Source organism: Ruegeria sp. BA2, assembly GCF_056539605.1.
Map to the genome: position 1 here is coordinate 395103 of NZ_JBQFVE010000001.1, position 57282 is coordinate 452384.

General features: G+C 56.2%; 53 protein-coding genes (2 of these 53 running past the window's edge). 19 read left to right on the plus strand and 34 right to left on the minus strand.

The window, feature by feature from the left end:
• From ACR0NN_RS02010 to ACR0NN_RS02025, 4 genes are all read right to left on the minus strand, one after another.
• Positions 1-826, minus strand: partial view of a fructose bisphosphate aldolase gene (locus ACR0NN_RS02010; RefSeq protein ID WP_170719180.1) — the 5' portion only. The gene continues 56 nt to the left of window position 1, outside the view; the window shows 826 of its 882 coding nt (coding positions 1-826); the start codon lies at positions 824-826; its stop codon lies beyond the left edge, outside the window.
• Positions 827-898: 72 nt separating this feature from the next.
• Complete coding sequence (locus ACR0NN_RS02015; protein ID WP_170719182.1) at positions 899-2248, minus strand: cytochrome P450; 1350 nt, start codon at positions 2246-2248, stop codon at positions 899-901.
• Positions 2245-3459 (minus strand): hypothetical protein, encoded by a 1215-nt coding sequence (locus ACR0NN_RS02020; protein WP_170719184.1) that lies wholly within the window; start codon positions 3457-3459, stop codon positions 2245-2247. The genes ACR0NN_RS02015 and ACR0NN_RS02020 overlap by 4 nt, the downstream gene beginning before the upstream one ends.
• An 87-nt stretch (positions 3460-3546) precedes the next feature.
• A complete protein-coding gene (locus tag ACR0NN_RS02025) occupies positions 3547-4299 on the minus strand; it encodes a cytochrome c biogenesis protein CcdA (RefSeq protein ID WP_170683983.1) in 753 nt (250 codons plus the stop codon).
• 105 nt (positions 4300-4404) lie between these two features.
• Here ACR0NN_RS02025 and ACR0NN_RS02030 point away from each other — a divergent pair, with 105 nt between their 5' ends.
• Positions 4405-4638, plus strand: coding sequence for a sulfurtransferase TusA family protein (locus tag ACR0NN_RS02030; RefSeq protein ID WP_170683986.1), 234 nt, complete (start codon positions 4405-4407; stop codon positions 4636-4638).
• A 56-nt stretch (positions 4639-4694) separates the two neighbouring features.
• Here ACR0NN_RS02030 and ACR0NN_RS02035 read toward each other — a convergent pair whose 3' ends face one another.
• The 7 genes from ACR0NN_RS02035 to purC form a co-directional block, all read right to left on the minus strand.
• Positions 4695-7472 carry an Rne/Rng family ribonuclease gene (locus tag ACR0NN_RS02035; protein ID WP_170719186.1) on the minus strand — a complete coding sequence of 926 codons (2778 nt, stop codon included), beginning with the start codon at positions 7470-7472 and terminating at the stop codon, positions 4695-4697.
• A 512-nt stretch (positions 7473-7984) separates the two neighbouring features.
• Complete coding sequence (locus ACR0NN_RS02040; protein WP_170683989.1) at positions 7985-9319, minus strand: sigma-54-dependent transcriptional regulator; 1335 nt, start codon at positions 9317-9319, stop codon at positions 7985-7987.
• 11 nt (positions 9320-9330) lie between these two features.
• Complete coding sequence (locus ACR0NN_RS02045) at positions 9331-11049, minus strand: sensor histidine kinase (RefSeq protein ID WP_480683988.1); 1719 nt, start codon at positions 11047-11049, stop codon at positions 9331-9333.
• Positions 11050-11145: 96 nt separating this feature from the next.
• Complete coding sequence (purQ, locus tag ACR0NN_RS02050) at positions 11146-11814, minus strand: phosphoribosylformylglycinamidine synthase subunit PurQ (protein WP_170719191.1); 669 nt, start codon at positions 11812-11814, stop codon at positions 11146-11148.
• Positions 11815-11825: 11 nt separating this feature from the next.
• Positions 11826-12869, minus strand: coding sequence for a zinc-dependent alcohol dehydrogenase family protein (locus tag ACR0NN_RS02055; RefSeq protein ID WP_170719193.1), 1044 nt, complete (start codon positions 12867-12869; stop codon positions 11826-11828).
• Between the two features lie 5 nt (positions 12870-12874).
• On the minus strand, positions 12875-13105 hold the full coding sequence (gene purS, locus ACR0NN_RS02060) for a phosphoribosylformylglycinamidine synthase subunit PurS (protein WP_170683997.1): 231 nt from the start codon (positions 13103-13105) through the stop codon (positions 12875-12877).
• 100 nt (positions 13106-13205) lie between these two features.
• The gene (gene purC, locus ACR0NN_RS02065) at positions 13206-13961 is read right to left on the minus strand and encodes a phosphoribosylaminoimidazolesuccinocarboxamide synthase (protein WP_170683999.1); all 756 of its coding nucleotides are present in this window, start codon (positions 13959-13961) and stop codon (positions 13206-13208) included.
• A 188-nt stretch (positions 13962-14149) separates the two neighbouring features.
• Between purC and ACR0NN_RS02070 the strand changes: the two genes are divergently transcribed.
• Positions 14150-14470 carry a DUF1476 domain-containing protein gene (locus tag ACR0NN_RS02070; protein ID WP_170684001.1) on the plus strand — a complete coding sequence of 107 codons (321 nt, stop codon included), beginning with the start codon at positions 14150-14152 and terminating at the stop codon, positions 14468-14470.
• Between the two features lie 119 nt (positions 14471-14589).
• Positions 14590-15603, plus strand: coding sequence for a betaine--homocysteine S-methyltransferase (gene bmt / locus ACR0NN_RS02075; RefSeq protein ID WP_170684003.1), 1014 nt, complete (start codon positions 14590-14592; stop codon positions 15601-15603).
• 8 nt (positions 15604-15611) lie between these two features.
• Here the strand turns inward: bmt and ACR0NN_RS02080 are convergent, their stop codons facing one another.
• From ACR0NN_RS02080 to ACR0NN_RS02125, 10 genes are all read right to left on the minus strand, one after another.
• Positions 15612-16388, minus strand: a complete 777-nt coding sequence (locus tag ACR0NN_RS02080; protein WP_170684005.1) for an enoyl-CoA hydratase-related protein — start codon at positions 16386-16388, stop codon at positions 15612-15614.
• 73 nt (positions 16389-16461) lie between these two features.
• Positions 16462-16917: a cytochrome c-type biogenesis protein gene (locus tag ACR0NN_RS02085; RefSeq protein WP_170719196.1), complete on the minus strand. Its 456-nt coding sequence runs from the start codon at positions 16915-16917 to the stop codon at positions 16462-16464.
• Positions 16914-18878 carry a heme lyase CcmF/NrfE family subunit gene (locus ACR0NN_RS02090; RefSeq protein WP_170719198.1) on the minus strand — a complete coding sequence of 655 codons (1965 nt, stop codon included), beginning with the start codon at positions 18876-18878 and terminating at the stop codon, positions 16914-16916. The genes ACR0NN_RS02085 and ACR0NN_RS02090 overlap by 4 nt, the downstream gene beginning before the upstream one ends.
• Before the next feature lie 74 nt (positions 18879-18952).
• Positions 18953-19531 carry a holin family protein gene (locus ACR0NN_RS02095; protein WP_170719201.1) on the minus strand — a complete coding sequence of 193 codons (579 nt, stop codon included), beginning with the start codon at positions 19529-19531 and terminating at the stop codon, positions 18953-18955.
• On the minus strand, positions 19522-20133 hold the full coding sequence (locus ACR0NN_RS02100) for a holin-associated N-acetylmuramidase (RefSeq protein WP_170719203.1): 612 nt from the start codon (positions 20131-20133) through the stop codon (positions 19522-19524). The genes ACR0NN_RS02095 and ACR0NN_RS02100 overlap by 10 nt, the downstream gene beginning before the upstream one ends.
• Before the next feature lie 124 nt (positions 20134-20257).
• Positions 20258-20704: a cytochrome c maturation protein CcmE gene (gene ccmE, locus ACR0NN_RS02105; RefSeq protein ID WP_170684015.1), complete on the minus strand. Its 447-nt coding sequence runs from the start codon at positions 20702-20704 to the stop codon at positions 20258-20260.
• 7 nt (positions 20705-20711) lie between these two features.
• Positions 20712-21740: an N-acetyl-gamma-glutamyl-phosphate reductase gene (gene argC, locus ACR0NN_RS02110; protein ID WP_170719205.1), complete on the minus strand. Its 1029-nt coding sequence runs from the start codon at positions 21738-21740 to the stop codon at positions 20712-20714.
• A 93-nt stretch (positions 21741-21833) separates the two neighbouring features.
• Complete coding sequence (locus ACR0NN_RS02115; RefSeq protein WP_170719207.1) at positions 21834-22643, minus strand: aspartate/glutamate racemase family protein; 810 nt, start codon at positions 22641-22643, stop codon at positions 21834-21836.
• Positions 22644-22651: 8 nt separating this feature from the next.
• Entirely contained in the window at positions 22652-23530 is an 879-nt protein-coding gene (locus ACR0NN_RS02120) for a lysophospholipid acyltransferase family protein (RefSeq protein WP_170719209.1), read from the minus strand.
• A 78-nt stretch (positions 23531-23608) separates the two neighbouring features.
• Entirely contained in the window at positions 23609-27028 is a 3420-nt protein-coding gene (locus ACR0NN_RS02125; protein WP_480683804.1) for an indolepyruvate ferredoxin oxidoreductase family protein, read from the minus strand.
• Between the two features lie 169 nt (positions 27029-27197).
• Between ACR0NN_RS02125 and ACR0NN_RS02130 the strand changes: the two genes are divergently transcribed.
• From ACR0NN_RS02130 to grxD, 5 genes are all read left to right on the plus strand, one after another.
• The gene (locus ACR0NN_RS02130) at positions 27198-28106 is read left to right on the plus strand and encodes a LysR family transcriptional regulator (RefSeq protein ID WP_170684024.1); all 909 of its coding nucleotides are present in this window, start codon (positions 27198-27200) and stop codon (positions 28104-28106) included.
• Positions 28107-28373: 267 nt separating this feature from the next.
• Positions 28374-30620, plus strand: a complete 2247-nt coding sequence (locus tag ACR0NN_RS02135; protein WP_170719213.1) for a mechanosensitive ion channel domain-containing protein — start codon at positions 28374-28376, stop codon at positions 30618-30620.
• A gap of 189 nt (positions 30621-30809) precedes the next feature.
• Positions 30810-32969, plus strand: coding sequence for a phosphoribosylformylglycinamidine synthase subunit PurL (gene purL, locus ACR0NN_RS02140; protein ID WP_170719215.1), 2160 nt, complete (start codon positions 30810-30812; stop codon positions 32967-32969).
• 142 nt (positions 32970-33111) lie between these two features.
• Positions 33112-33348 carry a BolA/IbaG family iron-sulfur metabolism protein gene (locus ACR0NN_RS02145; RefSeq protein ID WP_039530494.1) on the plus strand — a complete coding sequence of 79 codons (237 nt, stop codon included), beginning with the start codon at positions 33112-33114 and terminating at the stop codon, positions 33346-33348.
• A gap of 182 nt (positions 33349-33530) precedes the next feature.
• Positions 33531-33893, plus strand: a complete 363-nt coding sequence (gene grxD / locus ACR0NN_RS02150) for a Grx4 family monothiol glutaredoxin (RefSeq protein WP_170719218.1) — start codon at positions 33531-33533, stop codon at positions 33891-33893.
• 1 nt (position 33894) lies between these two features.
• Here grxD and ACR0NN_RS02155 read toward each other — a convergent pair whose 3' ends face one another.
• The 3 genes from ACR0NN_RS02155 to ACR0NN_RS02165 are packed head-to-tail and all read right to left on the minus strand — an operon-like array spanning position 33895 to position 35473.
• Positions 33895-34248, minus strand: coding sequence for an MliC family protein (locus ACR0NN_RS02155; RefSeq protein ID WP_170719220.1), 354 nt, complete (start codon positions 34246-34248; stop codon positions 33895-33897).
• Entirely contained in the window at positions 34248-34640 is a 393-nt protein-coding gene (locus ACR0NN_RS02160; RefSeq protein ID WP_170719222.1) for a cell division protein ZapA, read from the minus strand. Before ACR0NN_RS02160 ends, ACR0NN_RS02155 begins: the two co-directional genes overlap by 1 nt.
• Positions 34640-35473, minus strand: a complete 834-nt coding sequence (locus ACR0NN_RS02165) for a coiled-coil domain-containing protein (protein WP_170684036.1) — start codon at positions 35471-35473, stop codon at positions 34640-34642. Before ACR0NN_RS02165 ends, ACR0NN_RS02160 begins: the two co-directional genes overlap by 1 nt.
• Before the next feature lie 234 nt (positions 35474-35707).
• On the opposite strand from ACR0NN_RS02165, the gene tkt reads away from it, so the two are divergent.
• The gene (gene tkt / locus ACR0NN_RS02170; RefSeq protein WP_170719224.1) at positions 35708-37729 is read left to right on the plus strand and encodes a transketolase; all 2022 of its coding nucleotides are present in this window, start codon (positions 35708-35710) and stop codon (positions 37727-37729) included.
• A 50-nt stretch (positions 37730-37779) separates the two neighbouring features.
• Here the strand turns inward: tkt and ACR0NN_RS02175 are convergent, their stop codons facing one another.
• A complete protein-coding gene (locus ACR0NN_RS02175; protein ID WP_170719227.1) occupies positions 37780-38580 on the minus strand; it encodes a thioesterase family protein in 801 nt (266 codons plus the stop codon).
• An 87-nt stretch (positions 38581-38667) separates the two neighbouring features.
• Complete coding sequence (locus tag ACR0NN_RS02180; RefSeq protein ID WP_170719229.1) at positions 38668-39639, minus strand: DUF808 domain-containing protein; 972 nt, start codon at positions 39637-39639, stop codon at positions 38668-38670.
• Between the two features lie 182 nt (positions 39640-39821).
• On the opposite strand from ACR0NN_RS02180, the gene gap (ACR0NN_RS02185) reads away from it, so the two are divergent.
• The 3 genes from gap (ACR0NN_RS02185) (at position 39822) to gap (ACR0NN_RS02195) (ending at position 42126) form a co-directional block, all read left to right on the plus strand.
• Complete coding sequence (gap, locus tag ACR0NN_RS02185) at positions 39822-40823, plus strand: type I glyceraldehyde-3-phosphate dehydrogenase (RefSeq protein ID WP_170719231.1); 1002 nt, start codon at positions 39822-39824, stop codon at positions 40821-40823.
• 73 nt (positions 40824-40896) lie between these two features.
• The gene (locus ACR0NN_RS02190) at positions 40897-41040 is read left to right on the plus strand and encodes a hypothetical protein (RefSeq protein ID WP_170684045.1); all 144 of its coding nucleotides are present in this window, start codon (positions 40897-40899) and stop codon (positions 41038-41040) included.
• A gap of 81 nt (positions 41041-41121) precedes the next feature.
• Entirely contained in the window at positions 41122-42126 is a 1005-nt protein-coding gene (gene gap, locus ACR0NN_RS02195; protein WP_170719233.1) for a type I glyceraldehyde-3-phosphate dehydrogenase, read from the plus strand.
• On the opposite strand, the gene coaD is transcribed toward gap (ACR0NN_RS02195), so the two are convergent.
• The 3 genes from coaD to ACR0NN_RS02210 all read right to left on the minus strand — a co-directional run bounded on the left by coaD (position 42118) and on the right by ACR0NN_RS02210 (position 44093).
• Positions 42118-42609 carry a pantetheine-phosphate adenylyltransferase gene (gene coaD / locus ACR0NN_RS02200; RefSeq protein ID WP_170684049.1) on the minus strand — a complete coding sequence of 164 codons (492 nt, stop codon included), beginning with the start codon at positions 42607-42609 and terminating at the stop codon, positions 42118-42120. The two genes, gap (ACR0NN_RS02195) and coaD, sit on opposite strands and share 9 nt — an antisense overlap.
• An 82-nt stretch (positions 42610-42691) precedes the next feature.
• The gene (locus ACR0NN_RS02205) at positions 42692-43129 is read right to left on the minus strand and encodes a CBS domain-containing protein (protein ID WP_170684052.1); all 438 of its coding nucleotides are present in this window, start codon (positions 43127-43129) and stop codon (positions 42692-42694) included.
• Positions 43130-43190: 61 nt separating this feature from the next.
• On the minus strand, positions 43191-44093 hold the full coding sequence (locus ACR0NN_RS02210; RefSeq protein WP_170719235.1) for a LysR family transcriptional regulator: 903 nt from the start codon (positions 44091-44093) through the stop codon (positions 43191-43193).
• Positions 44094-44197: 104 nt separating this feature from the next.
• Here ACR0NN_RS02210 and ACR0NN_RS02215 point away from each other — a divergent pair, with 104 nt between their 5' ends.
• Entirely contained in the window at positions 44198-45697 is a 1500-nt protein-coding gene (locus ACR0NN_RS02215; protein ID WP_170719237.1) for a CoA-acylating methylmalonate-semialdehyde dehydrogenase, read from the plus strand.
• Between the two features lie 187 nt (positions 45698-45884).
• Positions 45885-46484, plus strand: coding sequence for a L,D-transpeptidase (locus ACR0NN_RS02220; RefSeq protein ID WP_170719240.1), 600 nt, complete (start codon positions 45885-45887; stop codon positions 46482-46484).
• Between the two features lie 68 nt (positions 46485-46552).
• Here the strand turns inward: ACR0NN_RS02220 and ACR0NN_RS02225 are convergent, their stop codons facing one another.
• Together ACR0NN_RS02225 and ACR0NN_RS02230 are read right to left on the minus strand one after the other, a co-directional pair.
• Positions 46553-47029, minus strand: coding sequence for a fasciclin domain-containing protein (locus ACR0NN_RS02225; protein ID WP_170684060.1), 477 nt, complete (start codon positions 47027-47029; stop codon positions 46553-46555).
• Positions 47030-47100: 71 nt separating this feature from the next.
• Positions 47101-47952: a class I SAM-dependent methyltransferase gene (locus tag ACR0NN_RS02230; RefSeq protein ID WP_170719242.1), complete on the minus strand. Its 852-nt coding sequence runs from the start codon at positions 47950-47952 to the stop codon at positions 47101-47103.
• Positions 47953-48087: 135 nt separating this feature from the next.
• Between ACR0NN_RS02230 and ACR0NN_RS02235 the strand changes: the two genes are divergently transcribed.
• Positions 48088-49203: a carboxylate-amine ligase gene (locus ACR0NN_RS02235; protein WP_170719244.1), complete on the plus strand. Its 1116-nt coding sequence runs from the start codon at positions 48088-48090 to the stop codon at positions 49201-49203.
• Positions 49204-49205: 2 nt separating this feature from the next.
• Here the strand turns inward: ACR0NN_RS02235 and ACR0NN_RS02240 are convergent, their stop codons facing one another.
• Positions 49206-50066: a hypothetical protein gene (locus tag ACR0NN_RS02240; RefSeq protein ID WP_170719250.1), complete on the minus strand. Its 861-nt coding sequence runs from the start codon at positions 50064-50066 to the stop codon at positions 49206-49208.
• Positions 50067-50224: 158 nt separating this feature from the next.
• Between ACR0NN_RS02240 and ACR0NN_RS02245 the strand changes: the two genes are divergently transcribed.
• From ACR0NN_RS02245 to ACR0NN_RS02260, 4 genes are all read left to right on the plus strand, one after another.
• A complete protein-coding gene (locus tag ACR0NN_RS02245) occupies positions 50225-51367 on the plus strand; it encodes an acyl-CoA dehydrogenase family protein (RefSeq protein ID WP_170684068.1) in 1143 nt (380 codons plus the stop codon).
• An 8-nt stretch (positions 51368-51375) separates the two neighbouring features.
• Complete coding sequence (locus tag ACR0NN_RS02250) at positions 51376-52416, plus strand: enoyl-CoA hydratase/isomerase family protein (RefSeq protein WP_170719253.1); 1041 nt, start codon at positions 51376-51378, stop codon at positions 52414-52416.
• 3 nt (positions 52417-52419) lie between these two features.
• Positions 52420-53292, plus strand: coding sequence for a 3-hydroxyisobutyrate dehydrogenase (gene mmsB / locus ACR0NN_RS02255; protein WP_170719256.1), 873 nt, complete (start codon positions 52420-52422; stop codon positions 53290-53292).
• A 103-nt stretch (positions 53293-53395) separates the two neighbouring features.
• Entirely contained in the window at positions 53396-53782 is a 387-nt protein-coding gene (locus ACR0NN_RS02260) for a hypothetical protein (protein ID WP_170719259.1), read from the plus strand.
• Between the two features lie 5 nt (positions 53783-53787).
• Here the strand turns inward: ACR0NN_RS02260 and uvrA are convergent, their stop codons facing one another.
• Together uvrA and ACR0NN_RS02270 are read right to left on the minus strand one after the other, a co-directional pair.
• On the minus strand, positions 53788-56646 hold the full coding sequence (gene uvrA, locus ACR0NN_RS02265; RefSeq protein ID WP_170719260.1) for an excinuclease ABC subunit UvrA: 2859 nt from the start codon (positions 56644-56646) through the stop codon (positions 53788-53790).
• A 104-nt stretch (positions 56647-56750) separates the two neighbouring features.
• Positions 56751-57282, minus strand: partial view of a methyltransferase domain-containing protein gene (locus tag ACR0NN_RS02270; RefSeq protein ID WP_170684079.1) — the 3' portion only. It continues 35 nt past the right edge of the window; 532 of the gene's 567 nt are visible here — the last part of the coding sequence; the start codon falls outside the window, past its right edge; the stop codon is at positions 56751-56753.

The window sequence follows — 57282 nt, forward strand, 5'->3', positions numbered from 1 at the left end:
CTGCATCAGATTGCTGCTTGGACAGCCCTTCGGTCAGCGCGCGGGAGAAGGACGCGATCATCTTGCCGTTCTGGCTGAGCAGATCACAGGCCTGTTCGGTCGAGTACCCGCCAGACAGCGCAACAACACGAAGGACGCGCGGGTGATCCGCGACCTCGTCATAAAGGTTGGCCTGGCTTGGAATCGTCAATTTCAACATGACCTCCTGTCCTTCGGACAGTTGATCTAGGTTTCTCAGGATTTCTGATTTCAGAATATCCTCTGCTTCGGCTTTTGTTTCCGAATGGATGTTCACTTCGGGCTCGACAATCGGAACCATACCCGCATCAGTGACCACGCGCGCCACATCGAATTGCTGCGCAACCACATCGGCAATGCCCTGCGCGTTGGCTTCGTGAATGACCGAGCGTTCCTTGGTACCAAAAACGCCATCCGCCTTGGACAGTGTTTCAGCCAGGCCGGGGATCGGTTTCATCATCTGAACACCATTGGCCTGATCCTCAAGCCCTTTGTCGATCTTCAGAAAAGGTACGATCCCTTTTTCGGACCAAAGGTAATTCGCGACCTTCTTGCCCTCGATTTCTTCTCCCAGTGTCCGTTCGAACAGGATGGCGCCAATCACCTTTTCCTTGGTGAAATCGTCAGCCAGAATGATCCGCGCACGCATTTTCTGGATTTCGCCGAACATCTCTTCGTCCGTGCCATAATCCGAGGCCTCGACACCGTACAACGCTAGCGCTTTAGGGGTTGAACCGCCGCTTTGATCCAGAGCTGCAATAAATCCTGCGCCTTCGGACATTTGCGTGCGCTGTTCTGCTTTCGACATAACTCATTCCCGTTCAATATGATTCCGCAGTTTCAATCCGCATACAGCATGCCGACGTGCGATGGTAGTTTGTTAGCGCTCAACCAAGCGCAACCAAATTCCATCCTTTGATCTAACGGTCAGATGCGCGACCGGTACGGGCGTTTTGCCCTGTATTGTTTCAAAGCGGTAACGGCGGAGAAGCATTGACAGGATCAAGGGCCCCTCGACCATCGCAAACCCAGCGCCCGTGCAGACCCTGGGGCCTGCAGAGAATGGCACATAAGCCTCGCGCTGGCATTTCTTTCCGTTTTCGGTTGCCCATCGTTCGGGATCAAACTCATCCGGTCGATCCCAAAGCCGTTCGTGGCGATGTAGATGCCAGGGGCTGACAACAATCTGCGCGCCTTGCGGGATGTCCCTATTACGGAAATGTTCGGGACACGTTGTTTCGCGCACCATCATGGGCACCGGAGGATAAAGGCGCAGAGCTTCGCGAAATACATCACGGCTGAGCTTCAATTGGGACATTGCAGAGAATTCGGGCGCATCCAGTACCTGAGCTTCTTCGGCAAGCTTATCTTGCCACTCCGGATACAAAGCCAACAGATAGAGCGTCCAGGCCAATGCAGACGCACTGGTTTCGTGCCCGGCTAGAAAGAAAATAGCGACCTGATCCACCATTTCATGTGTTTCGAAGCATTCTCCGATGTCCGGGTCGGGCGTTGTCATGATCTTTGTCGCCAGATCATCAGGAGCTGTGCCGTCCTTGATCGCCGTCGCACGCTCAGACGTCAGGCGGCTGATCAAATCTCTGATCTCACGCGCGGTTCGGCGCGTTCGGCGGGAATGAAACCGGGGCACCCAGCGTGGAATCGGGACAAAGGCGGCGAGGTTCAACAAGGGTTGTTCCCGCTGATAGAGGCGGAACTTGTCAAAAACCTGCGCAGCGACTTCGTGCTCGATCGGAACTGAGAACAGGGTGCGAAAGATCACGTCTGCTGCTGCATGGCTGGTGATCTCCTCAACTTCCACACTTTGCCCCACACTGGTCGCTAGCCGATCCACACAAGCCTGCGCCGCCGCAACCATCGCGGGGAACGTATCTTTCAGTCGCCCCCCTTCAAATGCGGGATCAATGATCCTTCTTTGTCGTTTCCAGGCCTCTCCGTTGGTCAAAAACACCGAGTGTCCCAGCAATGGGCGCAGCCCTTCGCTAATGCGGTTCGACTTGGGGAAGACTTCGGGGCGCTCTTTCAACACCGTACGGATCAAATCGGGCTGATTGATCAAGTAGGACCGAAAGAACGGCGTTCGAAACTCGGCCATCCACGCACGGTATAAACGCTGAGGCTGCGCCGATAGCAGATCTTGCCGAAACAGCCGCAAATATCGCCAGAGCGATACATTGTCTGGGCGCGCCTCGGGTTTGGGAGGGGTCATGCCGCCACCGAAGTGAATTTTGAAACAGCACGTTCAAAGCGTGAACGCGAGGGCGCTCGGCCCTCAAATCGCTGACTCAGCGTTTTAGGGCCAGCCGTGATACGGAAATAGTCGTACGCACCAGGACGATCAAAAGCACACAGATACTGAAAGTGCAGACGAAAAAACCTCCATCGCAGGTGTTGCCACCTCTCTGATGACAGGGTTTGCGTGAAGGCAGCAGAAAGGACTAGAGGCCCGCGCTTTTCCGGTCGGGCGACACCGCTGACCGCGACAGGATCACACAGCGCAAATGCGCACCCATCTCCCGGTGCCGATACATCGACCCAGCAGACATCTGCGCGTTCGGACAGATACTGAAGATCAGAGCGCAAAGATTGCGCATCAGGCAGGAAGGACACCATGGGTACAACCTGCCCCAGTGTGAGAAAGGACAGAACCGGTTCATTGTTGGTAGAAGTTCTTCGTCTAAGTAAATCGGCCAGCACGGAAACGCCCAGATGCGCACCCGAGCTGTGGCCTACGACTAGAACTTCATCCAGATCGCTCGACAGTGCTTGTTCGATTTGATCAGAGAACTGGTTCAGACGGGCTTGCAGGTCGGTTGAATAGGCTCCTCGCAACTGTGCAGAATGGGCATAGTCATGCATCAGATAGTAAGCAAAAAATCGGTTATCGAGCTTTCTAAACCAATGCATCAGTACGTAGATCGCTCCGACCGCTGGTAACAGCGCCCACCATCCGACAAATCGCTGAAAAACTGCCACCAGTCCCCATGCAATCAGCAGCGTTACCACAAGTTGCAATAGAAGCATCCCGACCGGATACAGGGCTGCAATCACAGGCCCTTTGCGCAACTGCATCAGCCGCCATAGCGTTCCGGTTGAAATATATATCCAAGCTGTTCGTGCTAATTGCCAATAAGTCGCCGGGATGGATTGGGCCATGCTGTTCCGCACGATGTCGGACCAAACCAAAACCTCGACATCAGCGGATACAAGGTGACCGTCCTGTTCAGAGGTAACATGCCAGCCGTATGGACCATCGCCTGACTTGGCGCGGATATCGATCTCATAACCTGAGATCGCGGCCTGCGCGCGCCCCTCTTTGCGATATAGCTCACGATAGCGGCGCGGATGAATCGGATCATAACCGGGGATATAAAACACCCGGCGTTTGCGCACCTGCGGTTGGGATTTCTGACTGCTCATGACCCGGCCCTCTGCGCTGCAGATTAGCGCAGCGGTGACGCCAAGGTAAGTCCCAGCGCCCACCCATCCGTGTTTAGGGCCAGAGGGTTAACCGAAATTTGCCAAAGCCGGAAAGGTCTCAAGCAGCCACCAGCTGAATTCGGTAAACAGCCCGGTAACCAACATGATGCCGACAAACAGCAAGAGCCCGCCCATGACCTTCTCGATCGTGCCCATATGGGGTTTGATGCGGTTCATAACCGCCATCGAGCGGTTCAGGAACATCGCCGCCAGTAGGAACGGAATACCCAGCCCCGCTGCATAAACGCCTAAAAGCAGGGTGCCGCGCGCCACAGACGCCTCGGATGCAGCCAGCGATAGGATCGCACCCAACTGCGGCCCAATGCAGGGTGTCCAACCAAAGGCAAAGGCAAGACCCAGAATATAGGCCCCGAACACTGACCCGCTGGAGTCGCCCGTTTCAACACGCGCTTCACGATCCAGCAGCGGGATGCGGAACACGTTCAGGAAGTGCAGACCAAAGACTATGACAACAGCGCCTGAGAGTTTGGCGAATAGCACCTGATTTTGCAGCACGAACGCCCCGAATGCCGACGCTGTAAAGCCAAGCAGCAGGAACACTGTCGACAGACCCAGAACAAAGAACAATGCCGACATAGTTGCTTTGCGCCGCGCGCGCGCCTCATCTTGCATCTCGTTGATTGTCACCCCGCTCATATACGCAAGATATGGGGGGACAATCGGCAACACGCAGGGTGACAGAAAACTGATCAACCCACCCAACATGGCGACAAGCATTGCAGGTAGAAGGCCTGCATCTATGATCTCTATTCCGAACATGAGTCAGCACATATGGTATCATTCGTGTTTCGTCACGGGGCCATTCAGTCACATCCTCGTGGTTGCACGCTGGACAGTATCGCCTGATGGAAATATCTCAATCCCATGACCGATGAGACCGAAACACTGGATGCGCTGGGTTTACTGTGCCCACTGCCCGTCCTGAAAGCCCGGAAACGGCTTAAATCCTTGCCCGTCGGGGGCTTTCTGCGCGTTCTGGCCGATGATCCTGCAGCGATTATCGACGTACCACATTTTTGCAACGAAGCTGGTCACACACTCGTCTCGCAAGACTCAGTGGATGGTCATCAGATATATGTGATCCAAAAATCTGCTTAAGGCTTCCCAGCCCCATGACCAAACGAAAAAGGCGGACCAAGTGGCCCGCCTGATTCTTACTGTCCCAAAGACCACCACCCTCGGCGTTTTGGCTTAGCTGGCGCGGGTTCCGGTTCTTCGGCCACAACCTCTAGCACCGGTTCTGGGGTTGCAGCCTCAACCACTTCTGGCTCGGCAGCAGCCGGTTCTTCGGCCACCTCAACTACGGGTTCTACAGCTTCTTCAGGCTCCACTTCGGCGACCTCGGGTTCTGGTGCCGGTTCGGAGATCTCAGGTTCTGGCGCTGCCTCAGCAACTTCAGCTTCCTTGGCCGGTTCCACATCGGTTACCTCAGCTTCAGCTGCCGCACTTTCTTGCTCGGCTGCCGCAGCGTTTTCATCGGTCTGCGCCTCGCTTTCTTCGGCTACAGCTTCTGCGTCCTTCTTACGGCGGCGTGGCGCCCGACGCTTTTTGGGTTTGGCGGCTTTCTCGGCCTCTTCCTCAGCAGCGGGCGTATCTTCGGTCGGTTTGGCCTCATCGCTCTCGGCCTGTTCTTCCGCCTCCGCGTTGTCGACCGCATCAGACTCATCTGCACTGCCTTCCGAAGCTTCGCCATTGCCCGAGCTTTTCTTGCGCCGACGCCGACGGCGCTTGCGCTTGGGTTTGGTCTCTTCTTCGGTCTGGACCGCGACCTCTTCTTCGCTGTCGTCCTCTTCCGTGGCGTCGACCATGTCCATCAGCGATGCATCTACCGAGACCACTGGCGCAGTTGCTTCGGGAACAACGCGGCTGGCCGTCTTGAACTTCTCCATCGAGAAATCCGGGCTGACCAGATGCACATCTCCTTCGATGCGAACCGACAGGCCATAACGTGCCTCGATCTGCGCGATATGTTCGCGCTTCTGGTTCATCAAGAAGTTGGCGATGCTGACCGGACAGCGTACCAGAACCTCGCGCGAACGACGGCGCGTGCCTTCCTCTTCGATCTGCCGCAGGATCGACAGCGCCATATTGTCGTCCGAGCGGATCAGACCAGTGCCATGGCAATGCGGGCACGGCTGGGTGGTTGCTTCGATCATACCCGGGCGAAGACGCTGACGGCTCATCTCCAGCAGACCAAAGCCGGAAATACGGCCGACCTGAATGCGGGCGCGGTCGGTTTTCAACTTGTCTTTCAGGCGTTTTTCGACGGCTGCGTTGTTCTTACGCTCGTCCATGTCGATAAAGTCGATCACAATCAGACCCGCCAAATCACGCAGACGTAGTTGGCGCGCCACCTCTTCGGCAGCCTCAAGGTTGGTCTTCAGTGCGGTTTCCTCGATCGATCCCTCTTTTGTCGCCCGACCCGAGTTCACATCGATTGCCACAAGCGCTTCGGTCACACCGATCACGATATAGCCACCGGATTTCAGCTGCACGGTTGGGTTGAACATCCCCGCCAGATAGCTTTCGACCTGATAGCGCGCGAACAAAGGCAACGCGTCCTCATACCGTTTCACGTTCTTAGCGTGCGACGGCATGATCATTTTCATGAAGTCCTTGGCAATGCGGTACCCGCCCTCGCCTTCCACCAGAACCTCGTCAATGTCGCGATTATACAGGTCGCGGATCGAGCGTTTGACCAGATCCCCCTCTTCATAGATCTTCGCGGGCGCAATCGACTGCAGCGTCAATTCACGAATCTGCTCCCACAGACGTTGCAAATATTCATAGTCACGCTTGATCTCAGATTTTGTACGCTTGGCCCCTGCGGTCCGAACGATCAAACCCGCCCCGGTGGGCACGTCGATTTCAGAGGCGATGTCTTTCAGTTTCTTCCGGTCTGCAGCATTGGTGATCTTGCGACTAATCCCACCGCCACGCGCGGTATTGGGCATCAACACGCAATAGCGACCCGCCAGCGACAGGTAGGTTGTCAGCGCTGCGCCCTTGTTGCCGCGCTCTTCTTTGACGACCTGCACCAGCAGAACCTGACGGACCTTTATAACTTCCTGAATCTTGTAACGGCGCGGGCGCGGTTTGCGCGGAGGACGAATATCCTCGCTATCATCCTCATCGGCTACGGATTCGATCGAGTCATCTTTCGCGGTCGCATCAGCACTTTTGGCATCTGCCTCATCTTCTGGCGCTTCTCCGTCATCCGAAGGCTTTGCATCCTCTTCTTCCGCGTCAGTTTCGGCCACATCTTCCTCGGAAGCATCCTCAGGCGCTGTACTTGCAACTTCGTCTGTGGCTTCAACGGTGTCCGCAGCCTCATCCTCAGCTTGCGGTGCATCTTCCGAAACGGTTTCCTCTGCAGACTCGTCTTCTGCAGCAGGCGCATCACCTTCTTCGGGCTCTTCAACCGGAGTCTCGGCGACGATCTCCATCGGAGATGTCCCTTCGGGCACCTCCGCTTCATCGCCGTCATCCAGATCAATGGTCTCCATGCCGGTAGGCTCAGAGGAAACTTCCAGCGTTTCGACCGGATCGTCGGTCTTGACGTCCGCAGCCTTAGAACGCGAGCGCGAGCGGCGTTTCTTGGGCTTTGCTTCCTCGACCTCATCGCGCGCCTTCATGGCTTCGGCATAGGCGCGTTCTTCCTCCATCAACGCCTCACGGTCGGCAACGGGGATCTGATAGTAGTCGGGATGGATCTCAGAAAAGGCCAGAAATCCGTGCCGGTTCCCGCCGTAGTCCACAAAGGCCGCCTGCAGCGACGGCTCAACCCGTGTTACTTTTGCAAGATAGATGTTGCCAGCAAGCTGGCGTTTATTTTCGGATTCAAAGTCAAATTCCTCAACCTTGTTTCCGTCGACCACCACAACGCGGGTTTCCTCCGCGTGGGTGGCATCGATAAGCATTTTCTTAGCCATGTGTCCTTGGTGCACCGCGCCAAACGCGTTGTCCTGACCCATCCAGGCGGACAGGCACTTTTGGGGAGGTGTCTTGTACGGGCGATATCGGACGGCGCGCGGCAGGGTCTGGCGCTGTGGCCCCCTGCCCGTATACTCAATCGTTGCGCGCGCGTCATCGCGGTTCTTCTCCGACAGGCGCGGGATAGCGCCGCTGCCTGCCCATTTATTCCTTTCGCCCGTCTAGACGGGCTCAGGTACTCAATTGCCCCTTACGGGGCACAATCGGTCTGCTGAACCTTATGGGATTGATCCTCGAAACCGGATCAGCAGCGAAACTCAAAGATTCGGGACTTCGGGGCACAAAAATGCCCGGCCCGTTCGGACACAATAAAAGCAGTCCTGTGGAAAAGACAATGGGCAAACTGCATAACGCCCAAGTTGCGCCGCTCGGGATCTCTTCATCTGGCCGTAAATATCCCGGGGGTGAATTGAGCTAAAGGCTCAAGAGGGGGTTGGCCCCCTCTCTGCCATTACAGATAGTCCGAGCGCTGTAGCCCGTATTTGGCCATCTTTTCATTCAATGTCCGGCGCGGCAGGCAAAGCTCGTCCATTACTGACGCGATCGACCCTTTGTGGCGGCGCATCGTGTTGTCGATCAGCATGCGTTCAAACGCTTCGACATATTCTTTCAGCGGCTTGCCTTCGGTGGTCATCACCGGCTGCATCTCTTCGTGATCCGACATCAGCAGTGACGCAATCGTCCCCGAACCACGCCGCGACTGCAGAACGGCTCGTTCGGCAATGTTGATCAACTGCCGAACATTTCCGGGCCATGGCGCTTGAAGTAACTGTGCCGCTTCCTGCGCGCTGACCTGAGGTGCGTCGCAGCCGTATTCCTCGGCAAACTGCTCGCTCAGGCGGGTAAACAGCGTCAGAATGTCTTCACCACGCTGACGCAGCGGAGGCATGGTAATGCGCAAAGCCGCGAGACGATAAAACAAATCTGGGCGCAGAACGTCTTCGGACGTTTTCCCTGCTTCCTGCAGGTTCGAAATCGCAACGATCCGGGTTTCTGCAGGCGTCCCCTGCTCGTTCATCACGCTCAACAAACGTGCCTGAAGCGTGTCGCTCAGCGCCTCGACATCCTCAAGAACAAGCGTCCCACCGCGCGCTTCTTCTATTGCTGGCAGCTGAGAGTCTTCAGGCAACATCGGGCCGAACAGACGTTTCGACAGCGCCTCTTCCTCAAGCGCCGCGCAGGAGATCAAAACGAACTTCTTTCCGGCGCGACTGCCGACCGCATGCAAGGCGTGCGCCACCAGCGTCTTGCCTGTCCCTGTCTCACCATCAATCAGGACATGACCATCAGCCTGGCCCAGATCCAATATATCCTCGCGCAACCGCTCCATGACCGGGCTGGCACCGATCAGTTTGTTCATAATCTGCGTGCCACCTGACAACTCGCGGCGCAGCGCACGATTGTCCAAAGTCAGGCGCCGCGCATTGCTGGCGCGCTTGGCAAGTTCCGACATGCGGTCAGGATTGAACGGTTTCTCAAGGAAGTCGAACGCACCAACGCGCATCGCCTCAACCGCCATCGGCACATCACCATGCCCTGTGATCATGATCACCGGCAACGTGCTATCGGCTCCCATCAGTTTTTTCAGCAATTGAATACCGTCCATGCCCGGCATCTTGATGTCAGAAATCACGATGCCTGGATATTCCGGCCCCAACACTTTGAGCGCATCTTCGGCGCTCGAAAAAGTCTCGGTGTCGTATCCCGACAGAGCCAGCCACTGGCTGATCGACTGGCGCATGTCCTGTTCATCATCCACGATGGCGATTTTCATGGCCTGTGCCATAGTCTGTTCCTCTATTCCGCGGCCTCAAGGCCGTCGCTTCCCAAAATGGGCAATTGCATCTCAAACACCGCACCGCCCTGTTGGCCGTTGCGCGCGGTTAGCCGTCCTCCATGGTCGTTCACGATCCCGGACGAGATGGCAAGCCCCAGACCAACGCCGTCCCCGGGGCGTTTGGTCGTGTAGAACGGCTCGAACAGGTTTTCGATATCCTCGATCCCGTGGCCATTGTCGCGTACGGTCAGAACCGCTGTTTCACCTGCAGCGAGAATAATCTCGACATCCGGCTCATTCACAGATTTGGTCGCGTCCAGCGCGTTGCGCAAGAGGTTGACCATAACCTGTTCGATCCGCATCCGATCACCCATCACTATAACAGGTTCTTCGGGCAAAATCTGGGTTATCTTCACATGCCGCTGACGCAGCTGAGGCTCCATCATCGACAGGGATGAGGCAAGCGCTTCGCCAAGATTTACAGGCGAAAACGCATCCGCACCCTTGCGTGCATAAGATTTGAGCTGGCGCGTGATCGCGCCCATCCGCTCGATCAGGCCATCGATGCGACCAAAGCTGGCCAGCGCCTCTTCGGGCCGGTTGCGGCGCAGCAGCAGGCGTGCGCCGGCCAGATAGGTTTTCATCGCAGCCAGAGGTTGATTCAACTCATGACTGACCGCGGCAGACATCTCTCCAAGCGCTGCCAGTTTCGAGCTTTGAGCAAGGGTTTGCTCGGCAACTTCCAGCGTCTTTTCAACACGTTCCCGCTCAGCAATTTCCCGCTGCAGCCTTACGTTCAATGCGCGAAGCTCCGCCGACTCGCGCTGAAATAATGTCATACGCGACGTGGCTCTGCGGCTGAGTGCATAGAATGTCAACGCCAGAAGAATCGCAAATGCCATGATTTCCAGCGCCAGAACACTGTTCACCCGCTCTCGGATCGAGGAATAAGTGGTGAAAGAGGTCATCTGCCAGCCGCGGAAAGGAATCCGCGTCTCCATACGCATCACCGCCTCACCTTGCAGGTAGGCGTCCGGCGGCAAGGCGCTCCAATCTGTGGTGGCGCGAATGGCGCGCTGGATCGCGCTCTGTGGGGGTTGGCGCAGCATGGCGCCGCTTTCATCCAACCCGCGCCACTGGGGTTCGGTCGACAGAATGATCGTGCCAGTGCTGTCGGTTACCATCACCGCATCGGATATACCCGCCCAAGCGCGTTCAAACTTCTGCAGGTCGACTTCGACAACGATCACACCAAGAATTTCGGCATTCGCCTCGATCCGTCGCGAATAGACAAAGCTGTAACCGCCGGATTCACGCGGAATGACCGAGAAAATAGTGGCGTTCGACCGAATTGCATCGATGAAATAGGGCGAGTTCCGATGGCTTTCCTGCAATCGGTTTCGATCCGTGGCAGCGCGGGTCAACCCGTCACTATCAAGCAAAACCAGCGAGGCCGCTCCGATCTCTTCGACAAACGAGATCAGGCGCTGGCTCGACAATGTATAGTCGCTTGATTGCAACGCCGAGATCAACGTGGGATCGCGCGCAAGCAACTGCGGCACGATGGCATTGCGACGCAACTCACTCAGCAAGTTGCCGGAATACAAGGCAAGGCGCAGCTCAGCACGGTTTCTGGTGGATTCGGTAAACCGGCTGGTCAGAAGACTGTTGGTGATCCAGACCGTGGCAATCGTGGCGAGCAACAAAAGAAACACAGCAAGGCGCAGCCGCCAACCCATTGGCGAGCCGCGCAAGCGGTTCAGAAACCTGTCGCTGCCTGATTGATCTTCCGCACTCATCCCCTGACGCTACGCGTCCCGACTGATGACCTCAAGTCACGCTGGCGCTAGCACCCCGGCCAATGCGCGGAAGAGCGCCGTCCCATCAGTGCCTCCGTGGCCTGAATCCGCCGCCCTTTCAGGGTGGGGCATCATGCCTAACACGCGGCGGTTGTGCGACAAAATACCAGCGATATCGTCGCGCGAACCGTTGGGATTATCAGCATATGTAAAGGCAATGCGATCCTGTTCTTTCAACTCTGCCAGCGTCTTGTCGTCAGCGAAATAGTTGCCATCATGATGCGCAATCGGGATATCGATCACATCCCCGGCATTATAGCCTTCGGTAAAGGCGCTATCGCTGGTTTCAACTTTCAGGCCAACGGTCCTGCAGATGTATTTCAGACCAGCATTGCGCAGCAATGCGCCGGGCAAAATTCCAGTTTCTGTCAGAACCTGAAATCCGTTGCAGATACCTACAGCATAGCCTCCCCGCTCGGTATGCGCGGCAAGCGCTTTGCAAATCGGGGATTGCGCCGCAATCGCGCCGCAGCGCAGATAGTCACCGTACGAGAACCCACCCGGCACACCGACGATATCGATGCCGTCGGGCAGCGCCGCGTCCTTATGCCAGACCATATCGACGGAGAAACCAGCTTGCTCGAATGCAACGGCAAGATCACGGTCACAGTTGGAACCGGGAAAAACGATGACAGCTGCGCGCATGGCGGACCCTTCTAAGAGCTAAAGTCGGTGATAACGGCAACGCCCGGAGGCGTCGGATTGTCAAAAGCAGCAAGTTCGGAGCTTGCCTGATTCAGTGTGATTTTTCGCGTCACAAGCGGGCTCAGATCGACGCCACCTCCCGCGATCAGCGACAGCAGCGACGGATAGCGCCAACTGGGCATTCCGCGCGTGCCAAAGATGGAAAGCTGCCCGGAATACAACGCATCCATCGGCAACGACATCGTTGTGTGATCACCCGCAGGCATCCCGATTTGCACCATCCGGCCCAGCTTGCGCAGCGATTTCATGGCAGAGACCGTCGTGGCCTCGATCCCCAGCGCCTCAATCGCGACATGTGCCCCACCGCCGGTCTGGTCGCGCACGGCCTGCGGCGCATCGCAGGTGGCCGCATTGATCACGGCATCGGCCCCAAGGCTTTTGGCATAGGCCAGCTTGTCATCGGCAATATCTACAACGACAACCCGCGCACCAAGCGCCTTGCCCAGCAGCAGGGTCGAGATGCCCACACCGCCACCACCGAAAACCGCCAGCCACTCACCACCCTGTACCTGAGCGCGACTGACCAGAGCCTGCCAAGCCGTCGTCACCCGACATCCCAGTGCTGCCGCGATCTCCGGGGCCAGAGTATCGGGCAGCGCCGTAAGATTGGCATCAGCATGAGCCACGGCGATGAATTCGGCAAAAGCACCATCGCACGTGAAACCCGGCACCACCTGATCGGCGCAAACGGTTTGATGTCCCTGAGAACAGTCATGACAATGGCCGCAGGCCAAGATGAATGGGGCAATCACCCGGTCCCCGACCCGCCAGCGTCTGACCCGATTGCCAACTGCAACTACTTCGCCGCAATACTCATGGCCTGGCGTCATGGGCAGGACCACATCCGGGTCCGAGCCGGACCACGCGTGCCAGTCTGATCGGCATACCCCACAAGCCAGAACCCGGACGACTACGCCGTCTTCAGCCGGTTCCGGATCGGGAATAGTCGTCACCTCAAGCGGTTGACGATAGGTGATCAGACGTGCAGCCCGCATCGAACTCAGACCAGTTCGATCTCGTAGCGTTCGATGACGGTGTTGGCCAACAACTTTTCACACATCTGGGTAACGTCCGCTTCGGTCGCGCCCTCTGCCAGCTCAAGATCGATCACTTTGCCTTGGCGTACGCCTTCGACCTGATCAAAGCCCATCGCACCCAATGCGTGACGCACGGCCTCACCCTGCGGGTCCAGAACCCCGTTCTTGAGCATCACATGCACACGTGCCTTCATTTTCGAAAACTCCACTGGTGGACCGATCCCCGATCCGTTTCGTTGCGCGCGGGATACCCCGCCTGAGCTTGTCGGACAACCCTGCCCCTTGGGGGCAGGATCAGTTGATCAGAGTTGGCTTGGTCACGTTGCTTTTGGGCAGAACACCGAGGCGCCTGGCGACTTCCGAATACGCATCCGTCAGACTGCCCAAATCGCGGCGGAATACATCCTTGTCCAGCTTCTGACCGGTTTCGATATCCCACAGACGGCAACTGTCTGGACTGATCTCGTCCGCGATGATCAGGCGCTGGAAATCGCCTTCGAACACGCGCCCGATTTCAATCTTGAAATCGACCAGACGAATACCAACCGCCAGCATTATGCCACTCATGAAATCGTTCACGCGCAGCGCAAGGCTGAGGATATCGTCCATATCCTGTTGGCTGGCCCAACCAAAGGCGGCGATATGCTCTTCCGTGACCAGCGGATCGCCCAAAGCATCATCCTTGTAGCAATATTCTACAATCGGACGCGGCAGCTGAGTGCCCTCGGCGATGCCCAGACGCTTCGACATCGACCCGGCGGCGTAATTGCGAACAATCACTTCCAGTGGGATAATCTCGCAATTCCGAACCAACTGCTCACGCATGTTCAGGCGGCGAATAAAATGCGTCGGCACCCCGATCTGCGACAGACCGTTCATGAAGAATTCGCTCAGACGGTTGTTCAGAACACCTTTGCCGTCGATCACGTCCTTCTTCTCGGCGTTGAACGCAGTGGCGTCATCCTTGAAGTACTGTACGATCGTTCCCGGCTCGGGACCTTCATACAAAATTTTCGCTTTACCTTCGTAAATCTTCTTGCGACGCGCCATGAGCGACCTTTCCAGGCTGGAGAAAGGGAATGAGTCCCTTCACGTTGGCGCTCTCATAGTGCAAGCCCCGCTTTCCCGCAAGTTCGCTGCCCCGAGGGTCTTTGACGCAGCGCAAATACCTTGCGCCCGAGGCATCGTATGGTCATATCATCAACGAAAGAACATTCAATCCAAGGGGTCCCCAACCAATGACCACATTCGACGAACGTGAAGCCGCGTTTGAAAGCAAATTCGCCCATGACGAAAAGATGCAGTTCATCGCACGGATGCGCCGCAACCGGTTCATGGCCGTTTGGGCGTCAGCGCTGAAAGGCGAAACCGTAGAACAGGCGCGCAAATACGGGCAAGAGTTGGTTCATACTGATCTGCAGAATGTCAACGAAGACGACGTTGTTGAAGCAGTCAAAAGCTATCTCGGCGATCTCGCGGACGAAACAAAAATACGCGAGAAAATGGTCGAGCTTCTGGTTGAAGCCAAAGAACAGGTAATGGCAGAATCCGACGCCTGACACGAAAATCGCAAAACTCATGATCTTCATGAGTTTTATGAATTTGATTTGACGCCCCGGTCGTGAGACACGGGGCGTCTCATATTTTCGGGCTATGGCCCCAGTTTTGGAATACTCCCATGACCAATGCGCTCAGCACCCTTCTGGACACTGTCGATGTCATTCTTGCCGATGGTGCAACAGGCACAAACCTGTTCAACATGGGCCTACAGTCCGGTGATGCACCAGAATTGTGGAATGTCGATGCGCCAGACAAGATTCGTGCGCTGTATCAAGGTTCGGTTGATGCGGGAAGTGATCTGTTTCTGACCAATACCTTTGGCGGAACAGCCGCACGGCTTAAGCTGCATGATGCCCAGAATCGGGTGAGCGAACTGAACCGCATCGGCGCAGAGCTGGGTCGCGAAGTGGCTGACAAAGCGGGCAGACCGGTGGTTGTTGCAGGGTCTGTTGGCCCAACCGGAGAAATCATGGAGCCCGTCGGCAGCCTTTCCCACGCTGAAGCTGTCGAAATGTTTCACGAACAGGCTGACGCGCTGAAAGCCGGAGGAGCGGATGTTCTGTGGCTTGAAACCATCAGCGCCCCGGAAGAGTTCCGTGCAGCGGCCGAGGCCTTTGCGCTGGCTGATATGCCCTGGTGCGGCACCATGAGCTTTGACACAGCCGGACGTACCATGATGGGTGTCACCTCTTCTGATCTGGCGATGATCGTTGAAACGTTTCCCAATCCGCCCGTAGCCTTCGGTGCCAATTGCGGAACCGGAGCGTCGGACATTTTGCGAACCGTGCTTGGTTTCGCGGCTCAGGGTAACGAACGACCGCTGATCTCCAAAGGCAACGCGGGCATTCCGAAATATGTTGATGGCCATATCCACTATGACGGTACACCCGAACTGATGGGGCAATACGCAGCGATGGCGCGTGATGCGGGGGCAACCATCATCGGCGGATGCTGCGGTACCATGCCCGCACATTTGCGCAAAATGCGTGAGGCACTGGACACGATTCCGCGCTCAGCGCGCCCGACTCTTGATCAGATCACATCGGCGCTTGGCCCCTTCACCTCAGCCTCGGATGGCACCGGTGACGAGGCTGTACCCGAACGGCGCACCCGCCGCCGCCGCCGGGCCTGATCGAGCGTTTAGCGCCCCTCGAATTTGGCGGGGCGCTTTTCCAGAAACGCTACGACACCTTCGGCAAAGTCGCGCGAACGCCCGCATTCGCCCTGCAAATGAGCCTCTGCCGCCAATTGCTGAGGCAGCGTCCTATCATAAGTCCCTCGAATTGCCTTCTTGATCGCCCCGAAGCCTGCAGTTGGACCATTGGCCAGATAGGCCGCGCGTTTGCGCCAATGTGCATCAAACTGATCATCGGCGACCGCCTCCCAGATCAAACCCCATTCATCTGCCTGGCGTGCGCTGATCTTGTCTGCGAACAAGGCTGCGCCCATCGCTTTGGCAAATCCCATCTGGCGCGGCATAAACCATGTGCCGCCTGCGTCGGGCAACAGACCGATGCGTGCAAAAGCTTGCAGGAAATAGGCACTTTCAGTTGCTATCACCACGTCAGCACACAGCGCCAGATTGGCCCCTGCCCCAGCCGCTGGCCCATTCACTGCCGCGATTGTGGGGACCGGGCAATCATAGACCGCCTCAAGCATCGGTTCGTATTCATCCCGCAACGTGCGTTCTAGGTCGATCTTCCCAGTGCTCGACGCATCCCCAAGATCCTGCCCAGAACAAAACGCAGGCCCTGCTCCGGTCAGCACAATCGCGCGCGCATGGCGCGCAGCGTCTTTCATCGCATACGTAATCTCGGCCCGCATCTGCGTTGTCAGCGCATTCATCTTGTCTGGTCGGTTCAGAGTCAGAATCGCCAAATCATCTTTGATATCAAGAAGGACCGCTTCGTATTCCATGTACAACCTCACCTGCGCAGCGTTAAGCGAAACAGTGACCCAAATGCGAAAAAAGGAAAAGCAGAACCGCGCGTCAGTCTTCTAGGATTTGCCGCAGACGTTCCTGTTCTTCGCTGCTCAGGGAATCAGAAGGCGCGCTATCGTGATGCTGTGATCGCTTACGTAAAAAGCTCCAGCCCACACCAGTTGCGATCAGCAACATGATTGGGCCTGCTAGCCAGAGCATCAGGTTTGCGCCCGTGACAGTAGGTTTCAACAGGACGTATTCGCCGTATCGATCAACAATGAAATCCACAGCTTCCTGATCCGTGTCCCCTGCAACAAGGCGTTCGCGCAGCAAAATGCGCAAATCGCGCGCAAGCTCGGCATTGCTTTCGTCAATGCTTTCGTTCCGGCAGACAAGGCAGCGCAAACCGGTGCTGAGGTCGCGCGCGCGCGCCTCAAGCGCAGGATCATCAAGCACCTCATCGGGTTGAACAGCCAACACTGGCGATGCGATCAGCAGCAGAACCAAAAACAGGAGTTTCATTCAGCAGGAACCCCGCTTGCAGGTGTTTTGCGCGCGCCGGCCGCGACCCGGAACCGACGATCCGTCAGGCTGAGGACACCCCCCAGTGACATCAGGATACAACCACCCCAAATCCAGTTGGCCAGAGGCTTGATATAGGTTCGCATCACCCAACCGCCATCCGCTTGCTGATCCCCGATCACGATGTATAGATCGCGCAGGAAACGATAATCGATCGCTGCCTCGGTCGTGGGCATTCGCGCCACGGGATAGTCGCGTTTTTCGGGGTTCAGCGTCGTGACATAGCGCCCATCTTTTTCAACCAGCACATCGGCCATAGTCGAAAAATAGTTGGGGCCCTGAACGCGTCGAACATCTTGTAGTGTCAGAGTGAACTGTCCGACCTCGAACGGCTGACCCGGCTGAGCAACCCGAATATCCTCGATCTCCCACGCTGTCAGGCCAGCGATGGCGAACATGGTGACACCAAGGCCGGTATGCGCAACAGCCTTCCCCCAGTCTGCCCCCGGCAGGCGGAACAGGCGCGCAAGGCTTCCTTTGCGACCAGTGCGACCCCAAAGATCGATGATCGCGCCGAAGGTGATCCAAGCGCCAAGAAACAGGCCCACTGGCCCCAATGCGCTGCGCCCGGTTTGCATCACCCAGATCAGTATTGCCAGTGCGACCGCCAGTACAAAGGCGTATCGCAAAGACCACGCCGCCCGGCCCAATTTACCCCGCTTCCACGGCAACATGGCCCCTATGGGCAAAACAATACCAAGCACGATCATGAAGGGCGTAAATGCCGCGTTAAAGAATGGCGCACCGACCGAGAGCTTTCGGTCAAACGCCATCTCGGCCACCATTGGCCACATCGTGCCGAAGAACACCACAAAACAGCTTACCGCCAATAGGATGTTGTTCAGAACCAGCGCACTTTCGCGGCTGACCATTCCAAACACACCCTTCGCCTCCATCGCTTGCGCGCGTGCAGCGAACAGGGTCAGCGCCCCGCCGGTAAAGATGATCAAAATGAACAGGATAAACACACCGCGCTCGGGGTCGTTTGCAAAGGCGTGAACCGATGTCAACAGACCGGATCGAACGATGAACGTCCCGATCAAGGAAAAGCCAAAGGCGATGATCGCCAACAAGATGGTCCAGCTCTTCAACGCTTCGCGTTTTTCCACCACAATCGCTGAATGCAACAGTGCAGCCGCCAGAAGCCATGGCATGAAGCTGGCATTCTCAACCGGATCCCAGAACCAGAAGCCCCCCCAGCCCAGTTCGTAGTAGGCCCACCAGGACCCAAGCGCGATGCCAATAGTCAGAAAGACCCAAGCTGCCAATGTCCAAGGCCGCACCCAACGCCCCCACGCGGCGTCAACGCGCCCTTCAATCAGCGCGGCGACAGCAAAGCTGAACGCCATGCTCAGGCCCACATATCCCAGATACAGGAACGGCGGGTGGAAGGCCAAGCCGGGATCCTGCAACAGAGGGTTCAGGTCTCGCCCATCAAATGGCGGCACGGGAAGCCGATCAAACGGGTTCGAAGTGAACAGGATAAAGGCATAAAACGCCACCCCGATCGAGGCTTGAACGGCCAACACACGAGCCTTCAACGTCGGCGGCAAGCCGCCCCCAAAAATCGCGGCCATCGCACCGAATATCGCCACGATCAGAACCCATAACAGCATCGAACCTTCGTGGTTCCCCCAGGTTCCGCTGATCTTATAGAGCATCGGTTTGGCCGAATGGCTGTTTTCGACCACGATCCGCAATGAGAAGTCTGAGGTCGTGAATGCCCAGACCAGAGCACCAAATGAAAATGCCGCCAAAATGAACTGTGTGATGGCCGCCGGTTCGGCGAAAACCATCCAACCGTTCCAGCGTTTTGCCGCCCCGACAAGTGGCACCACGGTTTGGACGATGGCGATCAGGAAGGCTAGGATCAGTGCGAAATGGCCGAGCTCTGTAATCATGGCCCGTATATACTGCGGAGCCGCGGCGAGTGCCATTCACATTCGCGCCGGTTCACCGCACATAGTGTCGCGCCTTAGGTGTTGCGCAAACGTCGCCAATCTTCAAGAGCAGGGTTTGCCTCTGGTTGCATGACCACCTGCGCCAAGGAGGCATCCTTACCAGTATCAGCGACCCCTGGACTGTCATCGCGCAATTCTCGGATGGTCTGAAGATTGGCTATTACCTCCGGTGCCCTTAGCATCGTGGCGCTGATTTCTCGTTGAAAATCCTGCGCTTTAACCTGATGGCGTGCGCCAAAATAGAACGAGACGATGACCCCCAGCAGCCACCATAGTGGTTCCGGCACCAGTGCGATGCCCTGCATCCGCGCTGCAAACCACAGCGGATCGATCATTGCAGCAATGAACAGACCCAAAGTGCCCAGTGCCAACGCTGGGCGCGGTAGGCGATTCAGGCCGTCCATAAAACGATCAAAGCTACTTTTTTCGGGTGTTTTGAATTCACTTCCAAATTGCGCCATCGCCGCGCTGCGCAGGGCGGTCGAGCGTTCGGCGCTGCCCTCTGCGTTTTCGTGAAAGACTTCGGCAGTTTCGCGCAACACATTGCGGCCTGAGCCAAACAACAGCGTGAATAATCCGGATATCAAGCCCATCCCGAAACCCTTCTTTGAAACTCACTCGCGCTCAGATGATATTTGGGCGAGACAAATTCTTCGGCGCGCTTGATCCATCCACCCTTGGCGCCCGTTCGGGTTCTTGCGTATTTGCGAAGTGAGGTCCGCCGATCCGCCAAGCGAAAGTAATAGTTCCGACGTGCCACGCCATAGGCATCGCGTAAGGCCAAGGCTTTGGGTTTGGCAGCGTCATGTGCCGCGCGGCTCGTCTGAGGGCCAACGACCCCATCAACTGCAACCTCATACCCCATTTGACACAACAGATTTTGGAGAATCTTGACGGCTTGCGCCCCTGCATTCACGTACATATCGAATACAGACGCCTGAATTGCCTCGGGCAACACGCCAAGGCGTGGTTTCTCAAAATAATGCTTCAGGAATATGTCGGCCGCCTGTGCCTTACTGAGCGCGCTTACATCTTGTGGCGTAACTTGGCCATCTCGGTCCAGATCAAGGCCCAACCGGCGCATCGTGTGGATTGTCACCCCGTATTTCGTCGCCCCGCCGGGATCATCAGGGTCATCCACAAACCCTCCTTCCCGCGCCACAATCCCGTTTGCAATCTGTCTCACCGTTTGCATTACCGTCACCTTTGCGTTGGTTAGGCAAACGGTCCGATAAAGATGTTAATCCCGCGATAGAACAAAGGGCGCTGCATGGTCTGTCCGCGCAACGCCCTAGTTATCGACCAGATTTAGAAATCGTTCAGCTATCGCTGGCTTCTTTATAAACGCCTTGCTCTTTCAGCGCGTCCACAACCTCTTTCGGCATGTAAGTTTCATCATGTTTTGCCAGAATTTCAGTGGCTTCAAAGACACCATTTATGTAACTTCCCGTGCCGACCATGCCTTGGTTTTCTGAGAATAGATCAGGCAACACGCCAGTAAACGCAACCTTAACGCTTTCGCCACCATCGGTTACGACAAAGTGCACGGTTTCACCCTGCCCGCGAATGATCGAGCCCTCTTCGACCAAACCGCCGATACGGAACACCTCAGTCGGATTGGGTGGTTCAGCGATCACCTGACTCGGTGAACGGAAGAAATTGATGCCATCCTTCATGGCAACCCCAATCAACGCCGTGGATAAGGCCAACGCTACTGCGGCTAGCACAATGATCTGAACTCGACGACGTTTCTTAAGCGTTTTCATACCGTCCTCACGGGAATAATGGGGCCATCATCAGGCCTTGGGTTTCGTCCTCACCTAACATCAGATTCGCGTTCTGCAAGGCTTGCCCACTGCTACCTTTTGTCAGGTTATCCAATGCTGCCACAACAATTGCGCGACGTTCGATCCGGTCACCGACCACGCCGATGTGGCAGAAGTTCGACCCACGTACATGATGGGTCGAAGGGGTCTCGCCAAAGGGCAACACCTCGATGAAGGGCTCGGCTAAATAGACCGACTGAAGCGTCTCATAGACACTTTGCGGATCGCCTTTCACGTAAGTGGTGGCCAGAATGCCCCGGTTCGCGGGGATCAGGTGCGGCGTGAATTGCACGTGCACGGTGCGGCCTGCGATTTCCGAGAACTCCTGATCGAACTCGCCCAAATGCCGGTGAGTTCCCCCCACCGCATAGGCATTCGCACCTTCACTTAGCTCTGCGTGCAGCAGATTTTCCTTCAGCGCCCGACCCGCGCCTGAAACAGCACATTTCAGGTCCAGAATGATATCATCCAGATCGATGACACCGGCTGAAATCAACGGCCGTAGCACATATTGCCCGGTTGCGGCGTTACAGCCCGTTCCAGCAACCAGCCGTGCGGCCCGGATTTCATCCCGGTAGAATTCGGTCAGGCCATAGACGGCCTCTTCCTGATGTCCAAGTGCCGCATGCGGATTGCCGTACCACTTCTGGTACTCGTCACCATCGCGCAGCCGAAAATCTGCCGAAAGGTCGACGATTTTCAATGTGCTTGGCAACTCACGGATGACTTCCTGACTGGTCTTATGCGGCAGCGCGCAAAAACACAAATCAATCTGGCTAAAGTCGATCTCGGAAATCTTGCACAGCACCGGCAAATCCAAATGGCGCAGATGCGGGAATACTTGCGCCATGGTCTGCCCGGCCTTGCGCTCGGCGGCCAGTGCTTTGATTTCCATATTCGGATGCCCGGCGATCAGCCGAACAAGCTCAGCTCCGGTATAACCAGATGCACCTAGGATCGCGATTTTGTGGGTCATGTCAGACCTCTTTCATTCATGTGTCACATGGGTGACCGCCACTGTGACGGTCAACGAATTACGAGATTGGAAAAGCGCCGTCCTTGACCTAGGTCAGGCGGCTTCAAAGGTGATTTGTCGTCGGAGGAACTGAGTCGCGCGATCCGTCACCACGCCAGGCTTGCCCGTGGTCAGGAATCCGGCCTCGCCCTCGCCCATCATGTTCGGGTGACGTTGCAGGTAATCCGCCAGGCTTTCCGCAACCAAGTCGCCCTGACTATAGACCTTCACGCCCGGCCCAAGCGCCTGCTGGAATGTTTCAGCCATCAACGGATAATGGGTGCAGCCCAGTATGGCCGCCTGCGGTTCCGGCATCTTGCGCTTCAGGGCGTCGACATGGCTGCGCACCAAAGCTTCAGCCAGAATCATGTCTCCGTCTTCGATGGCATCAACAACGCCGCCGCAAGCCTGCGCCTCGACATCGACGCCGATCGCCCGGAATGCAAGCTCACGTTGAAATGCACGGCTGGACACGGTCGCAGGTGTCGCAAACAGCGCGACATGCTGCACTTCAACCTCGCGCGGTGGCGAGTTATCGCCCCATTGCCGTTCTGTCAGCGCCTCGATCAGAGGTACAAATACACCAAGAACCCGTTTGCCTTCGGGAACACCGGCTTCTTGCATCCGACGCAGGGCTGCGGCACTGGCGGTATTGCACGCCAAGATCACCAGATTGCAGCCGCGATCCCACAGGTCCTGCACAGCTGTTCGTGTAAGGTTATAGATATCTTCGGCATCCCGCACGCCATAGGGCGCATGCGAACTGTCCGCGAAATAAAGGAAATCGACGTCGGGCAGACGTTTCTGCGCGGCGTTCAGAACGGTAAGACCGCCCAATCCGGAATCAAAGATGCCTACTGCCATTTGCCCCTTCAGGCGCGATGCCGTTCCTCGAATTCATAGCCATAGTCATACGACTCTAGCGGCTCTGGAGACAGCTCATACGTGGCTTTGCGCAGGAAATCCATCATCTTGCGCGTATCCTTGCCCAGTGGGTCAAGAATGTCGCGCCCGATAGGGTCTCCAACTACAATGCGCACTGGTGTATCGACGCGTTTTTTGAACTCTTTTATTAGAAGCCCCATTCGCAGAGTGTTGTGCAGATGGCTTGCGATCTGGAACAGCCGCGAGGTGTGTCCGTCAAAGAAAACGGGCACGACGGTTGCATTCGATTTCGCGACCATTCGAGCGGTAAATCCACGCCAGCCCGGGTCCATCGGGAAGGAAAAAGGCTTCACAGCTGTGCTGACGGTGCCACCGGGAAAAATTCCTATTGCCCCACCATCGCTCAGATAATTCAGAGCAGCCTTCCGGGTCTCAAGATTCAGCTTCATCGCCTCTTTGGTGGCATCGAATGAAATTGGCAGAACGATGCGGTTCAAATCCTCGGCTTTGCGAAAGACATGATTGGCGAGAATGCGAAAGTCTCTGCGCGTCTGGGACAGAATATGACCCATCATCAAACCATCCAGAATGCCGTATGGGTGGTTCGCAATGAGAACCAGCGGCCCGTCTTCGGGGATATTCGACAAAGCCCCGCCGACCACATCCAACGTCAACCCATAGCGATCAACCATCACCGACCAGAAATCGCGCCCTTGCGCGACCTCTTGCTCGTACCCGTCAGCACGGCGGATTAGCCGCATGCGACCAGTGGTATTCTCCATCAGCTTGATCACCATACGCCCGCTCCGCGTTTCCGCGGAATGAGCGTAAGATATGTCACGGGCGACGTGATGGCGCGAAGGCATAGGTTACTCCGATTTGCTGGCGCATAGATAAGGCCGGGTAACCATTTTGCATAGATTTGATGACAGGCTTGTTAAGCTTTATTCTGCTGCAGCCTTCATTTGAGGCCCACCTGCACGGATGACAGCCAGCAACTCCTCTCGTCGCTTCGCAGCCTTGGCCTCATTCGCCACCAGAACCGGGCCAAACCCACGAATATCCAGAGGCAGAGCCGCAAGTGCAACAATCGCATCGCGCGTTTCGGTCGTTAGCATGGGCAGAACTTCTTTCATGTCCTTTTCATACTGACGGATCAAAGCACGCTCCATCTTGCGCTCAGACGTATACCCAAAGACGTCCAGAGGCGTCCCGCGCAGGCCTTTCAGCTTCGCAAGCACCTTCAAGGGTCCCAGGAACCATTCGCCAAAGGCTTTCTTGGGCGGACGACCATTCTCGCCCTTGGTCCCCAAGGTCGGCGGTGCAAGGTGGAAGGTCATCTTGAAGTCACCATCGAACTCGGCCTCAGCCTTCTGACGGCTGTCGAGGAGCAATCGCGCAACTTCGTATTCGTCCTTGTACGACAAGAGCTTATGGTAGCCCTTGGCCATCGCTTCTCGGACCGTTTGATCCTCGGTGATTTCGACAAGCTTACGATAGCGCTTCGCCAATCGCTTGCTCTGATAGTCGGTCAAATGTGCAGCGCGGAAGTCGATCATCTGATCGAGCGTTTTTGGCAGCTCAGACACATTCGGGCTCAAGATTTTCAAAACCTCTTCAGGATGGGTCACCGCCCAACGACCAACTTCAAACGCGCGCTTGTTGCGTTCGATTGCAGCGCCATTCAATTCAATAGCCTGCATGATCGATTGATGGCTGAGCGGCAGCAACCCGCGCTGCCAAGCCGCGCCAAAGACCATCATATTGGAATAGATCGAATCTCCCAGCACAGCGCGCGCCAGATCGGTGGCATCAAACAACGCGACGCCCTCCTTCAGTCGCGCTTGCAACGCAAGCTGCAACTGATCGCTCGGGATCGTGAATTCGGTATCACGTGTGAAATCCCCGGTGATGATTTCATGATTGTTCACCACCGCTCCGGTCCGGCCGGTCTGCGTAAGACCCAGAGTCTTTGCCCCCGCCGAAACCACCAGATCACCACCGATCAGGGCATGCGCCTCACCAGTCGCAACGCGGATCGCGCTGATGTCTTCGGGCCGGTTGGCCAGACGGCAATGGATATGCACCGCGCCGCCTTTTTGGGCGAGGCCAGCCATCTCCATCATGCCTGCACCCTTGCCGTCAATCTGAGCCGCTTGCGCCAGAACAGCGCCGATGGTCACGACTCCGGTGCCGCCAACACCAGTGATCACCACGTTATGAGTGCCGTCGATCTGCGGCAGAACAGGGTCTGGCAGGTCAGGAAGATCGATATCGGTGGTTGCTTCCTTGCGTGGCTTCGCGCCCTCAACTGTGACGAACGAAGGACAAAACCCGTTCAGGCACGAGAAATCCTTGTTGCAGCTGGACTGGTCAATCGCACGTTTGCGACCAAGCTCCGTTTCTTTTGGCACGATCGAGACGCAGTTCGACTGCACGCCACAATCTCCGCAGCCCTCACAGATATCTGTGTTAATGAACACCCGCTTATCTGGGTCCGGAAATGTGCCCCGCTTGCGCCGTCTGCGTTTCTCGGCGGCACAGGTCTGGATATAAACAATGACCGATACACCTTCGATTTCACGGAATTTCTCTTGAACCTGCATCAATTTGGAACGTTCAAAGGTCTCGACACCCGTAGGCAAAGCGCCGAAATTCACATCTTCCTTATCGTCGTAAACAACGGCCACGTTGCTGACGCCCATCGCGCGAACCTCGGCCACGATGCGCTCGGCACTCAGCCCGCCTTCGTTTTCCTGCCCACCGGTCATCGCAACGGCGTCGTTATAGAGAATCTTGAAGGTTATGTTTGTACCCGCCGCCAACGCAGCCCGGATCGCCTGAACGCCCGAGTGGTTATATGTGCCGTCGCCTAGGTTCTGGAACACATGGTTGGTGGTTGAAAACGGAGCCTCTCCAATCCAGTTCGCCCCCTCTCCGCCCATCTGGGTAAAGCCGGTCGTCTCGCGATCCATCCACTGAACCATGTAGTGGCAGCCAATACCCGCATAGGCTCGGCTGCCATCGGGCAGCTTGGTCGAGCTATTATGCGGGCAACCAGAACAGAAATAGGGCAACCGTGCCGCTATTTCCTGAGCGTTATCCGCACGGCGCGCGTCGGATAGCGCCTCGAGACCCGCGCGAACACCATCTGTATCGCGACCCTCTTCTATCAGGATCTCGCCTAGTTTCTCGGCGATCATGATCGGATCAAGCGCGCCTCGGGTCGGGAACAGCTCTTCGCGGTGCAAAGTCCCTGCTCCGCCCTTGTACCAACCGTAAACGCGACGGCCGCGACGGTCATCAAAGATCGCCTCTTTGACCTGCACCTCGATCAGCTTGCGTTTTTCCTCGACGATCACGATCAGGTCGAGCCCTTCCGCCCAATCGTGGAACCCTTTCATATCCAAAGGAAATGTCTGGCCAATTTTGTATGTGGTGATGCCCAGTCGCTCGGCCTCATCCGCGTTGATGTTCAGCAACGACATAGCATGCGTTAGATCAAGCCAGTTTTTACCCGCAGCGACAAAGCCGATCTTGGCGCCCGGTTTGCCCCAAACACGTTTGTCTAATTTATTGGCGTGGGAAAAGGTCTCGGCCGCAAAGCGTTTATAGTCGATCACACGCGCTTCTTGCAGGTGTGGCGTATCGCCCAGCCTTATGTTTAACCCACCTTCAGGCATATCGAACGGCGGTACCGTCACCATCATCCGGTTCGGATCACCATCCACAACCGAGGTGACCTCGATCGTGTCTTTCATCGTTTTCAATCCGACCCAAACCCCGGCGAAGCGGCTGAGGGCAAAGCCGTATACACCATAGTCCAGTATCTCCTGCACGCCAGCCGGGCTGACGACGGGCATATACATATCGACCAGAGACCATTCCGACTGATGCAGCACGGTTGAGCTTTCGCCTGTATGGTCATCCCCCATGGCCATCAGCACACCGCCATGTTGTGCAGTGCCCGCCATGTTGGCATGGCGCATCACATCGCCTGACCGGTCCACTCCGGGGCCTTTGCCGTACCAGAGACCAAACACACCATCGAACTTGCCGTCCCCGCGCAGCCCGGCCTGCTGGCTACCCCAGAGCGCAGTCGCTGCGAGATCTTCGTTCAATCCGAACTGAAATGTCACATCGCTTTCAGCCAACTGCTTTTCGGCACGCGACATCTGCTGGTCAACGGCCCCAAGGGGCGAGCCGCGATAGCCCGTCACCAAACCAGCGGTATTCAACCCTGCCGCGCGGTCGCGTTCCTTCTGCATCAACATCAATCGCACCAAGGCCTGCGTTCCGTTCAACAGGACCGGACTCTTGGTTAGATCGAACCGATCGTTCAGAGTGATTTTCGGCTGACTCATCTGACGTCTCCCCTCGTCGGATTAGTGTGCTGCATTTGTGTTCATTTTAGGTCACAAATGCTGACCTGTATAGCAATTTTCGCCTTTATCGTAACGATTTCCCGGTTTGTTTGTGGAATTTGTTACGTGTTTCATATAGGGCTGCCCGAGGATAACGAAAGTTGCGGCGATGGATTGGGACAAGCTCAGAATATTTCACGCGGTTGCGGATGCGGGCAGCCTCACACATGCGGGGGACAAACTCAATTTGTCTCAATCTGCAGTGAGCCGCCAAATCCGCGCGCTCGAAGAATCGCTGGATGCGACCCTTTTTCACCGCCATGCACGCGGGCTGATTCTCACCGAACAGGGAGAATTGCTGTTCGATGCGACGTCAGCCATGTCAAAACGCCTAGACGCCGCAGCCGCCCGTATTCGAGATAGCGAAGATGAGGTCTTTGGCGTCCTTAGGGTGACCACGACCTTTGGCTTTGGCACACTCTGGCTCGCACCGCGCCTGCCCAAGCTTTATGAACAGTATCCTGACCTCAATATCGACCTGATGCTAGAAGAGCGGGTTCTGGACCTCCCCATGCGAGAGGCAGATGTTGCGATCCGAATGAAAGAGCCCAGCCAGGCAGACCTGGTGCGCAAACGCTTGATGACGGTTCAAATGCTGCTCTATGCGACGCGAACCTATCTCGATACCCATGGTGGTGCGCCTGAATCTTTGGAAGATATCTCCAAGCACAGATTGATCTGCCAAACACCTTCGGCCCCTCAAGTTGGTGCAAGTGCATCTATGGTGCGGCATCTGATGACCTACAATCCAGGTTCGTTGCTAACGGTGAATAACTATTTCGGCGTTCTTCAAGGCGTGCTTCACGATCTGGGGATCGGAGTTCTGCCAGATTATGTGACAGAGGACTTTCCGGATCTGGTTCCCGTCATGTCAGATATCGAAAGCGCCGATGTTCCGGTGTACCTCGCCTACCCGGAAGAATTACGTCATTCCAAGCGGATAGCTGCGTTTCGGGATTTCGTTCAGGATGAGATCATCGCCCATCGCAAGCAGTTGAGGCAATTGGGTAAGCTCTAGCCATGCACTCAGAGCATAGCGGGCATGACGATCTCAAACCCTGTTAAACCTTGATCGTTCACAAACTGATCCCTAAATGAGCAATCGAAGGCGGTGATGCTGAAACGCTCATCATCTTCATACCTCCCTGTTGGACTATGGCCGAGCTTAGTGCTCGGCCTTTTTTTTGGCTGACGCACAGCAATTCTCAGGAAAGCACTGGGAAATTTGAATGCACAAGCCTATGATCCCGAAAAAACACTTAAAATCGTGTTCGAGGGCTAATTCATGTTCCACTCATTCCGCCTATTGTTGGCGATGGTTTCTGTCTTGTTTCTGGCGGTCCCGCTTCATGCGCAAAGCACAGGTTCAACTTCCACAGTCGATATCCCCGAAGATCTGACACCTGAACAGGTTGATGATCTGGTCGCGCGTATGTCCGACGATCAGGTTCGGGCGATCTTACTTGAACGACTTGATGCCGTTGCGGAAAAGCACGCAGCCGAAAAAGAAGGTCACGAAGACCCCCTGACTGAAATCAACGAAATCTGGGCGGAGATGGTTGCGTCCTGGACACAAGTCCTGACGACGGTCCCAAACATAATCAGTGCGCAGATCGAAGCGTTCAGCAACTTCGCGAACAAATTCAGTGAGACCGGTGTCCTCGCGCTAATCGGTTTGGTGATTTCTGTACTGATCGTTGGTTATGTTGCGGAAAAGCTCTTCGGCCTTCTGACCCGTCGTTGGTCAAAAACAACCGAAGTCGGCGAGGAAGCGGACCTCTGGGGCGCTGTTCAATATCTTTTCCGGCGCTTCAGTCGCGAAATTGCCGGGCTTATCGTGTTCTATGTCGTAATCAGGGCCGTTGGCCGCGCATTGCTGACGCCCGAGCAAATAACATTTGCGGCCCCTTTCGTGTTTTTCCTGATCTGGATTCCGCGTCTTGGCGCGGCAGTGTCGCGCTTTGTCCTTGCACCGCAGAAACCGCAATTCCGATTGGTGAATATCGACGATCACTGGGCCAAATACCTCCACCGAAATCTGATCGGCTTGCTGATCCTGATCGGTCTTACGTTGTTTGTTGTCCGCTTTAACGCGCTCAACGGGATTACAGGTGCCGACACACGCATCGGCTTCTGGCTGAATGCTGCAATACACATCTATATCGGCATCATCGCGTGGACCGCGCGCGAAGGGCTGTCGCAAATGATGCTGGGCACCGACCCCGATCACACCAAATTCGACGAAGAGGTCGCTCAGTATTACCCCTATTTCGCCATCGGCGTTTCTGTGGTGATCTGGTTTCTTGTTGAATTCCTGGTGGCACAGCGGAACCCGGCGATCATGCGGGTGATCGGAACCGGCGCGCATTTCAGCACGATGTTCTGGCTTTTGATCGCACCAGCACTCGATACGTTGATCCGTGGCCTTGTACGCCATCTCCAACCACCAATGTCGGGTGAAGGTCCGCTGGCTGAACGCGCCTATCGTTCGGCCAAGCGCAGCTATATCCGGATTGGCCGGGTTATTGCGGGTCTTGTCGTTGTCTTCATGATCTCGCGCGCCTGGCAACTTGATCTGCGCAATGTCGCATCTGCGGGTATTGGCACCGAAGTGGGCGGAGCAGTTATCCAGTTCCTGCTGATCATCGCCATTGGCTACATCTTGAACGAGGTCGTCTCGCTCTGGATCAATCGCCGATTGGCGAAAGAGCAGACAGCAGCCGAAGAACTGGATGAAGAGGCCGGCGGTGAAGGCGGCGGCGCAGGAGGATCGCGTCTAGCAACTGTTCTGCCTCTGTTGCGGATCACCGCGCAGGTGACCATCTCAGTCATATTCGGCTTACTCGCGTTGAGCGCGTTGGGGATCAACATCACCCCGCTTCTGGCCGGTGCAGGTGTTCTGGGTCTGGCGATCGGTTTTGGCGCACAGAAACTGGTGGCTGATATCGTCGGCGGCATCTTCTTCCTGATCGATGACGCTTTCCGCGTTGGCGAATATGTCGATGTCGGGGGCACGATGGGTACGGTCGAAAAGATCTCAATCCGTTCGATGCAGCTGCGCCACCACCGTGGTCCGGTACATACAATTCCTTATGGCGAAATCCAGAAGCTGACCAATTTCAGCCGCGATTGGGTGATCATGAAGCTGAAATTCACCGTGCCGTTCGATACCGATCCAAATAAGGTCAAGAAGATCTTCAAAAAGATCGGTGCCGAGATGATGCAGGACGAAGTTCACAAAGATGGCTTCCTGCAGCCGTTCAAATCACAAGGCGTATTTGACTTTGACGATGTCGGCATGATCATCCGAGGCAAGTTCATGGCCAAACCCGGCAAGCAATTCACGCTGCGAAAGGAAATCTTCAACCGCGTGAAAGCCGAGTTCAACGCCAATGGCATCGACTTCGCACGCCGCGAGGTGCGCGTCGCAATTCCGGGTCTGGACGAGGCTGAGAACCTGACGGAAGAGCAAAAGGCAGCGGTTGGTGCCGCCGCTGCGGACTCGATCAACAAAGGTCAGGCCCCAGCTTAAAGCAGTTGGCTCGGCCTTCGGATCACCAGGGCGGAGCCAATAATCGATGATTAAAGTGCGGAACCGGCCTCGTTGTCGGTTCCGCATTTTCTTTACAGTTGGCTCCCTTCGCTCACTTGACCCTTCCCACCGGCGCGCCCTTGCCCTAAAAGGCGCGCAATCTCGGCCCACTTGGACACAGGACAGAAGATGCAAGAGCCCGCCATCACACCCGATCTGATTGCCGCACACGGGCTCAAGCCCGAGGAATACGACATGATCCTCGAGATCATCGGGCGTGAACCGACCTTTACCGAGCTGGGCATCTTTTCGGCCATGTGGAACGAACATTGCTCGTACAAGTCGTCGAAAAAATGGTTGCGCACGTTGCCAACCTCGGGCCCTCAGGTGATCTGTGGCCCCGGTGAGAATGCAGGCGTGGTCGATATCGGTGACGGTCAGGCTGTGGTGTTCAAGATGGAAAGCCACAATCACCCGTCTTACATCGAACCTTATCAAGGTGCCGCGACCGGCGTTGGAGGTATCCTGCGCGATGTCTTCACCATGGGCGCGCGCCCTATCGCTTCGATGAACGCATTGTCCTTTGGTGAGCCTGGCCACCACAAGACCCGTCAGTTGGTCAATGGCGTGGTTGAAGGCATCGGCGGCTATGGCAATTGCTTTGGCGTGCCCTGCGTTGGCGGAGAAGTTCGCTTTCACCCCGCTTACAATGGCAACTGCCTCGTAAACGCTTTCGCGGCTGGTCTGGCCGACAGTGACAAAATTTTCTACTCGGCCGCATCGGGGGTCGGTATGCCCGTTGTGTATCTTGGCGCAAAAACCGGACGCGATGGCGTGGGCGGCGCAACCATGGCCTCGGCCGAGTTTGACGATACGATCGAAGAAAAACGCCCCACCGTTCAAGTCGGTGACCCCTTCACCGAAAAACGCCTGATGGAAGCGACGCTGGAGCTGATGCAGACCGGCGCTGTGATCTCGATACAGGATATGGGCGCTGCGGGTTTGACCTGCTCGGCGGTAGAGATGGGAGACAAGGGCGGGCTTGGTGTGCGCCTTGATCTGGAAAACGTGCCGCAGCGCGAAGAGAACATGACGGCATACGAGATGATGCTGTCCGAATCTCAAGAGCGGATGTTGATGGTCCTCAAGCCCGAGCTTGAAGCCGAAGCCCGTGCCGTGTTCGAAAAATGGGATCTGGACTTTGCCATTGTCGGGGAAACGATCGAAGAAGACCGTTTCCTGATCATGCATAATGGTGAGGTCAAAGCTGACCTCGTCCTGTCGAAACTGTCCTCAACCGCGCCTGAATATGATCGCCCATGGGAACCGACACCCGAGGCGGAAGCACTGACGGACGTCCCGCAAATCGATCCGATTGACGGCCTGCGCGCCCTGCTCTCCTCGCCGAACTACGCGGGTAAGCAATGGGTATACGAGCAATATGACACAATGGTCATGGCCGACAGCGCCCGCACCCCGGGACTGGGTGCAGGGATGGTGCGCGTGCATGGCACCGACAAGGTGCTCGCGTTTACCAGCGACGTAACCCCGCGCTATGTTCGCGCGAACCCTGTTGAGGGCGGCAAGCAGGCGGTTGCCGAGGCTTATCGCAACCTCACCGCCGTAGGCGCCAAGCCGCTCGCCACAACTGACAACCTGAATTTCGGCAATCCCGAAAAACCCGAGATCATGGGGCAGTTTGTAGGCGCGATCCAAGGCATTGGCGCGGCAGTTGGTGCACTGGATATGCCCATCGTTTCAGGCAACGTATCGCTGTACAATGAGACGGATGGCCAAGCGATCCTGCCGACCCCCACCATCGGCGCCGTCGGTTTGCTGCAACATGCCGATGACATCATCGGCAACGAAGTGCGTGAGGGTCATGTTGCGCTGGTTATCGGTGAAACCCAGGGTCATCTTGGGCAATCCGCCCTTCTGGCCGAAGTCTTCAACCGCGAAGACGGCGATTCGCCCTATGTCGATCTGGACGCTGAACAACGCAACGGTGAGTTCATTCGAACCAATCGCGAGATGATCAAAGCCTGCACCGATCTGGGCGACGGCGGCTTGGCCCTGGCCGCGTTCGAACTGGCCGAAGCCGCAGGTGTGGGCATTTGCCTCGACGACGCCTCGACCGAGTTCCTGTTCGGTGAAGATCAGGCCCGTTATCTGGTGGCTTGCAACTTTGATCAGGCCGAAGCGTTGATGATAGCAGCCGGTCAAGCCGGTGTTCCGCTGGTTTCAGTCGGGCGCTTCACCGGGGATGCCGTAAAAATCGGCAGCTCCGAAGCCGCACTTACCGAATTGTCGGACACCTTCCGCAGCAGTTTCGCCGAAGCCGTCGCCTGATCGACACCCGATAGGTCGCAATCAATGGGAATTCCTGTGTGAGCCCACGCGCAGGAATTGTCATCGAACGGCACCCGCCCCATCTTGCACGCCCCGTCTCATCGCTCTACATCTTGGAAAAGACCTTCAGGAGTAAACCTACATGCCGATGAGCGCCCACGAGATTGAAACACTGCTGCGTGAGAGCTTTCCCAACGCGGAAATCCAGGTTGGTGGCAGCGATGGCGTACATATGTCCGCCATGGTCGTGGACGAAAGCTTTCGCGGCAAGAACCGCGTTCAACAACAGCGCGCGGTTTATGCGGCGTTGAAAGGCAAGATGGATGGCCCGGATGGAGAACTGCACGCGCTAGCACTGACCACCAAAGTGCCGGAATGATCCAAAACTTCTGGGATTTACTCTCGGCGATTGTGAAATGGCGCGTTCCTAGATCTGATGGAAAACCACCTTTGGGAATGGAAGCAACTGACATCGATTTGGTGAACAAGATCCAGGCCGAGAATGAACGACTAGAACAGATGAACGGGCGCAATTAGGCGTCAACCACAAGGAAACGCGAAATGACCGACGTGAAGACCCAGATCGACGAAACCGTCAAAGCCAATGACGTGGTGCTGTATATGAAAGGCACAAAAGAGATGCCGCAGTGCGGGTTTTCGTCCCGCGTGGCCGGTGTGCTGAATTACATGGGTGTCGACTATACCGACGTGAATGTTCTCGCCGACGAAGCCGTCCGTCAGGGCATCAAGGATTATTCAGACTGGCCGACCGTGCCTCAGCTTTTTGTTAAAGGTGAGTTCGTTGGTGGCTGCGATATCATCACCGAGATGACCCTTTCAGGCGAACTGGACACTCTGTTTGATCAAAACAGCGTCAGCTACGATAAAGACGCAGCTGACAAAATTCGCGAAGCGAACGCCTGATTTACCGACTTGTGCAGTCCCTGAACAAAATGCGTTCGGGGGCTGTACTCCCTTCAGCCTGATGGCTGATCGAAGCCTCCCACCCTTTGGACCGCAGCGTATACGTGCCTGTCGACCCAACGGATTCATATCGAATACCCGAGCCGCTCTGGACCTGCTGCATCGGGATCAATTGATCCTCAAGCAACATCGCGGCAGCCCCGTCCCCATTGGCGGCGTTAAAGTAAGACACCGGCACCTGTGCGTTGTTTTCGCAGTTAAAAGTTACCGACAGGATGTCGATATCCGCAAAAGCCATCGAGCCTGACACAGTTACGATTGCCGCACAAACAGCAGCGCGGGTAAGTACAGCCATCAAGATGCCCTCTCTTCGATCACAGCAGCCAATGCCTCGGCTCGTGCTGCCATTTCAGCCAGCGTATCCGTGACGGATGGCGGCACAACGGCGACTTCGATGCGTTCAGGCTCTGGTTGAGGCTGATTGCGCAGGCGCTTTACCTCGGCCTCAAGTTCAACCAACTTGGCCTCGGCCAGTTTCATTCGATCTTCATGTGCCGCTGCTTTGTCCGCCAACATTAGCCCTGCCATCAGCAGCATGCGCGATTCCGGCATGCGCCCGATCTGATCCGACAGGACCTGCGCCTCATCATCCAGCAGTTTGGCGGCTGCCTGCAGAAACGGTTCTTCACCCTCTTGGCACGAAACATCAAAACCACGGCCGCCGATGTGAATGGTTACTTCGGGCATTATTCCACCTCTCCTTCTGCAAGGTTGGCATTGGTCAACAACGGCTCAAGCCGGGCCAAAACGGCATGGGCTTCGGCAGCATCCGATGCCCGTGCGGCGCGAATAGCCTCAAGCTCAGCGGTTGTGGCCCGGTTCAGCATATCAGCGTCCGTGACCCCTTCTTCCGCAGCCGCGCGCAGTTCATCAACAGTATTGCGCAGCTGTTCATTCGCCTTGCGCAACCGTTGCAGATCATCATCCAGCCGTGACATAGCCGCGCCGTGACTGCTTCGTTCCGCACGCAACATTTCTAGCTCGGCGCTGAGTTCGGTCAGTCGCTCGCTGTCGGCTAATTCGGCCCGTAGACGTGCCAGCTCAGCCTCCATCTCTTCCGCGCGATCTGCAATCGGGGTCAATTGCTCGACCTCGGCACGCAAGGACTCTGCTTCTTCTGCTGCACCCTGATTTGACCTCAGAGTCTCGATTTCCGCCTTCAGACCTTCGACTTCATCGGTATTCTCAAGCGCCGCCTTGGCCTCTGCCAGTTCTGCCCGCGCAGCCTCGACGGTGGCGAGGCGCGAGGTTGCTTCGGCCAACTGCGCCCGCAGCGCATCAAGCTCACCATCCTGCGCAGGTTGCGCACGCAGGGCGTCAATCTCTTGCGCATGTCTCTCTTTGAGAGCCTTCAGCCGCTCCTCGAGCTGGGCATAGGCCACCCGCTCTTCTTCCAGGGTCGCGCGTAAATCCGAGTCGCCACCGCCTGCCGGTCCGGCGGTACCCAGCGCTTCGACGCCGCTGCCGATCCGCTCCATCGCGGTAATGATACGGCGTTGTAGTTCCTCGATCTGACTCATGCCTGTGTCACCTCTTTACCAAGGTTCGTTCCGCTATACGCCGATCCGAATCAAAAGCGGCGGCTCTCTGGCCCAGTCTAACGGAATGTGACAGAAAATACCCACTGTTTGGTTTCAAACACTTGCACAACGCTCTTGAAGCGGCAACTCAGCATGAAACCCGGTTCTGCTTGCACTTTGGCAAGCGGATGGTATTCAGCGCCCATCTGCCTGTAATCCAAAGGAACAACGCCCGTGGACCTGACTGCGCTGCGCAATGCCAACCCCGAACACTGGGACAAAGCTGCGGCCATCCGCACTCTGACCCTCGACGCCGTCGCCGCCGCCAATTCCGGCCATTCCGGCATGCCAATGGGCATGGCCGATGTTGCGACCGTACTGTTCGAAAAACACCTGAAATTTGATGCCTCTGCCCCGAACTGGCCGGACCGCGACCGGTTCATCCTGTCGGCGGGCCATGGCTCGATGCTGGTCTATTCGCTGTTGTATCTCACCGGTCATGGCGACGTGACGCTGGAAGAGATCAAGAACTTCCGTCAGCTTGGTGCTAAAACCGCTGGCCATCCTGAAAACTTCCTGATCGACGGTGTAGAAACCACAACCGGACCTCTGGGTCAGGGCATTTCCAACGCCGTTGGCTTTGCGATCGCAGAAGAAGTGCAGCGAGCACACTACGGGAAGAAAATTGTTGATCACTATACCTATGTGATCGCCGGCGACGGCTGCCTAATGGAGGGCGTCAGCCAAGAGGCGATTACGCTGGCTGGCCGGCACGAGCTGAGCAAGCTGATCGTATTCTGGGACAACAACAACATCACAATCGACGGAACTGTCGATATTGCTGACCGCACCGATCAGGTCAAACGCTTTGCCGCCTCGGGCTGGCAAGTGATCGAGATTGACGGCCATGATCCGCAAGCCATCGACGCCGCCATCGTTCAAGCGAAAAAGTCGAACAAGCCGACCATGATTGCGTGTGAAAGCCACATCGCCTTGGGTCACGCTGCACAGGATACTTCCAAAGGCCACGGTGCGCTGACGGATCAGGATCAGCTGAAAGCAGCGAAAGAGGCTTATGACTGGCCGCATGACGCATTTGTCATTCCAGCCGAAGTCAAAACCGCTTGGGAAGCCATAGGTACGCGTGGCGCGGCAGAGCGCGCAGCCTGGGAAGAGCGATTTGCGCAAATTTCCGAGCGTAAGCAGGCGGAATTCAACCGCGCCTATGCGTTTGAAGCGCCGAAGAAACTGGCTGGTGCAATCCGGTCGTTCAAAAAAGAGATCTCGGAAGATCAGCCCAAGCTGGCCACCCGCGCCTCGTCCGAAAAGGTTTTGAACGTTGTAAACCCGATCATGACCGAAACCGTTGGTGGCTCGGCAGACCTGACCGGTTCGAACAACACCAAATCGGCTGATATGGGTGTGTTTCTGCCAGAAAACCGCAAGGGGCGTTACATCCACTACGGTATTCGCGAGCATGGGATGGCCGCCGCAATGAACGGCATGGCGCTGCATGGTGGCATCCGACCCTATGGCGGTACATTCATGGCTTTCACCGACTATGCGCGCCCATCTATGCGCCTCGCCGCTCTGATGAAGGTGCCGTCGGTCTTCGTGATGACCCACGACTCGATCGGTTTGGGCGAAGACGGCCCGACCCACCAGCCGGTGGAACATCTGGCCATCTCGCGCGCGACGCCGAACACCTATGTGTTCCGCCCCGCCGACACCGTTGAAACCGCTGAAGCGTGGGAACTGGCGCTGACCTTCAAAGACAGCCCCTCGGTTCTGTCTTTGACCCGTCAGGGCGTTCCGACCGTCAGAACACAGCACAAAGCAAAGAACCTGACCGCACAGGGTGCGTATGTGCTGGCAGATGCGGAAAGCAAACGTCAGGCGATCCTGATCGCTACCGGTTCCGAGGTTTCGCTGGCGATGGAAGCCAAAGCAATGCTTGAGGCCGAAGGCATTGGAACGCGCGTCGTCTCAATGCCCTGCATGGAACTGTTTGCCGAGCAGGATGAAGCCTATCGCAAGCGTGTTCTGCCTGCAGGCGCTGTTCGTGTCGGCATCGAGGCTGCTGTCCGCGCCGGTGGTTGGGACCGTTGGTTGCTTGGCGAGCGTGGTCGCGAGGCCAAGGCCGGGTTCATCGGCATGTCCAGCTTTGGTGCGTCGGCACCCGCTGGAGAGCTGTACAAGCATTTCGGCATTACAGCCGAAGCGACAGTCGAAAAAGTCAAAGAATTGCTGGGCTGATCCACCAGATTGCAAACACAAGGCCCCGGTCAACACCGGGGCCTTTTTTGTTAGACGAAGATGATCACCGATTGCATGCCATCGACAACCAACTCACCCTCGGTGTTCCACATCCGCATTACCTGAGAGCTATAGCCGTCATGCCCTGCAGTAAGCTGATGTTCCATCAGCCACCAGCCATCGCGCGTTTCAAGGTCTTCGGATAAGACATTGAATATCCAATTCATTGACGAGTTGTTGCCCGGTTTCTTCAACGTCGGGAATATGGCGGGCGGCAATAGATCCGCAATCGCGATCAGCCCTTCCATCCTGCCGCGCATCTGCGCGTCGTTATGGCGGGCCCAAACCTTCACATATCCTCGATCGGCGCCAGCAAACGGTCGTGCGCCATCGATCAATCGGACATCGAAATTCTCGAGAAACGCGATGGGAAATTTTGGCATATCCGGTGGGAAATAGTGTTCCGTGGCCTCTGGCTGGGTCGTTGCCTCTGCCGGGAACTCAAATGCCACGTGGCTGTCCTGTGATTGCCCGAAGGTGAATGCTCCCAGTGCCGCCGTCTTCCCCTCGATCCTCGCCCTTGCATTGATCGTCGTGACATTTCGCCCTTTGCGCAGCACCTCGGTTTCGATCAACGGCGGCGAGCCGATAGGCGCAGTGAAGTTAATCAAAGCCGACCGTAATGGAGGCAAATCATCGATCGCACGCCTCGCCGCAGCCAGTAGCAAGGCGGATGAAAACCCACCATACGTCGTACGACCTTGCATCCAGTTTGACGGCACAGGAAATTGCAATTCCCCGTCGATACATTCCGAACTGTCAAGAACCTGAGAAAGGCTGAGTTTTGTCATGGGCGTCACACTGGATAAGGTATGGCTGGACCTTACCCCGCCCGAGCAGACGCGCCAGACGAAACCTCACGTCACATGATCCTGATGTCAGTGTTTTTTCTCAGATCCTGAAAACGCGCTGATCGCAGGGGTTAGCACCTTGGTCGCCACAGGTATCAGCACCAGCCCATACGCCAAGCCAAAGATACCATCCATAGTCGCCTTTGCAATCCACTCAACTGCGCCAGTCCATTGATCAGACACAGCATGGCCTGCGGCGTATGCCCAGTCGTGTATGTGATGGCCTAACCAGCCAAAACCCAGAACTTCCATCCCATGGATCATGATCGACCCGCCGACCCACAGCATCGCTGCGGTGCCAACAATTGACAGAACCTTCATGACGATCGGCATCGCCTTGACCAGCCCCCTGCCCGTTCCACGCCCAATCGGCGTCGGAGCATTTTGCGCCAGGAACAGCCCAACATCATCCATCTTCACAATCAAAGCGACCGAGCCGTAAACGGCAACGGTTACACCGATGCCCACAACCGCCAGCGTTGCAGCCTGCATCCAAACATTAGGAGCCTCAATAGCTGCCAATGCGATGGTCATGATTTCAGCGGACAGGATGAAATCGGTCTTGATCGCGCCTTTCACCTTCTTCTCTTCCAGATGGCCGGGATCAGGGTTTTTCATATCCTCATCGATCGCGTGGCTTCCATGTGGGAATAGGACGTGAAAAATCTTCTCTGCTCCTTCGAAACACAAGTATGAGCCTCCAAGCATCAGCAGCGGGGTAATCAGCCACGGAGCGAAATTGGCCAGTAACAATGCCACTGGCAGCAGCAGAATGATCTTGTTGAATATGGACCCGCGCGCGATGCGCCAGATGATCGGCAATTCGCGCGCCGGGGCAAAACCCTGAACATATTTGGGCGTCACGGCCGCGTCGTCGATGATTACACCTGCCGTTTTCGCACCCGCCTTACCGGCTGCGGCCACCACATCGTCAACTGAGGCCGCCGCGACCTTTGCAATGCCCGCCACATCGTCCAACAGCGCCAACAGACCACTCATCGCGCTTCCTTTCCATTCATCTGCCCCGATTGGACCCTACCTGATCTAACAGCTAGCGCAAGCGTTAGCGCAACCGGCGCAGGTTTGCGCTAACACCTTAAAAATATGCCATTTTTGCCCTTTTGAGATTCAATATTCGCGGCTATATGGCCTGCAACGCAAGCGCATTTTGGAGACGTCGGATGACCATCAAGGTCGGTATCAATGGTTTTGGCCGCATCGGCCGCTGTACCCTGTCGCACATCGCCGCTTCGGCACGAAACGACATCGAAGTGATCAAAGTCAACGCAACCGGCCCGCTGGAAACCTCGGCACATCTGCTGAAGTATGACAGCATTCACGGGCGTTTCCCGCGCGAAGTCTCGGTCGAAGGCAGCACCATGGACTTAGGCCGCGGCCCGATGGAGATGTTCTCGACCTACGATATGAACGAGCTTGACTGGGAAGGCTGCGATGTCGTCCTAGAATGCACCGGCAAGTTCAATGACGGGCTGAAAGCCAAGACCCACCTGGATCGCGGCGCTGGTAAGGTACTTCTGTCAGCTCCGGGCAAGAATGTCGACAAAACCATTGTCTTTGGTGTGAATCACAACAGCCTGTCCGCGAATGATAACATGGTGTCGAACGGCTCCTGCACCACCAACTGCCTTGCTCCGCTTGCCAAGGTGCTGGATGAAGGGATCGGAATCGAGCATGGCATCATGACCACGATCCATGCCTATACCGGCGACCAGCCAACGTTAGACCGTCGCCACAGCGATCTGTACCGCGCCCGCGCGGCTGCCATGTCGATGATCCCGACCACAACCGGCGCTGCAGCAGCTTTGGGCGAGGTGCTGCCAAACCTCAAAGGTCGTCTGGACGGTTCGGCCATCCGCGTACCAACGCCGAATGTCTCGGCGGTTGACCTGTCATTCCGCGCTTCGCGTGATGTCTCGGTCGAAGAGGTGAACGCGATCGTCGAAGAGGCGGCCAAAGGCCCAATGCAGCGTGTTCTGGGTTATGAGCCCGCCCCGCTGGTTTCGACCGATTTCAACCACACCGAAGAAAGCTCGATCTTCGCACCGGACCAGACCCGTGTGGTCGACGGACGCATGGTGCGTGTTCTGGCTTGGTATGACAACGAATGGGGCTTCTCTGTTCGTATGGCCGATGTCGCTGTCGCGATGGGCCGCCTTAACTGACCCTTCGTACATCGCTTGTACCCTAGTGCCCGCTCAGGTTATCTGAGCGGGCATTTTCGTTCAGGACGCTGCAATGACCAATCAAATCGCCATCTGGCTTGGAGTCCTGATCCTGGTTGCGCTGATGCTGGACGTTGCACTGTTCGGCACCGAACACCTGCTGTTTCTGGGTAAGAAACTCTACTATTTCCTAGATTGGCTCGCCTTCTGGCGCTGACAGAGGTTTTGCTTGACTTTCCGACCAATCTGGCTTTGTTAGCGCTAACCATCTATCGACCGCATTCTGACGGAGCGCATCATGACACTCAAGCTGGCAATCAACGGATTTGGACGGATCGGACGCGGAGTTCTTCGCGCAGTTATGGAATCGGGCCGCACCGACGTGGAAATCGTCGCCATCAACGATTTGGCAAAACCCGAAATGAACGCGCATCTGTTCGAGTTCGACAGTGTGCACGGCCGTTATCCCAACCCTGTTACGCTGACTGATGCCGGCCTGGATGTCGGCGCTGGACCGATCCGGTTGACCAGTGAACGCGATCCTGAGGTACTGGACTGGTCGGATGTTGATGTCGTTCTGGAATGCACCGGCGTTTTCCGGACCCGTGAAGCAGCCGAGCGGCATCTGAAAAACGGATCAAAGAAAGTTCTGATCTCGGCCCCCGCCCGCGGAGATGGCGGCGTAAAGACCGTAGTGTTTGGCGTGAACGACCATGAATTGACAGCTGACGACATCGTGGTCTCCAACGCGTCGTGCACAACGAACTGCCTGTCGCCCGTCGCAGCGGCCTTGGACGCGGGACTGGGCATCAAGCACGGCAATATGACCACCGTCCACGCGTATACTGCAAGCCAACCGGTTCACGACACAGCGGGTAAAGACCCCTACCTTTCACGCGCTGCAGCATTATCGATGATCCCAACAACGACCGGTGCAGCGTCTGCAGTTGGTCTGGTTCTGCCGCAGCTGGCCGGAAAACTAACCGGGCAAGCCATTCGTGTACCCACTCCGAATGTTTCGGTTGTGGATCTGGTGGCTGAAGTTTCGCGCCCAACCACTGAAGAAGAGGTAAACGCTCTCTTTGTAGAAGCTGCCGCGAAGATCCCCGGAGTGCTTGCTGCAGAGAATCGCCCTCTGGTCTCGGTCGATTTCAACCACGACTCACACAGCTCGACTGTTTCGCTGGCCGAAACCAAAGTGACCGACGGCACATTGGTGCGCGTGCTGGCGTGGTATGACAATGAATGGGGCTTCTCGAATCGGATGCTGGATACAGCGGCCGCGATGGGTGCCCTAGCCTAAGCGCTCGCGCAGCGCATCATTGACACGGGGCGTGACGAATTTCGACACGTCCCCATTCAGGCGAGCGATTTCTTTAACCAGCTTCGAAGCAATCGCCTGATGCCGGGCCTCGGCCATCAGAAATACCGTTTCAATCGAGTCGTCCAATGCCCGGTTCATGCCAACCATCTGGAATTCATACTCGAAATCAGCAACGGCGCGCAGTCCGCGAACGATGATCTGAGCGCCCACATCACGTGCGCAGTCGATCAGCAAGTTTTCAAACGGGTGCGCCACGATTTCTGTTCCGGTTTGCTCGGTCAGATGAGCGCACTCGGCCTCAATCATCGCGACACGCTCTTCCAACGAAAACAGAGGCCCCTTGTCGCGGTTAATTGCAACACCGATCACAAGCTTATCGACCAGCGCGGCTGCGCGACGAATGATGTCGATATGACCCAAGGTGATAGGATCAAAAGTTCCGGGATATAATCCGACCCTCATTGGGATCTCCAGCGCAACAATATTTCTGCGCAAGCAAACATAACTTTGCCGCAGGTGCAAGAGGCTGCAACAGCCCCCGCGTTCAGTGGCCCATGATCATGCCTTCAAGCGCGTCTTTTTCCATGGCAAGTTCTGCAAGTTGCGCCTTGACTGCATCGCCAAGCGTGACAATCCCGACCAGTTTTCCGTCTTCAAGAACCGGCATGTGTCGAAACCGTCCCTCAGTCATCTGAGAAAGGATAGCCTCAACCGTATCCTGCTGGCTGGCTGTGACGAGTTGCTTTGTCATATAGCTGCTGACGGGTTTATCCAAGCATCCGCTACCGCTGGCGGCAAGCTCGCGAACGATGTCACGTTCGGATAAGATGCCCAACGCTGTCTGCCCTCCGTCTTCCGAAATCACCACAGTACCGATCCGCTTTTCTGCAAGAATTTCGGCCGCCTGCGAGACCGATGCTGTTGGTTCGACCGTCACGACGCCGCTACCGGCTTTGGACTTGAGAATGGCCTGAACGAGCATATGCAAAAACCTCCGGAATTACGTACTGTTTTCCAAAGCGTTGCCGGAATGTCTGAATGTGTCAAGGTGAAGCTTCCGCTTCCAGCCGCGCTACTTCGTCCCGCAAGCCACGAGTCAGTGCTTCGGCAAAACGATTCAGGCGTTCATTGCGTTGATCACCTTGATGGCGGACAAGATAGAACCCCCGGGTCAAACTTATCTGATCCGTCAGTATTTTCCGCAATTCTCGATGAAACGGCAGAGTGAAATCATGCGCCACACAGACCCCTGTCCCCAATGAGACCTGCCGCAGCTGGACGGAAACCGAGTTTGATGCAAGAGCGACACGCTCAACCCCAATATCATTGAGATAATCCAACTCCCGATCAAAGATCATGTCGGGAATGTACCCGATCATCCGATGACCGCGCAGGTCATCCGTGGATCGGATGGCGAAATGGCGACACAGATACTCCTGCGTTGCAACCATATGCAGTTGGTAATCGGTAATTTTTTGAACCAGCAACTGCCCAGCGGTCGGCGCACTGACTGTGATTGCCATATCAGCCTCTCGCCGCGACAGGTTGATGATGCGCGGCAAGGCCAGAATCTGAATGTCGAGGTCAGGATTGGCATCGCTGATTTTGGCGCATACCTGCGGCAAAAGGTAATTCGCGCAGCCGTCCGGCGCACCGATCCGGATTTGGCCGCTTAGAGATTTGTTTGAGCCTGACGTCACGCCGGTCGCTGCACGCAACGCCTCTTCGGCTTGAAGCCCATGCTCCATCAGACGCTGGCCCGCGGTCGTCAACACATAGCCCTGCTGCGACTTAGTAAACAATACTGCGTCCAATGCCGCTTCTAGCCGCGCGATCCGGCGCCCAACGGTTGCTGGATCGATCTTAAGCACCCGACCTGCCGCCGAAAGGCTTTCGTCGCGCGCAACCGCCAGAAAGACCCGCAAATCGTCCCAATTCGGCGTCATGAGCCATCCTTTGCATTTTTGCAAAACCAGTTTGAAATATTGCCTCTGTTCAGGTGATTTTCGCAAGCCTATTCTGCGCGCAACTTAATTTGGAGGAGTTTGCGATGAACGACCTGACTCATTTCATCAATGGTGAAAACGTCGCCGGCACATCGGGCCGTTTCGACAATGTCTTCAACCCCGCCACCGGCGAAGCGCAATATCAATGCCCGATGGCCAGCGCGGCTGAGACCACCGCAGCCATCGAAGACGCCGCTGCGGCTCAGGTCGCGTGGGGCGCAACCAACCCTCAGAAACGCGCGCGCGTGATGATGGCGATGGTTGGCCTGATGAACCGCGATATGGATAGACTGGCCGAAGCACTTAGCCGAGAGCATGGCAAAACCCTTCCAGACGCCAAGGGCGATCTACAGCGTGGCCTGGAAGTGATCGAATACTGCATCGGTGCGCCGCAAATGCTGAAGGGCGAATTCACCGACAGCGCGGGTCCGGGTATCGACATGTATTCGATGCGTCAGCCATTGGGCGTTGTTGCTTCGATCATGCCCTTTAATTTCCCCGCGATGATGCCATTGTGGCACGTTGGCCCGGCACTGGCTTGCGGTAATGCAGTGGTTCTGAAGCCTTCCGAACGCGACCCTTCGGTGCCCTTGATGCTGGCTGAGCTGTTCATCGAAGCCGGTTTGCCCAAAGGTGTGTTCCAGGTCGTAAATGGCGATAAAGAGGCCGTTGACACCCTGCTGGATAGCGAAATCATTCAGGGTGTGAGCTTCGTGGGTTCAACCCCGATCGCACAATATATCTATGCCCGCGCGACCGCGAACGGCAAACGTGCGCAATGCTTTGGCGGCGCAAAAAACCATATGATCGTCATGCCAGACGCTGATCTGGATCAAGCAGCCGACGCTCTTGTTGGGGCTGGCTATGGCGCGGCGGGAGAGCGTTGCATGGCAATCTCAGTCGCGGTACCGGTAGGCGAAGAAACCGCCGATGCATTGATCGAAAAACTGATCCCGCGCGTCGAAAAGCTGAAGGTGGGCCCCTACACCGCTGGTGATGATGTTGACATGGGACCGGTCGTGACCGGTGCCGCGAAAGAACGTATTTTGGGCCTGATCAATTCGGGTGTCGAGCAAGGTGCGAAGCTGGTTGTCGACAACCGTGATTTCAGCCTGCAGGGATACGAAGACGGCTTCTTTGTTGGCCCTCATCTGTTTGATCATGTCACGCCCGATATGGACATTTACAAGCAGGAAATCTTTGGGCCGGTTCTCTCAACCGTACGCGCAGGCTCGTATGAAGAGGCGCTGAAGCTGGCAATGGATCATGAATACGGCAACGGCACCGCGATCTTCACCCGCGACGGAGATACAGCGCGTGATTTTGCAAACCGCGTGAATATCGGCATGGTCGGCATCAATGTCCCGATCCCTGTTCCGCTGGCCTACCACACATTTGGCGGCTGGAAGAAATCCATGTTCGGCGATCTGAACCAACACGGGCCTGATAGCTTCAAGTTCTATACTCGCACCAAAACTATCACCTCCCGCTGGCCGTCAGGGATCAAGGAAGGCGGCGAGTTCAATTTCAAGGCTATGGACTAATCAATCCGAGCCTTCTTCATGAAACCCGGCTGCACAGGCCGGGTTTTTCGTTTTTCAAAGCTTGTTCTAGGCGGTTTGGTCACCTCACAAGAAATTCAGAGGCCAACCACTGGAAATTTACATCAATCGCCAATATTTTATCGGCAAATCAGCCAGACGAGCAGTTCGTATCTTTCCGGAGGCAAAATTGTCCCAAAATCGTTTTACCCGTCGTCATGCCCTGTTGGGCGCCGCATCTCTGATCGCGACCCCCGCCCTTGTACGCGCTCAAAGCAGCGATGCTTTCCCGCAGGATGAAGAAGCCATCAGCACGCAGTTGCCGGTACGCCGAAACGTATCCTCGTTCTCGCAACAGAACTGGCAGGATCACTTTGACGAGTTGGGTGTTGGCGCGCTGTTGGCCGACATCACCAGCCGCGCAGTGCACTATTGGGGGCCAGACGGAACCTACAGGCTTTATCCAAGTTCGGTTCCCATGAGTGAAGAACTGACCAAGCGTGGATATACCAAGGTCACGCGCAAAGCGGAAAACCCAAGCTGGACACCAACCGCTTCAATGCGCGAGCGCGACCCTTCACTGCCGGTTCGCATGGAAGGTGGCGATCCGGGCAACCCGCTGGGTACGCGTGCCATGTATCTGGGCTGGCCTGCCTATCTGGTTCACGGCACCCACGACACTCGCAAGATCGGACGGCAGAGCTCATCTGGATGCATCGGCCTCTACAACCAGCACGTGGAAGAGCTGTATCCGCTCGTACAAGTCGGCACTCAAGTCCGCCTTCTGTAAAAAGCTTCGTATCAACGCAAAAGCCCCGGCCATCTGGACCGGGGCTTTTCAGTTTGGGGGTGGTAGTTTTATTCGGGGATTATCACTTCGTCGATCACGTGGATTACGCCATTGCTGGCCTCGATATCGGCCTGGATGACTTCGGCACCGTTCACCTTGACGCCGTTCCTGGCGTTTACGCTCAGACGGTCACCTTGAACAGTCAGAACCTTCGCGCGCTTGCCCGCAATATCACCCGACATCACTTTGGCTGGGACCACATGATAGGTCAGGATCGATACTAGCTGATCTTTGTTTTCCGGCAGAAGCAGGGTTTCGACCGTTCCCTCCGGGAGTGCAGCAAATGCTTCATCCGTAGGCGCGAATACCGTAAACGGACCTTTGCCCTTCAGTGTGTCAACCAAACCTGCGGCCTGAACAGCGGCGACCAAAGTGTTGAACGACCCAGCAGAGACTGCGGTGTCTACTATATCGGCGGCCTGGGCCTTGACGGGCAGTGCAAGTGCAAGTGCGGCGGCAGCGCCCATGAATGTGCGGCGGAACATGGCTGTTAACTCCTCTCCAGCTTGTTATGGAAAGGAGTACGGACCTTTTGCCGCTCCGGATCACATTGCGATCATTTTTCTTTGAACTGCACCCAGATGCTTTGCGCCCTGCCGTCTTTCAGAAATGGCAACGCCTCTGCCGCATCGGGTCGTTCCTGCTGAAGGTAATATCCCGGCCAAAGCATTGAAAAGGAACCTGATTGCAGCAGGGCGTGCAGCATATATTGCTCACCCCAACCCGGGCAATCATAGAAAAACCGCTTCGGATATTCATAGGGCAGAAAAACATCATGCACATGAATGACAACGCCGGGCTTCAGCGCCGGAATGATGCGGCAGAACAGGTGGGCGACATCGTTACTCATCCGAACGACATGGCTTGAATCGATGAACAACACGTCTCCGGCTTCAAGCTGATCGAATATCGCAGGGTCAACTTCTTCCAGCCGTTTTTGCTCGAACTGGTCTACGACCTGAGCGATATCGGCACGTGGATATGGGTCAATTGCTGTTATGGTCGTCTCCAACCCACCATCAATGATCGCTTGCCGCGTCACGCGGGTCGAGTTTCCACAACCTACTTCGATCACGCGCTTGGGCTGAAAACGGCGGATCATCAGGTACAACGCGTCCGCATCCGGGCTGTCATAATAGCCGTTTTCGGGTGCGTAACCCGTCTGGTTTCGCTCCGGGTCTTTCAGCGCCGCAAGCGCATCTGCGTGACGCGCGTACTCTTCCACCAGCTGCGAGATATCAAATCCTTCCATCCCCGGTGACAGGGCATAGGCCGGGCGGGTCAGCCCCCCTGCCCGTTCAAACGCTTCAAGCCGCGCTCGTTCGTCCTGTTCCGAGACCTTATCAATCAGCTTCAAGCCGAGCTCATCCAAAGCGGCATTGATTTGCGGAAATTTTCTGGGTTTCACGAGCATTGCTCCAAACTGCGTTGCGCCTGTTCCTTACCTTTGCACGCAAGCTCTCTGCAAGAACCGTTGCGGCAAACCCTTGGCAAAAGTGCAAATTCCGTATTCACTGACTGGAATTCAACGATGAGGACCGCAATGCAGCAGGAATTCACGTTAGGCATTGAGGAAGAGTATCTGCTGGTTGATCGTGACAGCCTGCAGCTTGCGCATGCCCCAACCGCGTTGATCGAGGCCTGCCAGAATGACTTTGAAGGTCAGGTTAGCCCCGAATTCCTGCAATGTCAGATTGAAGTAGGCACCCGGCCCCACGCGACCATCAAGTCGGCGCGCGAGGACCTCAAGCGGCTTAGGTCCTGTGTGTCAGAACGCGCGGCTGAGTATAATTTGTCGCCGATTGCTGTGTCGTGCCATCCGTTTGCGAATTGGAAGGATCAGCATCACACCCGGAAAGAGCGTTATGATGCCCTTCAACATGCCTTGGGCGGTGTGGCGCGGCGCATGTTGATTTGCGGTATGCATGTTCATGCCGGCGTTGAAGATCAAGCATTGCGCGCTGATCTGATGCCGCAGCTTTCCTACTTCCTACCTCATCTATTGGCGCTTTCAACATCCTCCCCTTATTGGAACGGAGAGGACACCGGCCTGTCGTCCTACAGGTTGACCGTCTTCGACAACCTGCCCCGGACCGGCCTGCCCCCGGTGTTCAACAGTTGGGGAGAATATGAGCGCACCACCGGCGTGCTGGTCGAACTTGGAGTCATCGAGGACACCTCAAAAATCTGGTGGGATCTGCGCCCCTCACACCGTTTTCCCACGTTGGAAACGCGCATCATGGACGTGCAGCCCCGGTTGGAGCATACGCTGTCTCTGGCCGCAATGGTGCAGGCACTAACGCGGATGCTGTGCCGCCTGAAGGCCCGGAACCTGCGATGGCGGCAGTATGACAAATTCCTGATCGGCGAAAACCGCTGGCGTGCGCAGCGTTATGGAGTCGGCGAAGGTCTGATCGATTTCGGCGATCGCTCGATCAAGCCAATGGCCGAGTTGATCGGAGAGCTGATGGGTATGCTTGCCGAAGACACCGAAGCCTTGGGCACTATGACCGAACTCGCCCGTCTCAGGCAGATCGCCGAAACCGGCACATCCGCCACGCGTCAGCGCCGGATCCATGCCGAAGCAGTTGCGCGTGGGGACGATCCCGGCATGGCCGTCGTCAAACATCTGATCGAAGAATTTCATGCCGACCTATAGGCCTAGACTGCTGCCAAAATCTCTTTGATCCGATCAGCGACAGGTTCGTACAAATCGCGATCCGTCCAATATCCGTTGTGCGACAATGGGTTCCAGGACGTAAAGATTTTGCCCGCATTGATCGCCTTGTCTTTCAGGGCACCACTTTGCGCAAGCTGCGCATAGCTCGGGGCGCTCTTACCCAACGGAAAACCCAGTACGTCGTGTTTGTCATAGTAGTTTCGCCACCAAGTCGAAAACTGCAGCGCGGGTGCCAGCGCGCTGTTAGGGGCCATGATCGGGAAGATTTCATTCTCTGGATATGCGAACAGAAAAATCGGGATGTTGCACCCGAAAGTCATGATACCGGCGACGGTTTTCATGTTCTCAACATCCGTCGGATGTACAGGTGAGCCACCCTGCCGCAGATGTCGCTGCATATCGTAAATATAGTTTGACATGATGTGCCCGCCCAGCGAATGGGCCAATACAAGAACGGGCCCCTGCGGTCCGACCTGATGCTTTACAACGCCCATCACATTCTCGATCTTCTTGTGAATGGCCTCATAAATCTTGTCACCATCATCGGGCGTGGGACGGTAAGATGCAGCATCTGACAGATTGCACACAACAAATTCGCGCAGCTTGTCATATCCAAGGCTTCGATTGACCTTGCGCAAGTATTCCTTTTGCCGTCCCTGCAAGATCTGCGCCCAAACCACCTCGTGCCAGATCACATCGTCCATATCAGCGCCCACTCGGTTCGACACGCGCCGTTTCAGCCCCTTGGAAAAGGTCGGTGTAGTCGAAGGCGGCTGGCCCTGAGGATTGTGCTGGCTGCCCATGCCATGGATCACGACCACGGCGAGTTTGTGCGAAGGCATAAGAATACTCCTTAATGATCAAAAATCTCAATTCGCGCAGTATACTCCATCGCCTCGATATCACCTAAATCACTGCGTTTGCCGTCGCTGAAAAATTTCTGTAAGGATTGAAGAATAAAACGCTCGTTCAATTCTACAGCCAACAGGAAATACACGTTATGGATTTCGCGCTGACCGAGGAACAAACGGCCATCTTCGACATGGCGCACGCCTTTGGCCAAGACCACATCGCCCCATACGCGCGCCAGTGGGAAGCTGAGGGCACGATCCCCAAAGATCTTTGGCCCAAAATCGGCGAGCTTGGCTTTGGTGGCCTCTATGTCTCGGAAGAGGCTGGCGGGTCAGGCCTGAGCCGGCTGGATGCAACTCTGGTTTTCGAGGCTCTATCAATGGCCTGCCCCTCGGTTGCGGCGTTTCTTTCGATCCATAACATGTGCGCCAAAATGCTGGACAGTTTTGGCAGCGATGATCTGAAGTCCCGCATCATGCCAGACGTTCTTAGCTTGGAAACCGTGCTCAGCTATTGCCTAACTGAACCAGGTTCGGGATCGGATGCAGCCGCCTTGAAAACCCGCGCCGAACGCACCAATGAGGGCTACACGCTCAACGGCACCAAGGCCTTCATTTCTGGCGGAGGATACTCGGACGCCTATGTTTGCATGGTCCGAACAGGTGCGGATGGCCCCAAGGGAATCTCTACAGTCTATGTCGAAGATGGCACACCGGGCTTAAGCTTTGGTGCTTTGGAACAGAAAATGGGCTGGAAGAGCCAGCCAACCACTCAGGTCCAGTTTGATGATTGCAAAATTCCATCCGGCAATCTGGTCGGAACTGAAGGCGACGGTTTCAAATACGCGATGATGGGCCTGGACGGCGGCCGTTTGAATATCGCCTCCTGTTCGCTGGGTGCCGCGCAAAACGGGCTGAACATGACCATGCAGTACATGTCCGAGCGCAAGGCCTTTGGGCAATCGATCGATCAGTTTCAAGCGCTGCAGTTTCGACTGGCCGATATGGAGATCGAATTGCAGGCAGCACGCACCTTCTTACGACAGGCTGCGTGGAAGCTGGATCAAGGCGCACCGGATGCGACCAAGTTTTGCGCGATGGCCAAGAAATTCGTGACCGAGACCGGATCGAAGGTCGTGGACCAATGCCTGCAATTGCACGGCGGATATGGTTATCTGGCTGACTATGGCATCGAAAAACTCGTGCGGGATTTGCGCGTTCATCAGATACTTGAAGGCACGAATGAGATCATGCGCGTGATCGTCGCGCGCCAGATGCTCTCAAACCGCTGAGGTCTCTAATGTCTGACATTGACATTCGCACAACGGGCCGCGCCGGACGCATCACCCTGACGCGGCCGCAGGCTTTGAACGCGCTCAGTTATGACATGTGCATGGCCATCGATACTGCCCTGCGCAACTGGCGTGAGGATGATGAGGTTGATCTAATCATCCTTGACGCTGAAGGTGAGAAAGCCTTTTGCGCGGGTGGAGATATCGCCGAGCTCTATGAGACCGGCACCTCGGGAAACTATGCATATGGTCGGAAATTCTGGCGGGACGAATACCGCCTAAACGCCTTGATTTATGAGTACCCAAAACCAGTCGTCAGCTTCCTGCAAGGTTTTACCATGGGCGGGGGCGTTGGAATTGGTTGCCATGGAAGCCATCGGGTCGTTGGAGAAAGCTCAAAGATTGCGATGCCGGAATGCTCAATCGGGCTTGTCCCTGATGTGGGCGGATCGCTGATGTTGGCGCTGGCTCAGGGACGCCTGGGAGAATACCTGGGCACGACCGGATATCGCATGGGGCCTGCAGACGCGATACTTGCCGGGTTTGCCGATCACTTTGTTCCGCAAGAGAAATGGCCGGAATTGGTCGACCTTCTGGAAGCGTCGGGTCGCGCCGAACTTGTCCATGAACATTCAGTCCCCGCCCCTGAAAGCGCCTTGGCGAAAATGCAAGATCGCATTGACAAATTCTTCGACGGAGAAGGGCTGGACGAGGTTCTGAACAGCCTGCGCAACGATAGCACTGAATTTTCGACGAAAATTCTCGATACGCTGTCGAAGAATTCTCCGATCTCAATGGCATGTACCCTAGAGATTTTGCATCGTCTGCGAAGCACAGGCCCGACGTTGCAATATGCGTTAGAATTGGAATACCGCTTTACCTATCGCGCGATGGAACATGGTGACTTTCTGGAAGGCATACGCGCCCAGATCATTGATAAAGACCGCGATCCCAAATGGCAGTTTGCTGATCTAAAGGTTCCAATGGACGCGGTTTCCAAAATGCTACATCCGCTTGGTGCGGACGCCCTAAGTTTTTCAGAGGAGTAAGGGATGAAAATCGCATTCATAGGTCTGGGCAATATGGGCGCGCCGATGGCAGCCAATCTGGCACGCGCAGGTCACGAGGTTATCGGCTTCGACCAGGCAGATGTCACGATTGATGGCGTCGCTATGGCTGCCTCAAGTGCAGAAGCAGTTGCAAGCGCTGACGCTGTCATCACCATGCTTCCAAACGGACAGATCCTGCGTGCCGTTGCTGACGAAGTCATCCCGGCGATGCAAGATGGCGCCGCCCTCATCGATTGTTCCACGGTAGATGTCGACAGCGCGCGCGTGGTGGCGAAACAAGCGTCGCAGGCCGGTTTGCTCTCGGTGGATGCTCCGGTCTCTGGCGGAATTGGCGGTGCGGCGGCGGGCACCTTGACGTTCATGGCTGGCGGCTCTGCTACCGCCTTTGCCAAAGCCGCTCCGCTATTTGAAATCATGGGGCAGAAAGCCGTTCATTGCGGTGAAGCCGGCGCTGGTCAGGCTGCAAAGATCTGCAACAACATGATCCTTGGTGTCACCATGATCGCCACCTGCGAAGCGTTTGCCCTTGCCGACAAACTGGGATTGGACCGTCAAAAGATGTTCGATGTAGTGAGCACCTCATCTGGATATAGCTGGACAATGAATGCCTATTGCCCTGCCCCCGGTGTCGGCCCGGAAAGCCCATCTGACAACGACTATACCCCTGGCTTTGCCTCCGAGCTCATGCTCAAAGACCTGCGCCTTAGTCAGCAGGCCGCAGAAAGCGCGGATGCCGATACCCCAATGGGGCAGATCGCGACGTTGCTTTACGAGCAATTTGTGGAAAAAGAGAATGGTTTGGGCCGCGACTTCAGCGCCATGCTGCCGCGGTTCGAGAAACGCAACCGCAGCTGACAGATCGGTGGCGGAAAACCGCACAGGGATGGAATTCCGTAAGGCGCGTACTTAGGTGTTTGGGTAATGTGTAAGTACACAACCTTTGCCGGAGCGCGCCTTAATGAACCCCCTGACCCGTTCTTTCATGATCGCCCTTATTGCGTTGAGCCCTGCCGCTGTATTGGCAGGAAATGGCAAAGGCAAAGGCAAGTCCAAGCTGCAGGTCGAGCGGGTTGCGCCGCAATCTGGCGTCGTTCGTGGCAGTGTTGGTCACTGTCCTCCGGGGCTTGCCAAAAAGGCTGTGCCCTGTGTACCGCCCGGGCAAGCCAAAAAGCTATATCGCACCGGCGACCGGATTGGTGACTACGTTTGGATCGACGATCCCTATCGGTACGGCTTGCGACGCGGCGGCAATTATGTGCGCGCAGGGGATTACGTGTATTCAATCGATCCCGACACGCACAAAGTTCTGAATCTGATCGGTGCCGCCGCTGATATACTTTACTGATCGCGCTACTCGGCGGCTACGCGTTCGTTATTCAGCATTGGTTTCAGATACCGCCCAGTGTGGCTGCGCTCGCATTCTGCAACGTCTTCCGGTGTACCGACCGCAACGATCTGACCTCCTCCATCGCCGCCTTCTGGACCGATATCGATGATCCAGTCGGCGGTTTTAACGACGTCCAGATTATGCTCGATCACGACCACTGTGTTGCCCTGATCAACAAGCTCATGCAGCACTTCCAATAGCTTACGCACGTCTTCGAAATGAAGCCCTGTCGTGGGCTCATCAAGAATGTACAGCGTCCGCCCGGTCGAACGTTTGCTCAACTCTTTCGACAGCTTCACCCGTTGCGCCTCACCGCCTGACAAGGTCGTCGCCTGTTGTCCGACCTTGATATAACCAAGCCCAACGCGCGCCAGGGCGTCCATTTTATCCCGAATGGACGGAACCGCCTTGAAGAACTCCTGAGCGTCTTCAACCGTCATATCAAGCACATCCGCGATGGATTTACCCTTGAACTTGATCTCGAGCGTCTCGCGGTTATAACGCGCGCCCTTGCAGGTCTCGCAAGTCACATAGACATCGGGCAGAAAGTGCATTTCGATCTTGATGACACCATCACCTTGGCATGCCTCGCAACGTCCACCCTTGACGTTAAAGCTGAAGCGGCCGGGTTTATACCCACGCGCCTTGGCCTCGGGCAACCCGGCGAACCAGTCGCGGATCGGGGTGAAGGCCCCGGTGTAAGTCGCTGGATTCGAACGCGGTGTCCGCCCAATGGGCCGCTGATCGATGTCGATCACCTTATCGAGGTGTTCAAGCCCTTTGATCGTTTCGCAAGGTGCCGGAGTCTGACGCGCTCCGTTCAACCGCATCGAAGCCGTTTTGAATAACGTCTCGATCGTCAGCGTTGATTTCCCACCACCGGACACACCGGTTACACAGACAAATTTGCCCAGCGGGAAGTCTGCTGTGACGTTCTTAAGATTGTTCCCGGTGGCCTTGACCACGCTTACTTTCTGCTTCTTTCCCTTCCGCCGTTCGGTCGGTACGGCGATCTCACGGGTTCCAGAAAGATATTGGCCGGTTATTGAGGCCGTATCGCTTGCAATATGCTCGGGCGTACCGTGACTGACCACCTGCCCGCCATGTACACCAGCTCCGGGACCGATATCGAAGACGTAGTCCGCCTCTCGAATAGCCTCTTCGTCATGTTCAACAACGATCACCGTGTTTCCTTGGTCGCGCAGGTTCTTGAGCGTATCCAACAGGCGGTCATTGTCGCGCTGGTGAAGGCCAATCGAGGGCTCATCCAGAACATACAATACCCCGGTCAGGCCCGATCCGATCTGGCTGGCCAAACGAATACGCTGGCTCTCACCACCCGACAGGGTGCCACTTGAACGAGACAGTGTAAGATATTCCAATCCAACGTTATTCAGAAATCCCAACCGCTCGCGAATCTCTTTGAGAATAGCCCGTGCAATTTCGTTGTTCTGCGCGCTCAGATGGTTCGGGGCGTCTTCAATCCAAGCCAGCGCCTCGCGGATCGACATTTCGACAACCTGTCCAACGTGCAAACCCGCGATCTTTACGGCCAGTGCTTCGGCACGCAGACGGTAGCCTTCGCATGTGCCGCAGGGTCGGTTGTTTTGATAACGCTCGAACTCTTCACGAATCCAAGCGCTGTCCGTCTCGCGATAACGGCGCTCCATATTTGGGATGACGCCCTCAAAGCTTCGGGTAACCTGATAAACACGTCCACCTTCGTCATAGCGGAACTGGATTTCCTCATCACCAGAGCCACGCAGAAACACCTGCTGGACCTTCTTGGGCAAATCCTTCCAAGGCGTGTTCTTGTCGAATTCGTAGTGCCGCGCGATGGCCTCGATCGTTTGCAGAAAATAGGGCGATTTGCCCTTCCGCCACGGGGCCAGCGCCCCGTCATACAACTTCAACGTCTGGTCGGGCACGACGAGACGTTCATCAAAGAACAGTTCAACACCCAGACCGTCGCAATCCGGACAAGCCCCAAAGGGTGCGTTGAACGAAAATAGGCGCGGCTCGATCTCGGGGATGGTAAATCCGCTGACCGGGCAGGCAAAGTTTTCGCTGAACGTTATCCGTTCAGGATCACCCTCTTTCGGTGCGGTTTCAAGGATTGCGATCCCATCCGCCAGATCCAATGCTGTCCGCAAACTGTCGGCTAGCCGGGTTTCCACGCCTTCACGCACGACCAGACGATCAACAACAACGTCGATATCGTGGCGGAATTTCTTATCCAGCGTCGGCGGCTCATCTAGTTCGTAGAATTCTCCATCCACCTTGACGCGCTGGAAGCCCTGCTTGCGAAGTTCAAGGAACTCTTTCTTGTACTCACCTTTCCGATCGCGCACGATTGGGGCCAGCAGATAGCCGCGGGTGCCCTCCTCCATCGTCATGATCCGATCGACCATATCCTGCACTTGCTGCGCCTCAATTGGCAGCCCAGTGGCCGGGCTATAGGGCGTACCCGCACGGGCAAAGAGCAGGCGAAGATAATCATATATCTCGGTCACGGTGCCCACGGTCGAACGCGGGTTTTTCGAGGTTGTCTTCTGTTCAATCGAAATTGCCGGAGAAAGGCCGCTGATGTGGTCGACATCAGGCTTTTCCATCATATCGAGGAATTGCCGCGCATAGGCCGACAAGCTTTCGACATAGCGGCGCTGCCCTTCAGCATAGATCGTATCAAACGCCAGTGAGGACTTGCCCGAGCCGGACAGACCGGTGATCACCACCAACTGATCGCGCGGAATGTCGACATCAATACTCTTGAGGTTATGTTCGCGCGCGCCGCGCAACTCGATATTCTTCAGCTCAGCCATTCTGGCCCCCAACAAACAACGCTTTAGAGATAGGCGAGCAGCGCTGAGTCTCCAACCAAAAAATTAGAACAAATGAAGAACAGGCGGATTTTCGACAAATACGCCTAGTCGTGAGACTTCTGGGCAAGCGCCCATGCACAGATCGGAAAATCTGGATCATTTTCCAGATTGTCTGTTTCAGGGTCATAGACCGGTGGCCACTCGGGTTCGAGATTGCGTAAAGCGGCCTCACGGTTTCCCCATTGCTCGGCACGGATCAGTGCAGGATCAAACCCGCATTCGGCCAAAAGGTTCTTCAATCCGCGTGCGGACCAGCGCGAACAATCATTTGGCGCGGCGTGGTATGGGATGAAAAACGGAACGGCCAACCAAAAATATCCACCGGGCCGCAGCATCTCTAATACGTTCAGAGTGGCCTCTACCGGACGGTCCAAATGCTCCCACACTTGGTTGGCTAATATCAGATCATACTTGCGGACCTGGTGTTGTGCATCCAACAAAGGGCCGGTGCAGATGTCATGCTGCCGATGCCATACCTGCTGGTAGCTTTTGAAACCAAATTGTTTGCCCCACGAGCCCGAAATCTCAACAGCATCAAGCGCTTCCGGCTTCAACCCTCGCACCCATTTCCGGCTG

Bases quoted from the DNA above. Each gene is read 5' to 3' on its own strand.
- ACR0NN_RS02015 (WP_170719182.1), bottom strand. From the start codon at position 2,248: ATGACCCCTCCCAAACCCGAGGCGCGCCCAGACAATGTATCGCTCTGG.
- ACR0NN_RS02020 (WP_170719184.1), bottom strand. From the start codon at position 3,459: ATGAGCAGTCAGAAATCCCAACCGCAGGTGCGCAAACGCCGGGTGTTT.
- ACR0NN_RS02025 (WP_170683983.1), bottom strand. From the start codon at position 4,299: ATGTTCGGAATAGAGATCATAGATGCAGGCCTTCTACCTGCAATGCTT.
- ACR0NN_RS02030 (WP_170683986.1), top strand. From the start codon at position 4,405: ATGACCGATGAGACCGAAACACTGGATGCGCTGGGTTTACTGTGCCCA.
- ACR0NN_RS02035 (WP_170719186.1), bottom strand. From the start codon at position 7,472: ATGGCTAAGAAAATGCTTATCGATGCCACCCACGCGGAGGAAACCCGC.
- ACR0NN_RS02040 (WP_170683989.1), bottom strand. From the start codon at position 9,319: ATGGCACAGGCCATGAAAATCGCCATCGTGGATGATGAACAGGACATG.
- ACR0NN_RS02045 (WP_480683988.1), bottom strand. From the start codon at position 11,049: ATGGGTTGGCGGCTGCGCCTTGCTGTGTTTCTTTTGTTGCTCGCCACG.
- purQ (WP_170719191.1), bottom strand. From the start codon at position 11,814: ATGCGCGCAGCTGTCATCGTTTTTCCCGGTTCCAACTGTGACCGTGAT.
- ACR0NN_RS02055 (WP_170719193.1), bottom strand. From the start codon at position 12,869: ATGCGGGCTGCACGTCTGATCACCTATCGTCAACCGCTTGAGGTGACG.
- purS (WP_170683997.1), bottom strand. From the start codon at position 13,105: ATGAAGGCACGTGTGCATGTGATGCTCAAGAACGGGGTTCTGGACCCG.
- purC (WP_170683999.1), bottom strand. From the start codon at position 13,961: ATGGCGCGTCGCAAGAAGATTTACGAAGGTAAAGCGAAAATTTTGTAT.
- ACR0NN_RS02070 (WP_170684001.1), top strand. From the start codon at position 14,150: ATGACCACATTCGACGAACGTGAAGCCGCGTTTGAAAGCAAATTCGCC.
- bmt (WP_170684003.1), top strand. From the start codon at position 14,590: ATGACCAATGCGCTCAGCACCCTTCTGGACACTGTCGATGTCATTCTT.
- ACR0NN_RS02080 (WP_170684005.1), bottom strand. From the start codon at position 16,388: ATGGAATACGAAGCGGTCCTTCTTGATATCAAAGATGATTTGGCGATT.
- ACR0NN_RS02085 (WP_170719196.1), bottom strand. From the start codon at position 16,917: ATGAAACTCCTGTTTTTGGTTCTGCTGCTGATCGCATCGCCAGTGTTG.
- ACR0NN_RS02090 (WP_170719198.1), bottom strand. From the start codon at position 18,878: ATGATTACAGAGCTCGGCCATTTCGCACTGATCCTAGCCTTCCTGATC.
- ACR0NN_RS02095 (WP_170719201.1), bottom strand. From the start codon at position 19,531: ATGGGCTTGATATCCGGATTATTCACGCTGTTGTTTGGCTCAGGCCGC.
- ACR0NN_RS02100 (WP_170719203.1), bottom strand. From the start codon at position 20,133: ATGCAAACGGTGAGACAGATTGCAAACGGGATTGTGGCGCGGGAAGGA.
- ccmE (WP_170684015.1), bottom strand. From the start codon at position 20,704: ATGAAAACGCTTAAGAAACGTCGTCGAGTTCAGATCATTGTGCTAGCC.
- argC (WP_170719205.1), bottom strand. From the start codon at position 21,740: ATGACCCACAAAATCGCGATCCTAGGTGCATCTGGTTATACCGGAGCT.
- ACR0NN_RS02115 (WP_170719207.1), bottom strand. From the start codon at position 22,643: ATGGCAGTAGGCATCTTTGATTCCGGATTGGGCGGTCTTACCGTTCTG.
- ACR0NN_RS02120 (WP_170719209.1), bottom strand. From the start codon at position 23,530: ATGCCTTCGCGCCATCACGTCGCCCGTGACATATCTTACGCTCATTCC.
- ACR0NN_RS02125 (WP_480683804.1), bottom strand. From the start codon at position 27,028: ATGAGTCAGCCGAAAATCACTCTGAACGATCGGTTCGATCTAACCAAG.
- ACR0NN_RS02130 (WP_170684024.1), top strand. From the start codon at position 27,198: ATGGATTGGGACAAGCTCAGAATATTTCACGCGGTTGCGGATGCGGGC.
- ACR0NN_RS02135 (WP_170719213.1), top strand. From the start codon at position 28,374: ATGTTCCACTCATTCCGCCTATTGTTGGCGATGGTTTCTGTCTTGTTT.
- purL (WP_170719215.1), top strand. From the start codon at position 30,810: ATGCAAGAGCCCGCCATCACACCCGATCTGATTGCCGCACACGGGCTC.
- ACR0NN_RS02145 (WP_039530494.1), top strand. From the start codon at position 33,112: ATGCCGATGAGCGCCCACGAGATTGAAACACTGCTGCGTGAGAGCTTT.
- grxD (WP_170719218.1), top strand. From the start codon at position 33,531: ATGACCGACGTGAAGACCCAGATCGACGAAACCGTCAAAGCCAATGAC.
- ACR0NN_RS02155 (WP_170719220.1), bottom strand. From the start codon at position 34,248: ATGGCTGTACTTACCCGCGCTGCTGTTTGTGCGGCAATCGTAACTGTG.
- ACR0NN_RS02160 (WP_170719222.1), bottom strand. From the start codon at position 34,640: ATGCCCGAAGTAACCATTCACATCGGCGGCCGTGGTTTTGATGTTTCG.
- ACR0NN_RS02165 (WP_170684036.1), bottom strand. From the start codon at position 35,473: ATGAGTCAGATCGAGGAACTACAACGCCGTATCATTACCGCGATGGAG.
- ACR0NN_RS02175 (WP_170719227.1), bottom strand. From the start codon at position 38,580: ATGACAAAACTCAGCCTTTCTCAGGTTCTTGACAGTTCGGAATGTATC.
- ACR0NN_RS02180 (WP_170719229.1), bottom strand. From the start codon at position 39,639: ATGAGTGGTCTGTTGGCGCTGTTGGACGATGTGGCGGGCATTGCAAAG.
- gap (WP_170719231.1), top strand. From the start codon at position 39,822: ATGACCATCAAGGTCGGTATCAATGGTTTTGGCCGCATCGGCCGCTGT.
- ACR0NN_RS02190 (WP_170684045.1), top strand. From the start codon at position 40,897: ATGACCAATCAAATCGCCATCTGGCTTGGAGTCCTGATCCTGGTTGCG.
- gap (WP_170719233.1), top strand. From the start codon at position 41,122: ATGACACTCAAGCTGGCAATCAACGGATTTGGACGGATCGGACGCGGA.
- coaD (WP_170684049.1), bottom strand. From the start codon at position 42,609: ATGAGGGTCGGATTATATCCCGGAACTTTTGATCCTATCACCTTGGGT.
- ACR0NN_RS02205 (WP_170684052.1), bottom strand. From the start codon at position 43,129: ATGCTCGTTCAGGCCATTCTCAAGTCCAAAGCCGGTAGCGGCGTCGTG.
- ACR0NN_RS02210 (WP_170719235.1), bottom strand. From the start codon at position 44,093: ATGACGCCGAATTGGGACGATTTGCGGGTCTTTCTGGCGGTTGCGCGC.
- ACR0NN_RS02215 (WP_170719237.1), top strand. From the start codon at position 44,198: ATGAACGACCTGACTCATTTCATCAATGGTGAAAACGTCGCCGGCACA.
- ACR0NN_RS02225 (WP_170684060.1), bottom strand. From the start codon at position 47,029: ATGTTCCGCCGCACATTCATGGGCGCTGCCGCCGCACTTGCACTTGCA.
- ACR0NN_RS02235 (WP_170719244.1), top strand. From the start codon at position 48,088: ATGCAGCAGGAATTCACGTTAGGCATTGAGGAAGAGTATCTGCTGGTT.
- ACR0NN_RS02240 (WP_170719250.1), bottom strand. From the start codon at position 50,066: ATGCCTTCGCACAAACTCGCCGTGGTCGTGATCCATGGCATGGGCAGC.
- ACR0NN_RS02245 (WP_170684068.1), top strand. From the start codon at position 50,225: ATGGATTTCGCGCTGACCGAGGAACAAACGGCCATCTTCGACATGGCG.
- ACR0NN_RS02250 (WP_170719253.1), top strand. From the start codon at position 51,376: ATGTCTGACATTGACATTCGCACAACGGGCCGCGCCGGACGCATCACC.
- mmsB (WP_170719256.1), top strand. From the start codon at position 52,420: ATGAAAATCGCATTCATAGGTCTGGGCAATATGGGCGCGCCGATGGCA.
- ACR0NN_RS02260 (WP_170719259.1), top strand. From the start codon at position 53,396: ATGAACCCCCTGACCCGTTCTTTCATGATCGCCCTTATTGCGTTGAGC.
- uvrA (WP_170719260.1), bottom strand. From the start codon at position 56,646: ATGGCTGAGCTGAAGAATATCGAGTTGCGCGGCGCGCGCGAACATAAC.